Source organism: Vibrio sp. HI00D65 (genome assembly GCF_001635455.1).
Lineage (GTDB): Bacteria > Pseudomonadota > Gammaproteobacteria > Enterobacterales > Vibrionaceae > Vibrio.
The window spans coordinates 115,343-173,013 of record NZ_LWEH01000001.1; the positions used below are offsets into that span (position 1 = coordinate 115,343).

The 57,671-nt window shown below is 42.9% G+C and carries 54 protein-coding genes and 2 pseudogenes (2 of these 56 running past the window's edge); 32 read left to right on the plus strand and 24 right to left on the minus strand.

The window, feature by feature from the left end; genetic code table 11:
• From A3712_RS00465 to A3712_RS00490, 6 genes are all read left to right on the plus strand, one after another.
• Positions 1-1,763 carry the 3' portion of a carotenoid oxygenase family protein gene (locus A3712_RS00465; RefSeq protein WP_063521799.1) on the plus strand. It extends 79 nt beyond the left edge of the window, so only the last 1,763 of its 1,842 coding nucleotides appear in the window; the start codon falls outside the window, past its left edge; the stop codon is at positions 1,761-1,763.
• A 62-nt stretch (positions 1,764-1,825) separates the two neighbouring features.
• On the plus strand, positions 1,826-3,439 hold the full coding sequence (locus tag A3712_RS00470; RefSeq protein WP_063521800.1) for an FAD-binding protein: 1,614 nt from the start codon (positions 1,826-1,828) through the stop codon (positions 3,437-3,439).
• A gap of 80 nt (positions 3,440-3,519) precedes the next feature.
• A complete protein-coding gene (locus A3712_RS00475; protein WP_063521801.1) occupies positions 3,520-4,590 on the plus strand; it encodes a hypothetical protein in 1,071 nt (356 codons plus the stop codon).
• Positions 4,591-4,832: 242 nt separating this feature from the next.
• Positions 4,833-5,498, plus strand: coding sequence for a flavin reductase family protein (locus A3712_RS00480; RefSeq protein WP_063521802.1), 666 nt, complete (start codon positions 4,833-4,835; stop codon positions 5,496-5,498).
• 135 nt (positions 5,499-5,633) lie between these two features.
• Positions 5,634-6,425: a CLCA_X family protein gene (locus A3712_RS00485; RefSeq protein ID WP_063521803.1), complete on the plus strand. Its 792-nt coding sequence runs from the start codon at positions 5,634-5,636 to the stop codon at positions 6,423-6,425.
• A 103-nt stretch (positions 6,426-6,528) separates the two neighbouring features.
• Complete coding sequence (locus A3712_RS00490) at positions 6,529-6,852, plus strand: DUF4144 domain-containing protein (RefSeq protein WP_063521804.1); 324 nt, start codon at positions 6,529-6,531, stop codon at positions 6,850-6,852.
• Between the two features lie 106 nt (positions 6,853-6,958).
• On the opposite strand, the gene A3712_RS00495 is transcribed toward A3712_RS00490, so the two are convergent.
• Complete coding sequence (locus tag A3712_RS00495) at positions 6,959-8,287, minus strand: anaerobic C4-dicarboxylate transporter (RefSeq protein WP_063521805.1); 1,329 nt, start codon at positions 8,285-8,287, stop codon at positions 6,959-6,961.
• Between the two features lie 422 nt (positions 8,288-8,709).
• On the opposite strand from A3712_RS00495, the gene A3712_RS00500 reads away from it, so the two are divergent.
• The 16 genes and pseudogenes from A3712_RS00500 (at position 8,710) to A3712_RS28110 (ending at position 24,413) form a co-directional block, all read left to right on the plus strand.
• Positions 8,710-9,369, plus strand: coding sequence for an HAD family hydrolase (locus A3712_RS00500; protein WP_063521806.1), 660 nt, complete (start codon positions 8,710-8,712; stop codon positions 9,367-9,369).
• A 183-nt stretch (positions 9,370-9,552) separates the two neighbouring features.
• Complete coding sequence (locus A3712_RS00505; RefSeq protein ID WP_063521807.1) at positions 9,553-10,179, plus strand: HD domain-containing protein; 627 nt, start codon at positions 9,553-9,555, stop codon at positions 10,177-10,179.
• A 39-nt stretch (positions 10,180-10,218) separates the two neighbouring features.
• On the plus strand, positions 10,219-10,734 hold the full coding sequence (locus A3712_RS00510; RefSeq protein WP_063521808.1) for a GNAT family N-acetyltransferase: 516 nt from the start codon (positions 10,219-10,221) through the stop codon (positions 10,732-10,734).
• A 116-nt stretch (positions 10,735-10,850) separates the two neighbouring features.
• On the plus strand, positions 10,851-11,537 hold the full coding sequence (locus A3712_RS00515) for a DNA-3-methyladenine glycosylase I (protein ID WP_063521809.1): 687 nt from the start codon (positions 10,851-10,853) through the stop codon (positions 11,535-11,537).
• 194 nt (positions 11,538-11,731) lie between these two features.
• Positions 11,732-12,466 carry a GntR family transcriptional regulator gene (locus tag A3712_RS00520; RefSeq protein ID WP_063521810.1) on the plus strand — a complete coding sequence of 245 codons (735 nt, stop codon included), beginning with the start codon at positions 11,732-11,734 and terminating at the stop codon, positions 12,464-12,466.
• Between the two features lie 736 nt (positions 12,467-13,202).
• On the plus strand, positions 13,203-14,648 hold the full coding sequence (xdhA, locus tag A3712_RS00525) for a xanthine dehydrogenase small subunit (RefSeq protein WP_063521811.1): 1,446 nt from the start codon (positions 13,203-13,205) through the stop codon (positions 14,646-14,648).
• Positions 14,641-17,046: a xanthine dehydrogenase molybdopterin binding subunit gene (gene xdhB, locus A3712_RS00530; protein WP_063521812.1), complete on the plus strand. Its 2,406-nt coding sequence runs from the start codon at positions 14,641-14,643 to the stop codon at positions 17,044-17,046. The genes xdhA and xdhB overlap by 8 nt, the downstream gene beginning before the upstream one ends.
• A 49-nt stretch (positions 17,047-17,095) precedes the next feature.
• Positions 17,096-17,977 (plus strand): xanthine dehydrogenase accessory protein XdhC, encoded by an 882-nt coding sequence (gene xdhC / locus A3712_RS00535; protein ID WP_063521813.1) that lies wholly within the window; start codon positions 17,096-17,098, stop codon positions 17,975-17,977.
• Between the two features lie 59 nt (positions 17,978-18,036).
• Positions 18,037-19,371 (plus strand): guanine deaminase, encoded by a 1,335-nt coding sequence (gene guaD / locus A3712_RS00540; RefSeq protein ID WP_063521814.1) that lies wholly within the window; start codon positions 18,037-18,039, stop codon positions 19,369-19,371.
• A 367-nt stretch (positions 19,372-19,738) separates the two neighbouring features.
• Entirely contained in the window at positions 19,739-20,095 is a 357-nt protein-coding gene (locus tag A3712_RS00545) for a hypothetical protein (RefSeq protein WP_063521815.1), read from the plus strand.
• 269 nt (positions 20,096-20,364) lie between these two features.
• Complete coding sequence (locus A3712_RS00550; RefSeq protein WP_063521816.1) at positions 20,365-21,486, plus strand: histidine decarboxylase; 1,122 nt, start codon at positions 20,365-20,367, stop codon at positions 21,484-21,486.
• Positions 21,487-21,496: 10 nt separating this feature from the next.
• Positions 21,497-21,889, plus strand: a complete 393-nt coding sequence (locus A3712_RS00555) for a hypothetical protein (RefSeq protein WP_004737501.1) — start codon at positions 21,497-21,499, stop codon at positions 21,887-21,889.
• Between the two features lie 23 nt (positions 21,890-21,912).
• Positions 21,913-22,128 (plus strand): annotated as a pseudogene (locus A3712_RS00560) (amidohydrolase family protein); the annotation flags it as partial.
• A gap of 292 nt (positions 22,129-22,420) precedes the next feature.
• Positions 22,421-23,299, plus strand: coding sequence for an AEC family transporter (locus A3712_RS00565; protein WP_063521818.1), 879 nt, complete (start codon positions 22,421-22,423; stop codon positions 23,297-23,299).
• 296 nt (positions 23,300-23,595) lie between these two features.
• Positions 23,596-24,123, plus strand: coding sequence for a hypothetical protein (locus tag A3712_RS00570; RefSeq protein ID WP_063521819.1), 528 nt, complete (start codon positions 23,596-23,598; stop codon positions 24,121-24,123).
• A 182-nt stretch (positions 24,124-24,305) separates the two neighbouring features.
• The gene (locus A3712_RS28110) at positions 24,306-24,413 is read left to right on the plus strand and encodes a DUF3299 domain-containing protein (protein ID WP_231891746.1); all 108 of its coding nucleotides are present in this window, start codon (positions 24,306-24,308) and stop codon (positions 24,411-24,413) included.
• A gap of 267 nt (positions 24,414-24,680) precedes the next feature.
• Here A3712_RS28110 and A3712_RS00575 read toward each other — a convergent pair whose 3' ends face one another.
• From A3712_RS00575 to A3712_RS00590, 4 genes are all read right to left on the minus strand, one after another.
• Positions 24,681-25,115, minus strand: coding sequence for an META domain-containing protein (locus A3712_RS00575; RefSeq protein ID WP_063521820.1), 435 nt, complete (start codon positions 25,113-25,115; stop codon positions 24,681-24,683).
• A gap of 21 nt (positions 25,116-25,136) precedes the next feature.
• Complete coding sequence (locus A3712_RS00580) at positions 25,137-25,889, minus strand: hypothetical protein (protein ID WP_063521821.1); 753 nt, start codon at positions 25,887-25,889, stop codon at positions 25,137-25,139.
• Between the two features lie 392 nt (positions 25,890-26,281).
• Positions 26,282-26,935 carry an isochorismatase family protein gene (locus tag A3712_RS00585; RefSeq protein WP_063521822.1) on the minus strand — a complete coding sequence of 218 codons (654 nt, stop codon included), beginning with the start codon at positions 26,933-26,935 and terminating at the stop codon, positions 26,282-26,284.
• A 99-nt stretch (positions 26,936-27,034) separates the two neighbouring features.
• Positions 27,035-27,760 carry an NUDIX domain-containing protein gene (locus A3712_RS00590; RefSeq protein WP_063521823.1) on the minus strand — a complete coding sequence of 242 codons (726 nt, stop codon included), beginning with the start codon at positions 27,758-27,760 and terminating at the stop codon, positions 27,035-27,037.
• A gap of 375 nt (positions 27,761-28,135) precedes the next feature.
• Here A3712_RS00590 and pncB point away from each other — a divergent pair, with 375 nt between their 5' ends.
• Positions 28,136-29,446 (plus strand): nicotinate phosphoribosyltransferase, encoded by a 1,311-nt coding sequence (gene pncB / locus A3712_RS00595; protein WP_063521824.1) that lies wholly within the window; start codon positions 28,136-28,138, stop codon positions 29,444-29,446.
• A 348-nt stretch (positions 29,447-29,794) separates the two neighbouring features.
• Here the strand turns inward: pncB and A3712_RS00600 are convergent, their stop codons facing one another.
• Positions 29,795-30,220, minus strand: coding sequence for an ester cyclase (locus A3712_RS00600; RefSeq protein ID WP_063521825.1), 426 nt, complete (start codon positions 30,218-30,220; stop codon positions 29,795-29,797).
• Positions 30,221-30,336: 116 nt separating this feature from the next.
• Between A3712_RS00600 and A3712_RS00605 the strand changes: the two genes are divergently transcribed.
• Together A3712_RS00605 and A3712_RS00610 are read left to right on the plus strand one after the other, a co-directional pair.
• A complete protein-coding gene (locus A3712_RS00605) occupies positions 30,337-31,239 on the plus strand; it encodes a LysR family transcriptional regulator (RefSeq protein ID WP_063521826.1) in 903 nt (300 codons plus the stop codon).
• 313 nt (positions 31,240-31,552) lie between these two features.
• Positions 31,553-33,148 carry a hypothetical protein gene (locus A3712_RS00610; RefSeq protein ID WP_063521827.1) on the plus strand — a complete coding sequence of 532 codons (1,596 nt, stop codon included), beginning with the start codon at positions 31,553-31,555 and terminating at the stop codon, positions 33,146-33,148.
• Positions 33,149-33,280: 132 nt separating this feature from the next.
• Here A3712_RS00610 and A3712_RS00615 read toward each other — a convergent pair whose 3' ends face one another.
• From A3712_RS00615 to puuE, 11 genes are all read right to left on the minus strand, one after another.
• Entirely contained in the window at positions 33,281-33,934 is a 654-nt protein-coding gene (locus tag A3712_RS00615; RefSeq protein WP_082856145.1) for a hypothetical protein, read from the minus strand.
• 155 nt (positions 33,935-34,089) lie between these two features.
• The gene (locus A3712_RS00620; RefSeq protein ID WP_063521829.1) at positions 34,090-34,563 is read right to left on the minus strand and encodes a GNAT family N-acetyltransferase; all 474 of its coding nucleotides are present in this window, start codon (positions 34,561-34,563) and stop codon (positions 34,090-34,092) included.
• A gap of 49 nt (positions 34,564-34,612) precedes the next feature.
• Complete coding sequence (locus tag A3712_RS00625; protein ID WP_157618695.1) at positions 34,613-35,848, minus strand: MFS transporter; 1,236 nt, start codon at positions 35,846-35,848, stop codon at positions 34,613-34,615.
• A 40-nt stretch (positions 35,849-35,888) separates the two neighbouring features.
• On the minus strand, positions 35,889-36,392 hold the full coding sequence (locus A3712_RS00630; RefSeq protein WP_063521830.1) for an RDD family protein: 504 nt from the start codon (positions 36,390-36,392) through the stop codon (positions 35,889-35,891).
• 418 nt (positions 36,393-36,810) lie between these two features.
• Positions 36,811-37,224, minus strand: a complete 414-nt coding sequence (locus A3712_RS00635) for a GrpB family protein (RefSeq protein ID WP_063521831.1) — start codon at positions 37,222-37,224, stop codon at positions 36,811-36,813.
• 32 nt (positions 37,225-37,256) lie between these two features.
• On the minus strand, positions 37,257-37,496 hold the full coding sequence (locus A3712_RS28685; protein WP_063521832.1) for a hypothetical protein: 240 nt from the start codon (positions 37,494-37,496) through the stop codon (positions 37,257-37,259).
• 287 nt (positions 37,497-37,783) lie between these two features.
• Complete coding sequence (locus tag A3712_RS00645; RefSeq protein WP_063521833.1) at positions 37,784-39,103, minus strand: urate hydroxylase PuuD; 1,320 nt, start codon at positions 39,101-39,103, stop codon at positions 37,784-37,786.
• Between the two features lie 14 nt (positions 39,104-39,117).
• Complete coding sequence (locus A3712_RS00650) at positions 39,118-39,678, minus strand: ureidoglycolate lyase (RefSeq protein WP_063521834.1); 561 nt, start codon at positions 39,676-39,678, stop codon at positions 39,118-39,120.
• 14 nt (positions 39,679-39,692) lie between these two features.
• Positions 39,693-40,679, minus strand: coding sequence for an allantoicase (gene alc / locus A3712_RS00655; RefSeq protein WP_063521835.1), 987 nt, complete (start codon positions 40,677-40,679; stop codon positions 39,693-39,695).
• Positions 40,680-40,802: 123 nt separating this feature from the next.
• The gene (gene uraD / locus A3712_RS00660) at positions 40,803-41,318 is read right to left on the minus strand and encodes a 2-oxo-4-hydroxy-4-carboxy-5-ureidoimidazoline decarboxylase (protein ID WP_061033009.1); all 516 of its coding nucleotides are present in this window, start codon (positions 41,316-41,318) and stop codon (positions 40,803-40,805) included.
• Positions 41,319-41,341: 23 nt separating this feature from the next.
• A complete protein-coding gene (puuE, locus tag A3712_RS00665) occupies positions 41,342-42,262 on the minus strand; it encodes an allantoinase PuuE (protein WP_063521836.1) in 921 nt (306 codons plus the stop codon).
• A gap of 411 nt (positions 42,263-42,673) precedes the next feature.
• Here puuE and uraH point away from each other — a divergent pair, with 411 nt between their 5' ends.
• From uraH to A3712_RS00685, 5 genes and pseudogenes are all read left to right on the plus strand, one after another.
• A complete protein-coding gene (gene uraH, locus A3712_RS00670) occupies positions 42,674-43,027 on the plus strand; it encodes a hydroxyisourate hydrolase (RefSeq protein WP_008220987.1) in 354 nt (117 codons plus the stop codon).
• Positions 43,028-43,256: 229 nt separating this feature from the next.
• Positions 43,257-44,600 (plus strand): NCS2 family permease, encoded by a 1,344-nt coding sequence (locus A3712_RS00675; protein WP_063521837.1) that lies wholly within the window; start codon positions 43,257-43,259, stop codon positions 44,598-44,600.
• Positions 44,601-44,722: 122 nt separating this feature from the next.
• Positions 44,723-44,962: pseudogene (locus A3712_RS26390) on the plus strand (8-oxoguanine deaminase); the annotation flags it as partial.
• Between the two features lie 618 nt (positions 44,963-45,580).
• Positions 45,581-46,819 carry an alpha-xenorhabdolysin family binary toxin subunit A gene (locus A3712_RS00680; RefSeq protein WP_063521838.1) on the plus strand — a complete coding sequence of 413 codons (1,239 nt, stop codon included), beginning with the start codon at positions 45,581-45,583 and terminating at the stop codon, positions 46,817-46,819.
• A gap of 163 nt (positions 46,820-46,982) precedes the next feature.
• On the plus strand, positions 46,983-49,379 hold the full coding sequence (locus tag A3712_RS00685) for a hypothetical protein (protein ID WP_063521839.1): 2,397 nt from the start codon (positions 46,983-46,985) through the stop codon (positions 49,377-49,379).
• Positions 49,380-49,549: 170 nt separating this feature from the next.
• On the opposite strand, the gene A3712_RS00690 is transcribed toward A3712_RS00685, so the two are convergent.
• Both A3712_RS00690 and A3712_RS00695 read right to left on the minus strand, forming a co-directional pair.
• On the minus strand, positions 49,550-50,581 hold the full coding sequence (locus A3712_RS00690; protein ID WP_063521840.1) for a zonular occludens toxin domain-containing protein: 1,032 nt from the start codon (positions 50,579-50,581) through the stop codon (positions 49,550-49,552).
• Between the two features lie 2 nt (positions 50,582-50,583).
• Positions 50,584-50,871, minus strand: coding sequence for a hypothetical protein (locus tag A3712_RS00695; RefSeq protein WP_063521869.1), 288 nt, complete (start codon positions 50,869-50,871; stop codon positions 50,584-50,586).
• 373 nt (positions 50,872-51,244) lie between these two features.
• Here A3712_RS00695 and A3712_RS00700 point away from each other — a divergent pair, with 373 nt between their 5' ends.
• Positions 51,245-52,594 carry a mechanosensitive ion channel domain-containing protein gene (locus tag A3712_RS00700; RefSeq protein ID WP_063521841.1) on the plus strand — a complete coding sequence of 450 codons (1,350 nt, stop codon included), beginning with the start codon at positions 51,245-51,247 and terminating at the stop codon, positions 52,592-52,594.
• Positions 52,584-52,796 (plus strand): hypothetical protein, encoded by a 213-nt coding sequence (locus A3712_RS00705; protein WP_004737467.1) that lies wholly within the window; start codon positions 52,584-52,586, stop codon positions 52,794-52,796. The genes A3712_RS00700 and A3712_RS00705 overlap by 11 nt, the downstream gene beginning before the upstream one ends.
• Before the next feature lie 153 nt (positions 52,797-52,949).
• Here the strand turns inward: A3712_RS00705 and A3712_RS00710 are convergent, their stop codons facing one another.
• The 5 genes from A3712_RS00710 to gcl all read right to left on the minus strand — a co-directional run.
• The gene (locus A3712_RS00710; RefSeq protein WP_063521842.1) at positions 52,950-53,558 is read right to left on the minus strand and encodes a TetR/AcrR family transcriptional regulator; all 609 of its coding nucleotides are present in this window, start codon (positions 53,556-53,558) and stop codon (positions 52,950-52,952) included.
• A gap of 147 nt (positions 53,559-53,705) precedes the next feature.
• Positions 53,706-55,016 (minus strand): glycerate kinase type-2 family protein, encoded by a 1,311-nt coding sequence (locus A3712_RS00715; RefSeq protein ID WP_063521843.1) that lies wholly within the window; start codon positions 55,014-55,016, stop codon positions 53,706-53,708.
• A 259-nt stretch (positions 55,017-55,275) separates the two neighbouring features.
• Positions 55,276-56,172, minus strand: a complete 897-nt coding sequence (locus tag A3712_RS00720) for a 2-hydroxy-3-oxopropionate reductase (protein WP_063521844.1) — start codon at positions 56,170-56,172, stop codon at positions 55,276-55,278.
• A gap of 37 nt (positions 56,173-56,209) precedes the next feature.
• On the minus strand, positions 56,210-56,986 hold the full coding sequence (gene hyi, locus A3712_RS00725; RefSeq protein WP_063521845.1) for a hydroxypyruvate isomerase: 777 nt from the start codon (positions 56,984-56,986) through the stop codon (positions 56,210-56,212).
• Positions 56,987-57,100: 114 nt separating this feature from the next.
• Positions 57,101-57,671: the end of a glyoxylate carboligase gene (gcl, locus tag A3712_RS00730; protein WP_063521846.1), read on the minus strand. It continues 1,202 nt past the right edge of the window; the window shows 571 of its 1,773 coding nt (coding positions 1,203-1,773); the start codon falls outside the window, past its right edge; the stop codon is at positions 57,101-57,103.

Below are 57,671 nucleotides of genomic sequence, written 5' to 3' on the forward strand. Positions count from 1 at the left end.
CCCCTTCCTCATTTCCGGTCTCAATTATGCAGGCTGGACGCAGCGTAACCTCAGGAGATTTGCACCTTATTGGTGGAGAGTTGCCAGCTGACATCCATGGCCATGTGTTTTTTTCTGAAGGAATACCATTGGAGCCAGACCACCTGAGTCCGAACGGCCGCGGCGCTTTAACCCGTCTCGACTTTTCGCCAAGCAAAGTTTCTTTCTTACGTAAGATGATTGATACCCCGTCAGCCATCATGCAACAGCATATCTCCTATGGCTATGACAGCTTTAAACTACTTGGTGGTATGGCTTATTACAGCCCGACGATGGGATTCGTCAACTATTGTAATACCGCGCCCAACTACCTGGGTGACAACCGATTCGCGCTCAGCTACGAAGGTGGGGTTCCCTACGAATTTGATGCGCTCAGCTTAGACCTGATCACGCCGATTGGTCACTATGATGAGTGGCAGAGCAGTCTTCCACCTTGGATGAGCCCTTTTATTCCTGACAAATGGCTGTTTCCACAAGTACGTACCACAGGCCATCCATATTTTGATCTCGAGTCGGATGAATGTTTCACCATTAACTACGGTGGAAACATTTCCAACACGGGTACTAAAAATGGATTTATTCGGATTCTTAAATGGGATAAGCAAAGCCCTTTACAAGGCTGGAACATTATTGGTCGCAACGGTAAGCCCGCCTTTATCGCCGCAACCGCTCACTCGCTGGGTGTAACGCGCCACCACATCCTCGTATTTGAAACTGCAGCGCAAGTCGAGCCATTACGTATGCTTGGTATATCGTCGGTTTATGCTCAGCAACACAGCACTCCAACTTGGATAATTCGCAAGAAAGATCTCAATCCCGAGCGCGATTATGTGGTTGCCGACTACCTAGAACTGGATTTCGATACCTCAGACATCATGTCTAATTACGATGACCATGAAAACGAAATCACTCTATATGGCCAATACTTAGGAGCGATGGACAAATCGGAGCCCCAATATACACGCGATAAGCGATTATTTGGTGGAAGAACTCCGAGTCAATTGGCAGGTTACCCGGCAGCACCCATTGATGTCGGCGGCTTAGTACGCGCAAGGATCCAAGTTCAGTCACAATCCGTTCGACAAATACATGAAGACTTCAGGCTGATACGAGACGATCAACTTTTTTGGGATATGAATGATCCCGCGTACCGTGGACACTTCCAGTTCCCAGAGCAATTTGAACATATTTATTGGGCTGCCGTTGGCTATCGCAAAGACCATGTCATTAAGCGCGTCGCAGACGCGTATGAGCACTACCCCAATAGAAGGTTCACCAACGATTCATTACCTCAAACCGACCAACCCTCGGCTTTAGTGCACATGGACTGCCTTTCGATGAATCTCGCCGATGCGTATCAATTTCCCTCAGATTGTGTGATGCGAACGCCTCAGTTTATGGCTCGCCCTAACAGCACCTCTCAAGACGACGGCTACATATTCACAGCCGTGGTTCGCAGTCACCCTACTAACGGCATTGGAAATGGGAAAGAGGTCTGGATCTTTAATGCGCAAAACTTAGCACAAGGCCCATTAGCTATCTTAGGACATCCACAGCTCAACTTTGCGACTACAAATCATGCGCTCTGGGTGGCAGAGATAGGCCCGAGACCCGGCGATGCCTATAAAGCTGACGTTGGAGACTTCTTCAGTTCACGTTTATCAAGTCATCGCAGCGCTATTCAAGATGTCATTCAACAACACATTCTGCCTAGATTTGGCTAATCCATTCGATGAAGAAAAACACCTTTAAAAATTAACGTCGACTAAACCACAAGGAAGTCTTAATGAAAATAAAAACCATGGTACTTGGTAACGCTTTACTTGCTGCCGTAATGGCGACAGCTTTCTCTCTTCATTCCAATGAACCAGAAAGAGAGATTTCGAACTATCAAGGAACATACACTTGCCACCCTGAAGCAGTCTACGACCCACGATCTATTGATGAAGTACAAAACATCGTCCAAGACGCTCTGATACGCGGTAAAAAAGTAATGACGGGAAATCGCAAGTTCGCCAGCCAAATCGATGCAGCTTGTGCTGGGGACGACCAAGTTCAAATCACTCTGAAAAATATGAATAAGATCGTTCACTTCGATGCAACAAATAAAACCGTCACCGTTGAAGCTGGTATGCGGTTCAACGACCTCAATGACTTCTTACGCGGGCAAGGTTACGCGATCAACATGGTGACTGAGTTAGCTATCTTTACCGTTGGTGGCATGCTAGGCAGTGGCACACACGGCTCTACATTAGATAGACCAAGCAACATGCTCGCTGACTACGTTACCCAGCTTAAAATTGTTGATGGGCAAGGCGAAGTCAGAGTACTTGAGGGCGAGTTACTGGACGCTGCAAGAGTCAACCTCGGTGTGCTTGGCGTAGTGGTTGAAGCGACATTAAAGCTTGAAGATGCCTTTAAAGTGAAAGCAGAAGTCACCGGTTATCGAGATGATTCCGACCTTGAAGACGTAGTGCTGGATATTGCACACAACAACTACTCAGCGAACATTGCATGGTTCCCCGGCTTAGGGCGTTACACCACAACGCTTTACAACCCCGTTCCAATCGAGACAGAGGGCCAAGCCTACAATGCACAAGCCGATGTCACAGATGCGGAAGAGTTTTTCTTCGGGCTACTATTTAATGCTGCACACGAATTCCCTGGCACTGGTTTGCAGTGTCTTGCTGCCATCGCTCGTTACAATGGCCGAGCAAAATCCTACTTCAGAGACAGCATCACCGGCAAGAGAGTTGATAAGCCTATCGGCTATTCAGACCAAATGCAGTACTTCGAGTGCAAAGACCCGAGCAAATGTATTTGGGATCGCCTGCCTATCGCGCTTCAAGAAGTCGCTATCGATATTGAGCGTCTGCCAAACTGGATCAATGATGTCCGCCAGATCGTCGACGCACACCCGCGAACTTGCTTCCCACTCAATGGTATTTACTTCCGATTTGGTAAAGCTTCCGACAGTTATTTAGGAATGAGCGCTGGACGAGATACCGCTTTCGTCGGCATTGAATACACACTGCGAAAAGAGGGGAAGAAAGAGCCTAAAAACTACTTCGTGAACCTAGAAATCGAGCAAATGTCACTACGAAAATATGATGCGCGACCACACTGGGGGAAAAACTCAGTCGCTATTTTTGAGGACATGCCCTCTCGCTTCCTGATGTGGCCTGAGTTCTTGCAAGCCAAAGCGGAGCTGGACCCTTTCGATACCTTCACCAACCCATTTTGGGAGCGTGTAAGTGGTGAAAGACCATTAGAAGATTATCTAAAACCAGGGTGTAACGTGCGCGGCGAATGTTACTGTAAAGAAGATGCCCACTGCCAATCAGGAACGACTTGTCAGTCAGGGCTCTACTTCACTGACGCTCGCATCTGCCGAAAATAATTGGCTCGTCAGGCATATAGCACTGTGCTCTATGCCTGATACTCGCTTTTCCAAGAGATCCAAAAAAGGACATCACTCCAATGAACCTCTGCCAACTACTGCGTTTAGGGCTAGCATGTTGCTGCCTGTTTGCAACACAAGGGTTTACTACCACACTCGAGGATATACGCCCTCATGCTCCATCATCTCAACAAACTTGGGCTGAACAATGGTTTTACAATATCGCCGTCCCAGAGGTCGGCTACTTTAAAGTCAGCCTGCAAACCTACATCGCACCTGACTTTGCTGACCCAACACCTAAGGCATACGTGCATCTCGCGTTTACACCGGTAAACGGCAAGACAGTAAAATACGACATCTTTCGTGATGAGTTAATCCTCCGTGGTTTTGACGACTCGGAAGAGTTCCATTACGAAATACCGGGGATTATCGTCGCCAATAAAGACACGCTGAATGTAACTTTCGAAGACTTTCAATTCTCGATGCGTTGGGATGGCGAACATGCTCATTATTGGCGTGGCAGAAATCCGGGACAAACGCCTTTCGGTATTATTCCTGAATTGCCGGGAGTCGGGGGTAAATGGTTTCTTTACACCGTCGGTACACCGATTCAGTACAGTTTCTACGATGGTGAGCAGTCTCTATTTGGAAGCGGATACGCTCAACTTGATAAAGGATGGTACGACAAAGAGTCTAGCGCAGGAATGATCTACACCATGGGACTTTCTGATGAACTCTATTACATGTTTACAGGCGCAAAAGTTGGGAATTCTAATATTGAACTGTGGGCTGGCCGCTATATCTCTCCTAATTATGACCTGATCTTCTACCCGGCGATTGGCAATATTTCACTGAAAAGAGAGGTAGACTCCTGCGCAGGATACTTAAAATTCGAGATGAACAAAATTAAGTACAAGATGGTCATGGAAGTAAAATCAGAACTGGAAAGCTTTTATCCGTTAGCCTTCCCTTCCGTAATTATCTTTGGCGGAGAGCAGAAGTACATGAAATCGATGAAGGCTGCGGTCAATGTCTCTTTATATGAGCACAACGTTTTGGCCGAAACCGTAGCAATGCCGCAAGCCCTATTAGAATTCAGTGGACCTTTCTATTGCGATGCTTTAGATGATATTCAAAATGCAGCACTTTAGATCGGTTTAAAGACACAATAGATGCGTCTAACAAAACAACAACGGAGTAGTACTTTCATGCTGCTACTCCACAACTTAACGCCTTCCAATCAGTTAACAATAAGCCCAAAAGACTCGCCTTTCATGCAGACGTAATGGTAGCTCACGAAACGGATAATTTTCCTGATCGATAAGAAGCCCCTATCCGTACATATAGGTTCATAAAAACGCAGGTTCATTTAATCAAGTAGGAAGAGAAAGGTATGAAGGACATCACCCTGTCAAAGAACGAGCTTCAAGCCATGGAGCAACGAGAACGCACTCGTCTAGTCAACTCATTGTCAGGATTCAAAAGTGCAAATTTGATTGGTAGCTGTGACAGCCAAGGAGCTGCAAATTTGGCCGTGATAAGCTCGGTGGTACATTTAGGCTCGCACCCTCCGTTATTCGGGTTTATTGTTCGCCCGTGTAAAAGACGCCGCCACACCTTGGACAACATCCTCGAAACCAAACACTTCACGATCAACAGCATTGGCGCTGACTTTTTCAAGAAGGCTCACCAAACCTCTGCACGATATCCTAAAGAAGTATCTGAGTTCGAGTCGGTCGGCCTGACACCTTATTATGACGATGACTTCTCAGCGCCGTATGTATTAGAAAGTGCTTTGAAAATTGGGTTGGAGTTGAAAGAACATATACAGATAGCGAGCAATCACACCCAAATGTTGATTGGCGAAGTCGTCACGCTTCACGCCCCAAAAAATGCCTTTATGCCCGATGGATACTTGGATTTGGAGGCTTTAGACACAGTCACGATATCAGGGCTAGACAGCTATCACGTGACACAAAGGCTACGCCGTCTAAGCTACGCCAAGCCCGATGAACCATTATTTCCGCTCACACGCGAAGGCGATCCCACCTCATGGTAGGTCCTTCAACCTAGCTCACAATCATTTTATTCAGAAATTGACTACGAAAAGTGGTAACTTCCTCGGCTTAGGTTTGTAAGGCTCTAAGCCGTTCCCAATAGCATTTACGTTATACACTCATTTCTGAGGACTCCTTTGAAGTTAACCCACTTTAAATACAAAACCCGCAAAGGCCCAGAATACCGACACGGCGATCAGGTGTCTTTCATGGACATTAAACAGACCTTCGGTATAGGCAGCATCCGTGTGGGCGCTTGGGTAACCAAAGAGGAGAAGGACTTAGCTGCGAACTTGATATTCGATTCATTAGCAGACCTAGCTTATATCTTGGCTCTGCCACCTGAAGCGATAGGCCTTCGTGGCACACTTGGGCTGGCATTTGGCAGTGGCGGCAGAAAAGGCGTGCAAGCACACTATGCACCCAACCAACGTGAATTAGCACTCGCGAAAAACGCAGGTGCCGGTGCGCTTGCTCACGAGTTTTGGCATGCATTTGACCACTACATCGCTGAAAAGGCGTTCGAGATTGGCGATACCTCAGGGCCTCGCAAACACATCTTGTTTGCCAGCGATTGTTGGCTACGCGATAGAAAGGTACGACCTCATCCATTAAACGAGAGTCTGATGTCGCTGTTCGACGCCACGCTACTCAGCGAAAATCACTTGGATAAACACGATTACGTTGCACGAAGTGTCATAGCCGACAAAGCGACGTCTGCTCGTTACTTCTCATTACCAACAGAGATGATGGCGCGTGCTTTTGAGTCCGCCATTGAATCCTGCTCAGATATCGAAAACTCGTACCTAGTCGATGGCACAACAAAGCCTGATATGTTCCCTCTCTATCCAGACCTCATGCACAGAAAGGAAATCTACAACGCGATACAAGGCTATTTTGCACCCCTAGGCCGCTCTTTGAGCAAGTAGCTCTTTGAGTAAGTAACGTTTGAACAGCTAGATCAATAGATGATCCAATCTTCAAAACTGTTTATAGTCGATACACTTCAACATATATGATTCAGAGGCTGTAATGATCCGTTGGCCATCTTTAGTCAAACTCGACGGCGATGATGAACTGATTTACGTCGCATCCGAGAGTGACTTTCAGGCAGAATGCTCAGACATGATCTTGGGCGAAGATGACTACCTTATTGATTCTGAAGGTAAAAGCTATTCACTTAAATCCAGCCTAAATGAACTATCTCTCACCAAACGACCTGAGCAATATTCGGTTGAAAACGTGACTAAACTGATTCGCAATCATGAATTCCAAAAAGCCGAAGTGTGCCTAATGAAAATTCATTTCCCAACTATTGAAGACGCGATTGAGTCGCTCGCTTTTGAAGCCCGTTGATATCGACTCAGAAAGTCAGTACTTCAAATATCCAAAGCAAAAACAGCGCCAATTCAGGCGCTGTTTTTCTTTGTCGTCTTGGCTATTTCAAAAAGAGCTAAATACATTAGGCTATAAAAATCTTTGCTAGTGCGTAGCCTAAACAACATGCGCCTACGACACCGATCAAACCCACCGACATGAATGAGTGGTTGAAGTACCACTTGCCAATCTTGGTAGTACCAGAGACATCGAAGTTCACTGTTGCGATATCTGATGGGTAGTTCGGAATGAAGAAATAACCGTAAACCGCTGGCATCAAGCCGATTAGCAAGGCAGGGTCTAAGCCTAACCCAAGGCCAACAGGCAACATCATACGTGCTGTTGCAGCTTGTGAGTTCACCACAACCGATACGATGAATAGCGCTAGTGCGAACGTCCAAGGGTAGTTAGTTACCATTTCCACGATGCCAGATTTGAACTGAGGCATTGCATATTGGAAATAGGTATCTGACATCCAAGCGATACCGAATATAGCAATGGCCGCCACCATACCCGACTTAAATACCACACCATTTGGCACGTCACGTGGGTCAGTTTTGGTTGCCAATAAAATGATACCGCCGAAGCAGAGCATCATCATTTGGATGATGACCGACATCTTGATTGGCTTGTCGCCGTCCACAATGGTTCTGATTTCCGGCACCATCGCCACAATAACGATCACGATAATAGAAAGTAAGAAAATTAACACCGCATTACGAGATGAAGCAGGTAGCACTTCATCTAATGATGTTGATGTGGTGCTCTCAATGCGCTTTTTCCACTCAGGATCTTTCAAACGCTCTTGGTACTCAGGATCGTCATTCAGTTCTTTTCCGCGCTTTAGGCTGTACAGAGAAAGTAGAAAAGTACCGAATAGCGTTGCAGGTACCGTCACCAATAGAATAGAAAGCAAAGTGATAGAGTGTTGAACATCCGACAACTGAGCTAAGTAATAAACGACGGCTGCAGAGATTGGCGATGCTGTAATAGCTAGTTGAGATGCAACAGAAGCTGCTGCCATCGGGCGCTCAGGACGAATCCCATTCTTCAATGCCACATCACCAATGATAGGCATGATTGAATAAACCGCGTGGCCAGTACCCAACAGGAACGTCATCGAATAGGTAACGAATGGAGCTATCATGGTGACGCGTTTTGGGTTCTTTCTCAGTACCCTTTCCGCGACTTGTAACATGTACTTCAGGCCACCAGCCGCTTCGAGGATCGACGCACAAGTCACGACCGCCAGAATAATCAGCATTACAGTGACCGGTGGCGACGTTGGTGGCATCTTGAAAATAAAGACCTCAATCACCAAACCAATGCCCGAAACACCCCCTAAACNAATACCGCCATAACGAGAACCGGTATAGAGGACAATAAGCAAAAATAGAAACTCAAAATACAACATAATCAACCCTACTAAAAATGTGGACTAGGGTTATTTTGTCTTTATGCTCAATGCGTTACTTATTAGTAGATCACACAATCATTGAGCGTTTTAATGGATTGTTTTTTATAAGATTATGGTCACGATAACAGACCAATAAGTATCAAGAATGTAATTTTTCATTCGAGCACAGCCGCCAGATTGTTATGCATTCTGATGTTCATTGTTTCTGTTAGAACATCAAAATCTATAAAATTATCCCATAAGATCTTTCGGCTATTAAAACAACATGATGCATATCACCTTCATCGCATAAAAACCAAGTGCCGTGTACTGCCTACAATAAACCTTCTCGTTTTTTCACAAAGCTTTGACTCGCCTATAATTAGTGGCTATGTCAAAATACTTGCCCTCTCGACCACAACACATAAAGAACCACGGATATGAAATTCCAAGCAGCTATTTTTGATATGGATGGCCTACTCCTTGATACTGAACGCCTGTGTATGCAGATTTTTGAAGAAGCATGTCACGCGCAGGGTGTCCCATTTTTAAAGGACGTTTACTTAAGCATCATCGGCTGTAACGCAAAAACTATCGAACAGATCTTTAAAAATGGTTATGGCGAAGATCTTGATTATCCGGCTCTAAATAATGAATGGCGCACTCGCTATAGCGCGATTGTTAAGAACCAAGCGATTCCGGTTAAAGATGGCGTGATTGAGCTGCTTGAATGGCTAAAGTCGAATGACATTCCAATCGCGGTGGCAACCTCAACTCAACTAGATATCGCAAAGAAGAAGCTTAAGTTAGCAGGCCTAGATTCTTACTTCACTTCACTAAGCACAGGCTGCGAAGTCACTAATGGTAAGCCTCATCCAGAGATCTACTTGCTGGCCGCTGAGCGCTTGGGCGCTGCACCTGAAACTTGTCTTGCTTTTGAAGATTCAAACAACGGTATTCGAGCATCGATGGCTGCCAACATGATCAGCTTCCAAATCCCTGATTTAGTCGAACCATGCGAGGAAGTAAAAGCGCTTGGGCACACCATTAGCCCTTCTCTACATCATGTATTGGCACAGCTTCAACAAGCTGCAGTTTAAGCTCTCACTGCCGTTGATAATGCTTTTATCAACGTAGACAAGTCTCTATCAAGCCGAGTCACAGAGTCGGTTTTTTGTTGGTATAGTTTTTATAAAAGATAAAAACTCGCGCTTGAAACTGTTACAGTCGATTTGAAATAAATATTAGGTATTAAGCAACATAAGTAACGGAGACAGAGCCGCGTGAAGGAAAAGTTTGAAGACCAACTGCTTGATTTTGCACAGCAAGAAATGACACAAGATGCAGCACACGACATCAGCCATATAAAGCGTGTCGTCAAAACCGCAAAAGCTTTGTGCGCTCAAGAACAAGCTAAGCTTGAAGTCGTGTTACCTGCTGCTTATCTTCATGATTGCTTTACCTTTCCTAAGAACCATCCAGACAGAGCCCAAAGCTCAAAAATGGCAGCAGACAAGGCAATCGCTTTCCTTAAATCTATCGACTATCCCGCGTCTTATCTTGATGAGATCCATCACGCCATTGTCACCCACAGCTATAGCGCCAACATCACACCGGAGACCTTAGAAGCGCAAGTCGTCCAAGATGCAGATCGCCTTGATTCTCTCGGTGCAATTGGTATTGCTCGCTGCCTGTACGTAGGTCAAAGCTTTAACGCTGAACTTTACAACCACGAAGACCCTTTCGCGATGCAACGTGACTTAGATGACAAGCATTACAGCGTCGATCACTTCTACGTGAAGCTATTTAAGCTCGCTGAAACGATGAATACCGAATCCGCCAAGTTAGAAGCTAACAAGCGCACCGACTACATGCGTGGCTTTCTTGATCAGTTGGGCGCAGAAGTTTAGTGGCTTAGAAAAAGAGGCTCATGATAAGGAGAGAAGAACATGGAAATAAACCGCTTTAAGACATCCGACGCCGACGAGATCGTCACTTGGTTCACATCGCTCGAAGACTACGTGCTTTGGGGAGGGCGAACCTTTGGTTGGCCATTAGAGGCCGAATCGATTATCAAACGCTCTCAAGAGCCTCAAGTTGAGCTTTATACCTTCTCTGAATCCAGTGCTCTCTCTGAACCGAGTTCAAAAAGCAATCACACTGAACTGATCGGGTTTATGGAGTTTCAACGTATCTCAGGCAGTGAACTTCGCTTCTGCCGAGTCGCCATTCATCCAAATCAGCGTGGTAAAGGATTTGGACAGTCCATGATAGAAAGTGCATTAGACTCTGCGAAACAAATCCCAGATGTCACCACTATCAGCTTAGCGGTCTTTCAGCAAAATATCGGAGCAAAACGTTGCTACGACAAAGCGGGCTTTCAAGTGGTCGACAAAGAACCAAAATGCAAAGAATTCAATGGCAACACCTGGCCTCTGTATCAAATGGAATTAAAGCTCAGCTAGCGTGTTTTACTCGGCTTGTTCGTTTTAATTAACAGACTTACTTTAGTTAACAGAATCGTTTTAATTGCCAGATTCGACCCTATATTTTAGAAAATCGTATTAATTTGGAACCTTCCATGACCCAAGAAAAATTCGACACCATTTATCAACGGGCAGCCCATCGTAAAGGTGGAGCAGCCGAACTCGAAAAGATTGTTCGAGCACCTCTATCGCAAGCTCAGCTATCACAAATCACCGATGACCGCTGGTTAGCAGCCTTTACTGAAAAGGTGTTCCAATGCGGTATTTCTTGGAATGTGGTGAGAAAGAAATGGCCGCAATTTGAAGAAGTATTCTTTGAGTTTGACATCGAAAAAATGCTAATGCTACCAAATGAAATGTGGGAGCAGAAAGCGCAAGACCCGCGTATTATTCGTCACCTCACCAAAGTAATGACAATTCCTGCTAATGCCATGATGATCCACAATGCCAAGCGTGAAGCGGATTCTTTCTCTCAAATGGTAGCCGACTGGCCTTCAGAACGGATTACAGAGCTGTGGGATTACCTGAAGAAACATGGCAAGCGATTGGGTGGAAATACAGGTGCCTACACCCTGCGCCAAATGGGTAAAGACACCTTCATCCTGTCTTCTGACGTTGAAGCACACCTGCGAAGTACAGATGTGATCGACAGCGGACGTAACACCAAGCGAGCTCAGGTTGCTACAAGCAAAGCATTCAATGAATGGCAGCAACAGTCTGGTCGTAGCCTGAGCGAAATTAGCCAGATCGTTGCGTACAGTTGTGGTGATAATCGCGTCTAGTTTTAAGAAGAATGGCTTAAACCCTCAAATTGCACACAGTTCTCAGCAAACTAAATGTTATAAGCCATTAACAAATAAGCGCGCATCGCACTTTCATCCGGTGGCATTGTATAGATAAATGTATACAATATAGAGTAATACTGATGAAATACTCTCGACCAACTCGACTCGACTAAACAAGGGCCCTTATCTCTATGACAGCTCTCAAAAACTCTGTCTCCAAAGGTGTAAAAACAAAAGTAACAGGCCAGACTCAAGACGATGTTGTTTACTGCCATATCTTCGATGCAATATTAGAACAAAGGCTGCCACCAGCCACAAAATTAAGCGAAGAAGCTCTAGCAGAAATCTTCGGAGTTAGCCGCACAATCATCCGTCGCGCCTTGCTTCGCCTCTCTTTAGAGCAAGTTGTAGTGATCCGTCCTAACCGAGGTGCCATGATTGCTGCACCAACAGTAGATGAAGCTAAACAGATCTTTAAAGCGCGCGAAGTCATGGAGCTTGCTATCATAGAGCTTGCCGTTAAACACGCGACTAAAGCTCAGATCGATGAGTGCAGAAAGCTGGTTGCGAAAGAGAACTGCGCCTTTGAACAAGGCGATTACGGTTCCGGATTGCGACTGTCAGGTGAATTCCATATCAAACTTGCTGAAATGGCAGAAAACGCACCACTGCTCGCTTTCCAACGCAGCTTAGTCTCACAAACGTCCCTGTTGATCGCTCAATACGAAACCGGTAACCATTCAAACTGCTCTCAAGACGAGCACGAACAGTTACTTGATGCTATTGAGTCCGGCGATGAAGAACAGGCGGTTGACTTAATGAAAGAACACCTAAGCCACATCCGATCTAAGCTCAACCTAGACAGCAGCACCGGATCAAGCGACTTGCACGTTGTGTTCTCTGATCTACTCAAAAGCAAATCGTAACAAGCGACCTTTCTAGGGCGTGTTGATCTTTCGAGCTGATTTTTGCAGCGAGTCGCTGGGTATTTATACAAGGCAGAGGCTTTGACGTGTAGCTAGCCTACATGAGAAGCCGCTAACGTAGTAGAAATGACCAGCAAACGCTGCCCGGAGGGTTCGGCTAAAAGCGTTTTACTCTTTGTTGAGGGAGATTTGCTTAGAATGACTAGGCTACTTCCCCCTCGCCGCGATTAAAACGCTTTTATCTCGAACAAAATTCAACCACGAAAGGTCAACACGCCCTAACGAACCGCTAGCAATTGTTTGTTACCAACCTTCTTTTAGCAGCTTTTGTTAACAAGACGGGAGAAGTAAGCCTCTGTGTTTACTTCTCTTTTTTATACCTTACCCACTAGACTAAATAAAAAGATCGATTCATTTTCACCTCTAAATACCACCCACTCAGACCTAAATGACGAATTTTCTCTCGTTTACACAATTCCACAATCGCCACAAACCTTGCCTTTATTTTGTATACATAGCCAACAATTCATTCACAGCATAAAACTAAACGCCTTTAGTAAAACCCCATATAAAACATAGCCCTAAAAACAAAACAAGATTGTACACAATTCCAACCAACACCTTATTGTTGCATTTTTGTAAATAAATAGTTGACCGCAGGGTCAGGATGGATAATTATTGACCTAGAAGTCAAAAAGAATACACATGGAACAATGTCGATTTACAAGGAGGTCTCTTGATTACTTTTTTACTTAATCAGGAAATAAGACGTGAAGACAATCTGTCGCCGAATATGACAGTGCTCAATTACCTTCGTACCAAGATAAATAAAACAGGTACCAAAGAGGGTTGTGGGTCAGGTGACTGTGGCGCATGTACCGTCGTTCTCGGTGAAATAGTTGATGGACAACTGCAATACCGTTCGGTGAACTCTTGCCTTACATTTGTGTCAGCGTTACACGGTAAGCAGCTTATCACAGTAGAAGATCTACAAAACCGAGATAAGTCATTACACCCGGTACAGAAAGCGGTTGTCGATTTTCACGGTTCCCAATGTGGTTACTGCACACCGGGCTTCATCATGTCGATGTTTGCGCTTGGTAAAAATAAGCCCGATGCGAGTAAAGAAGACGTCATGGAATCATTGGCAGGTAACCTATGTCGTTGTACTGGCTACCGCCCTATTGTTGATGCTGCAATGTCGCTTTCAACAGGCCAACCTTTGATTGATCAATTTGCTGAACTCGAGCGCAAAACCATCGAGAAGCTAGAAAGTATTCAAGACACCGAAGCCAACTTACGTCTTGGCCACCTCACTGCTTTTTCCCCAAGAAGTACTGATGAGTTGGCCAAGCTTTTTCAAGCCCACCCAAACGCTAAGCTGGTCGCTGGCGGTACGGATCTAGCACTGGAAGTAACGCAATTCCATCGTGAGATTGAAACACTGATCAGCGTAAACCTTGTTGAAGATATGAAGGTATGTGAAGAGACAGACACCGACTTAATCATTGGTGCCAACCTTCCAATCAGTGACTCTTACTCACTTCTGAAGAAACACTACCCAGATTTTGGTGAACTGTTACACCGCTTTGCTTCACTGCAAGTACGCAACCAAGGCACCATCGGCGGAAATGTTGCCAATGCTTCGCCTATCGGTGATACGCCTCCCCTGCTGATTGCGCTTAATGCAAAAATCAAACTGCGCTGTGGTGATGAGTCTCGCATCATGCCGATCGAAGATTACTTCATCAGCTACAAGGTGACAGCTCAAAAAGAGAGTGAATTCATTGAGCAAATCATCATCCCTAAACCAGCCAATGACAGTTTTCGAGCTTACAAGCTATCTAAACGATTGGACGATGACATCTCTGCTGTATGTGGTGCGTTTGATATTCAAGTCGAAGAAGGCAAGGTAACACACGCTCGTATCGCCTTTGGTGGTATGGCTGCAACGCCTAAGCGCGCAACCCGTTGTGAAAATACGTTATTAGGCAAACCATGGACAGACGCTAATATTAAGTTAGCGATGCAAGAACTGTATAACGACTTTGAGCCGCTATCTGATTTCCGTGCAAGCCAAGAATACCGTTCATTGTCGGCGGCTAACATGCTGCGTCGTTACTTCATTGAACAACAGAACAAAAACAACCAAATCGAAACAAGGGTAACGTCTTATGTCTAAATCAAATTCCTCTGTTCACGAGAGCAATGCGATGACCCACGAAGAGATGGTTGCCATTGCAAAACAAGACCTAAAAACTGGCGTGGGTAAAAGCGTTAAACACGACAGTGCAGCCAAGCAAGTAACGGGCGAAGCGGTATACATTGATGACCGCCTAGGGTTCCCAAATCAACTGCACGTGTACGCACGCCTCAGTACTCAAGCACACGCTAAGATCACTAAGATCGACGTATCACCGTGTTACGAATTTAAAGGTGTGGCCATTGCTATCCAAGCCAAAGACGTACCGGGTGAGCTGGATATCGGTGCAATCCTACCGGGTGACCCACTGCTTGCTGACGGCAAAGTAGAATATTACGGCCAACCCGTGATTGCGGTTGCAGCAAACGATCTAGAAACGGCACGTAAAGCGGCACATGCAGCCATCATTGAATACGAAGAGCTACCAGCCATCCTTGATGTTAAAGAAGCGCTAGCAAAAGAGCACTTCGTGACAGAGAGCCACACTCAACAGCGTGGTGACTCAAAAGCCGCATTGGCAAAAGCGAAACACGTGATCTCTGGTGACCTAGAGATCGGTGGCCAAGAGCACTTCTACCTAGAAACTCAAATCAGTAGCGTAATGCCAACCGAAGATGGCGGCATGATCGTCTACACGTCAACTCAAAACCCGACCGAAGTTCAAAAACTGGTTGCAGAAGTGATTGGCGTACCGATGCACAAAGTCGTGATTGATATGCGTCGTATGGGTGGTGGTTTCGGTGGTAAAGAGACTCAAGCAGCCTCTCCAGCGTGTATGGCAGCGGTGATTGCGCACCTGACAGGCAGACCGACCAAAATGCGCCTGCTACGTAACGAAGACATGCAACAAACCGGTAAACGACACCCATTTTACAACCAATACACCGTCGGCTTCGACGACAATGGTGTGATTCAAGGAGCAGACATTACCGTTGCAGGTAACTGTGGTTACTCGCCAGACTTATCAAGCTCTATCGTCGATCGTGCAATGTTCCACTCAGACAACGCATACTACCTAGGCGATGCAACTGTGGTAGGTCATCGATGCAAAACCAACACAGCATCGAACACTGCGTATCGTGGCTTTGGTGGTCCACAAGGCATGATGACTATCGAACACATCATGGACGAGATTGCGCGTTACCTGAAAAAAGATCCTTTGGAAGTACGTAAGGCGAACTACTACGGCGAAGAAGGCCGTAACGTAACCCATTACTACCAAACCGTTGAAGACAACTTTTTACCTGAGATAACCGAACAGCTTGAACGCAGCAGTGACTATCACGCACGTCGTAAAGAAATTGCTGAGTTCAACAAGCAGAGCCCTATCTTGAAGAAAGGTCTTGCTATCACACCGGTGAAATTCGGCATCTCGTTTACTGCGACTTTCTTGAACCAAGCAGGTGCGCTTATCCATATCTACACCGATGGCAGTATTCATTTGAATCATGGCGGTACGGAAATGGGGCAAGGCTTGAACATCAAAGTGGCACAAATCGTTGCACAGGAGTTCCAAGTCGATGTCGAACGTATACAAATCACCGCTACAAACACAGACAAAGTTCCGAACACATCACCAACCGCAGCCTCATCGGGCGCCGACCTCAACGGTAAGGCCGCGCAAAACGCAGCAATAACCATTAAGCAGCGCCTGATCGATTTCGCCTCTGCACACTTCAAAGTGTCTCCAGAAGAGGTAGTGTTCAAGAACGGCATGGTGCAGATCCGCGATGAGATCATGACTTTTAACTCATTTGTTGAACTGGCTTGGTTTAACCAAATTTCGCTATCGAGCACTGGCTTCTATCGCACTCCGAAGATCTATTACGATCACGAGAAGGCGCGCGGTCGTCCATTCTACTACTACGCCTATGGTGCTTCTTGTTCAGAGGTCGTCATCGATACTCTCACTGGGGAGAACAAGATTCTGCGTGTTGATATTCTGCATGACGTGGGCGCTTCACTGAACCCTGCGATTGACATCGGCCAAGTCGAAGGCGGCTTTGTGCAAGGTGTTGGCTGGTTGACGACAGAAGAGTTGGTATGGAACCAACAAGGTCGCTTAATGACCAATGGCCCAGCAAGCTACAAAATCCCTGCGATTGCTGATATGCCAATTGATTTCAGAACGCACCTTTTGGAAAACCGCAGCAACCCAGAAGACACAGTATTCAACTCGAAAGCCGTGGGTGAGCCACCTTTCATGTTGGGTATGTCGGTATGGAGTGCATTGAAAGATGCGATTAGCTACGTGGCCGTTGATGGAGCGATTCCTAAGCTCAACACACCAGCAACGCCAGAGCGTATTTTGATGGCGATTCAGGAAGTCTCTGTAACAGCCCCGACTTCGGTCGATGCTCAATCCGAAACGGCTTAAAAAGGCTGATATAGAGCTTAGGAAGCGAAGAAGGGATTTAGGAGGACATATGTTTAAGGATAATTGGATTCACGAACTGGCAAAACTGGAAGAGAGCTACGAACCATGTGTCATGGTGACAGTGCTTGAAGACAGAGGCTCAGTGCCACGTGATGCGGGTACCAAAATGCTTGTCACTCGTGACCGAATCATCGCTACGATTGGTGGTGGTCACCTTGAACATGTGGCCACTAAAATGGCGCGTGAGATGCTGATAGCCAGTGAGAAATCGCTCAAAGTGGAACGCTTTAACCTAGGGGCTCGTTTGGGCCAATGTTGTGGCGGAATGGCAACATTAAGCTTTGAACCGATTGGCACTCAACAGAACCACCTTGTGCTATTTGGTGCTGGTCATGTTGCCAAGGCTCTGCTGCACATTGTCGCGACTCTGCCCTTCCGTGTGACCTGGATTGATGAACGTGAAGAAGTGTTTCCTGACACGCTTCCTCATGGCGTCAAAAAGCTAGTCACCGACGATCCGGTTGGCGAAGTTAAACACATGCCACCGAACAGCTACTACCTAGTAATGACCCACAACCACCAGCTTGATTTCGATTTAACGAAAGCCATTATCGACCGTGAAGACAGCCGTTACTTCGGCATGATCGGCTCGCTGACCAAGCGTAAGAAGTTCGACTTCCGCTTAGAGCAACGTGGTTACAGCCAAGCGCAAATTGAAACTATTATTTGCCCGATTGGCATTAGCTCTGTGAATGGCAAACATCCCGCTGAAATCGCGGTATCGGTTGCGGGTGAACTAATCGCACACTATCAGGGCCAAGCGCTTGAACAAAAGCGCCCAACCAAACAATATCAAAATCAGGATTTGACCGATCAACACAGTCAACCAAGCGATGTAGGCGAACCTCCTTTGGAAGAGAAGATCGCCTAATACAAGTCGCAAAGCTTCGGTAGCCATAACGTTACTGAAGTCATTAAAAGGAAGTAAACATGACAACGCAACGCAAAGCTTATCGCGCCAGTATTTTACACAGCGTAGCCGACCCAAAAGACGTCGGTATCGATGAGTCTTACGACTATTTTGAAGACGGTGTTTTAGTGGTTGAGAATGGCCACATCGTCGACTTAGGCCATGCCGATGACGTATTGGCACGTCAGCCTAAAACACTCGAAGTAAAAGAATACAAAGACAAACTGATCACCTCTGGTTTTATTGATACGCACATCCACTACCCTCAAACAGGGATGATCGCGTCTTACGGTGAGCAGCTACTTGATTGGTTGGAGAACTACACCTTCCCAGAAGAAAAACGTTTCAAAAACCCAGTCTACGCGCACAAAGTGGCGAAGCTATTTCTAGACGAACTGGCGAGCAACGGCACCACGACAGCACTCGTGTTCGGCACCGTGCACAAAGAGTCGGTTAACGTTTTCTTTGAAGAAGCTGAGAAACGTAACCTACGTATGATCGCGGGTAAGGTTTTAATGGATCGCAATGCGCCCGATTACCTCACCGACACTCCTGAATCTGGCTATGAAGATTCAAAAGAACTCATCGAGAAATGGCATAACCGTGGCCGCTTGTTGTATGCAGTGACACCGCGCTTTGCGCCAACCAGTACCCCGGAGCAACTGGCAACTGTAGGGAAATTGTTAGAAGAGTATCCAGATGTGTACATGCACACTCACCTTTCTGAAAACAAGAAAGAGATCGACTGGGTTCTAGAATTGTTCCCAGAATGCGACAGCTATTTAGATGTGTATGACCACTATGGCTTACTACATAAGCGTTCAGTATTTGCACACGGTATTCACCTATCAGACTGCGAATGCAAACGCCTAGCGGATACCGATTCTGCAATCGCCTTCTGCCCAACTTCCAACCTGTTTTTGGGCTCTGGATTATTCAAGCTGCCAAAAATGGAAGAGCACGGTATTCGTGTTGGAATGGGGACAGACGTTGGCGCCGGTACCAGCTTCTCGATTCTGCAAACCATGAGCGAAGCGTACAAAATCATGCAGCTTCAACAAGAGAAACTTCACCCTGCTAAATCGCTGTTTTTGGCAACTTTAGGTGGCGCACGTTCTCTACATTTAGAAGATAAAATCGGTAACTTAGAAGTAGGCAAAGAAGCCGACTTCGTGGTACTGGATCTGCACGCGACACAACTGATGCGCTTCAGAATGGAACAAGCGACCAAGCTTGAAGAAAAACTATTTGTACTGATGAGCTTGGGTGACGATAGAACCGTCAGCGAGACTTACATCTACGGTGAGAAAACCTACGATGTGAATTTCAAAGATTACAAAAAGCTTGTGAGTTAAGTTGCGAGAAATAATCACACAGCGGCTTAACTTAACGATGGTACGCTCTCGTGCCATCGAAAAATAGCGAAAAAGTTCAAGATTAACAAATACCTTTAGATATTGGCCTATAAAAAATAGACGATATATCTAGTTGAAGCGAACTTCCTATAGTTGCACATCAAAACTTCATCAAGTCACGAACAAAGATATAGCATCGAAAAATCCCTACTCCCCCCCATCAAATAATGACAAATAAAATTATAAACAATTAAATCACCCAAAAATATAAAATATGCAAGTGAGATCTATTTTAAGATAATAAAAACAAAAAAAACTTTTTATTATCTTTTTTTATACTATATTAGGCCAAAAAAGGTAATTAGTTATGAAACTCAAAAAAATAAAAACTGGAATTTTTCTAATGTTGTTTGCTTCATCGGCCTGCGCAGGCCCGCTAGATGAAATCATCACCACGGATGAAAAAAAGATATCAACTATTACTGTTGGCGTTGACGGCAGCTGGTTTATTAAATCAGAAGATAGCTGGAACTTACAAGGATGTAATGAAATAGAAGTACTTAAAATTGAATCAAGCCACCCAAATAAAGTAGATTACATAAATTTACTGTCCACAATAAATGACTATTCAAAAGCAAAAATAAAAGCCCATGCTTATTGTGAGAAATATGACAATTCCGTCATTACTGCTGGTAAATTTATATCTATCACCTTCAGCCAGTAGTTATATTTAGATAAGTTAAAAGTGGGCTAATTAATAGAACAACACTGTAATCTTTGGTAAAAAACCAAACCATAGCTTAATCATCGACATTTAATTAGCAATTTAAATAATCTACTAATTATAAGTATGAAAAATATTATTATAAAAATTGCCTTTTCCAAATTTCTATAAAATTTTAATTAGAAAGGCTGATAACCATACCCCGAGAGAAAACCAGAAAAGTGTAATTTATATTTAATACTGGCTAGGACGATTTAAAAGGGTAGACTATGTCTTTAAATGCTCATCAACAAGAGAAATTAAAAATTTTCATAAAGGATATTCATAAAAAAGCAACAAGCTTTATGGGTTATCCAATTTCAACTGACTTTAACTATCAACAACTAAAAGAATTAATCAACTTTCCTTTAAATAACCTTGGGGATCCTTTTGCTAAATCTACTTGGCAAGTTGATAGTAGAGAGTTTGAATGTGAAGTAATAGAATTTTTTGCAAAACTATTGCGAGCACCTGAAAAAGATTGGTGGGGGTATGTCACAAATGGCAGTACTGAAGCTAATCTATATGCTTTATATTTAGCTCGTGAACTCTACCCTAATGGTATTTGTTATTTTTCCAAAGAAACTCATTATTCTGTCGCCAAAAATTTACACTTGCTCAATATGCGTCATATAATGATCCGATGTGACGATAAGGGTGTAATTGACTATGATGACTTGCGAGAAACGCTAAAAGTCAATAGGGATGTGCCTGCTATTATTTTTGCGAATAGTGGCACCACTATGACAGAAGCCAAAGATGACATAAAAAAAATTCGTACTATTTTAGACGAGTTTTCTATTTCAAAAAGTTATATCCACAGTGATGCCGCATTATGCGGAGCTATAAATCCTTTTTTAACACCCAGACCATCGTTTGATTTTGAAGACGGTGCCGACAGTGTTTCACTGAGTGGACACAAATTTATTGGTTCTCCAATTCCTTGTGGGGTTGTTGTAGCCCGTAAATCAAATGTTGATCGTATTGCACGCTCTATTGCTTACATTGGCTGTTTAGATACTACTATTACAGGCTCACGTAATGGCTTTACACCGATGGTACTGTGGTATGCCATTAACAGTTTAGGGTTAGAAGGCCTGGCTAAACGTGTACTACACAGCCTAGAAGTTGCAAAATACACGGAAATTCAATTACAAAATATAGGTATAAAAGCTTGGCGAAACCCAAATGCGATAACTGTTGTTTTACCAGCTGTGCCAGAGGAAATAAAGAAAAAATATCAATTAGCAACAGCAAATGGTATGACACATATTATTTGTATGCCAAATATGAAATTTTCAGATATTGATGCGTTTACTTCTGCATTAAAACTAGACATGAATGACCTATGAGGATATTTAAATGGAAAAGATAATATTAATATCTGAAGACTATATCGGATTGATCACAGACATAACGGAAATTTTATCGAAAAATAAAATAAAAATAAAAAATATAGATGCTGACAAAATAAATAACACCGCATTAATAAAGATAAGTTCAGACAATAACAAGTACACGTATGAAATATTGATTAAAGCGGGATTCAATATTATTTTCAACACTGAGATAATAATGGTAAAAATCGATGATGAGCTTGGAGCGTTGGCAAAGTTAGCAAGGAAATTATCAGAGAATAATATTGACATTAGAAGTCTGAATATTGTCGAACAAGATGAAAACCATTTGATTTTATCTATCACATGCTCAGATCCAGAGAAGACTAAAAAATTGATGAGTCACATGTTGATATAAACAAAACCTGACAATACCAAATTTTATTTTTGGCAACTTTAGGTGGCGCACGTTCTCTGCATTTAGAACATAAAATCAGTAACTTAGAAGTAGGCAAAGAAGCCGACTTCGTCGTGTTGGATCTGCAGGCGACACAACTGATGCGCTTTAGAATGGAACAAGCGACCAAGCTTGAAGAAAAACTATTTTTACTGATGAGCTTGGGTGACGACAGAACCGTCAGCGAGACTTACATCTAGGGTGAGAAAGCCTACGACGTCAATTTCAAAGATTACAAAAAGCTTGTGAGTTAGCGAATACCTCACTGTTGTTGGGTGACCTTTGTTGTTAAAGAACCCGTCCAGATTCGCCTAGCCTTAAAAGACCAGTTGCTAATGCCACTGGTCTTTTTTGTGCTTCATTCAAAGAAATACAAATTATTATTCGTGCTGTGCTCAACACCCATGACGCAGCCAAGTTATGTTGGTACGTTAGACGATGGTCGACCAAATATTGTCCGTTTAAAACAACACACGCTTAGAAAGGAATTCTATGTTCGAACAGGTCGTTAGCATTCTGTTTCCCGTTTTTGCACTCGCCAGTGCTGGCTTTGCAGTTGGTCGTTGGCTTAAGCCCGATTTCAAGCCAATCAATCGCATCAACATGGATGTTTGTATCCCTGCTTTGGTGTTTGCATCGCTGACCACCATGCCACTCGACACCGAACAACTGCCGCTGATTTCTGCCTATTTGGTTGCGGTATTAGTGCCTGCACTGCTGATGATTCCAATCTGTAAGATCTTTAAGCTCAACTTCAAAGCTTGGGCTCCGCCACACATGTTTCGTAATAGCGGCAACCTTGCGATCCCCCTATTCACGTATACCTTTGGCGAAAGTGCATTAGCCCCAGCGGTACTGCTGTTTGTGGTGTCGGCGTGTGTTCATATCAGTGTCGGCTTGGCGTTATTAAGCGAAGGTAACCCGATCAAACAGATCTTCAAGATGCCGATATTCTTGGCTGCTTTATTAGCAATGACACTGAATTTGTCCGGCATTGCAGTCTGGAATCCTATCTACGAAGCCACATCGCTGCTTGGACAAGCTGCTGTTCCTATCATGCTTTTGTCACTGGGATCACAAATGGTCAACTTGAGGCTGAGCGGTCTGAAAGTCGGCTTGTTATGTACCGCGCAATCTCTGTTCACTGGAGCGATCGCATTTACGATTATCTACTACTCCATTCCTCTACCTACTCTACACTTGCAGATGATGGTGTTGTTCACCATGCTGCCACCTGCTGTGATGAATTACCTGTTTGCAGAAAGGTTCAACGTAGAGCCATCTAAAGTCGCCTCTATGGTGTTGTTCGGTAACTTCTTAAGTGTGGTAACGCTGCCGATATTGCTGTCTTTTGCCCTGTCGATGTCCTAAAAATTACTGCGAGTCCGCTGTACGACAGGCACACAAGATAAAAACATAAAGTTCCCACCATAAGAATAAATATCATTGTTGATGTTTAATAAACGCACAAAATAGAAACTCAATACAAAATAAGTTTGATATCACTCTTTCCCTCCCCCCCTTCCTGAACAAAAACACAAAAATGAACAACAAAATATTTTATTTATTTTGACTTTGTTCTCCTCGAACTTCATCTTCCTCAAGTTACCTAGTTAATAAAATACCATCCGATTTTCGCCCCGCTGGCATTACCTTTTATAAGTCATATGAAAATTAAAAATTTAATACCTCTACTGCTATGTACCTTCTCTCACCAAGTATTGTCTGCTGCAAATTTCACTACAGATTTTGTAGAGCTTGGGATTCAAACAAAGCCAAATGGTATTAGTTTGGAAGGGGGGCGAGATATCAATGACAGCCTGGCGCTTCTAGGTGGAGTAAGCTCAAATGCCGATCTCGATGAAGACAACTATGACGTCTATATTGGCCCTCAAGTTTACGGTCCTATCAACCAAGCCATCGATCTCAATACTCAATTATTTCTCCACTACAACAAAGGCTCTTACGCTCAAGGGAAAAACAAAGCCTTTATTGAATTCAACGCAGGGCTTCGAGCCTGGATTACCCAACGAGTAGAGGCAAATGTCATGGTCGGTGCAAATGGAGAGCATTCGATCTTTACGTTTGGCGCGAGATTTCATGCAACGGATAAAGCCGCGTTCTCGATATCTTCTAAGAACAACGGGATTTACGGGCCTCAACTACAACTTGGGGTTAGATACAATTTTAATTAACTGACTGTAAGTAAAGATTCTTAAAAGCAAAGTAGCCATTTGATGAGACATCTTGTATTCAACATACTTAGCGCAGCAAAAATTAAAATCAGAAGGGCTACACGCCGATTAACGACTAAAGCTGCATTCAGAATATACAGAGAATCCACAGCGAGCATCAGAAACACTAACTCACGACTTTAATGGTAAGAAGGTTCCTCGCTACCGAACTCTTGTCAGTTCCTACTGCTGGAGCGTGTATACATCTGCCACCACCAGCGAACCAAATTGTCAACATCTCTTACCCTTAAAGCGACAAAGTAGAAACGGTTCAACACCCAGCCTGGGTAGAAGGCGTAATTTCCTCAAAACTGACCACCAACAATGTGTATCTTGTCAATGGCGATACCGATCTGACCATGGAGTAAGATATGAATGCTTCATTGGTAGTGAATTACCACTAACTCAGCAACGTAAATCACGAAGTGCTAATGCTAGCTTTGGTTTAACCGACAACTCATAACCTATAACGAAAAGAGCCTCATCGAGGCTCTTTTTAACATCCAATCAATTCCAAGCTAGCTTGATGGTTCGAAGACCAACGTATTGTCATGTCCGATAATCGTCAACTGTTTACCTGCATCGTCGTAGGCCACAGTAACGCTCTCTTCGAGTGTATCAAAAATCAAATTCTCTTGAATCGCTTGAGTTCCACTACAGCCCATTCTCGTGCTGGCAATTGGGGTGAATGCCAAATAGCCCTGCTCAAATGTCGTTACTTGGGTGACAAAATGGTTACACCCCGTACGGCCGTAAATGTTATCTCGTGCTATTTGTATTGATGCTTGGTGTGTCGGCTGCTCACCATTGATACGAAAAAGATTCCAAGGCCCCATAACAGCCTTGTGCATTGGTGACAACTCATGAGATGTTTCTATTTCTTGCGCTTGAACGGCTGTCCCTAACACGCCAGAAAATAACAACACACTAAGTGATAAAATTACTTTTTTCATTATTCTTTCCGTTACTTATAATTACCAACGCGTGAATTTAATTGAGACGGCTTCACCCATTCCCAGACCTAACCCACCAGCTTTAAGGTCAAAAATCTCCCCAGCTTCTCTGTCCCAAATTTTCACCTCATGGTAAAACAAGCCGCTGAAGTAATGCCCCTTATTATCGAGTAATTCGATCTGTTTCCCCTTCTCAAGCTTATCGAAGAATCGCTCATCAATATAAGATGAACCAGAGAAAACAGGGATTGTTGTAATACCAGCGAAGCGCATCACTAGCTCACCATAATCACCAACAGCACAGGCAATCACAATACCTGCACCGCCACAGGTCGTGACACGATATTGCCAGCCAGAATCGGTAGTAAAAGCACGCTTGATCGTTCCTCGTCCTAATACACCATCTATTTGAATATGCACTTCTTCCGGCAATGTCGTACCTTTAATTTCAAACATATGAGGTTGAGAGTTACGGAAGTAAGGTATAGACATACCTTGACTAACGAATCGCTTAGTTGGTGTGATAACTTTGATTCTTAACCTATCACCATCAGTGTAACTAATGAGATTAGACAAGGAACTCGAGTCATCCATATCAAGCTGTTCAATATCAATCCAAGCACCTTTATTAATGGAATAGAAAGCTTTCATTTCTTCGCTGGTACTTTCTCCAGTAAAATCCAAACTGTTCTTTATAAATAAAGTTGAACTTAGCACTGAGTTAGAAAACAGCAAAGGTAATAATAGTAATATAAACTTAATTTTCTCCAGCATACACTGACCTTAAGTATGATTAGTTAATGGCTAGAGATTATTATTTTAATAACTATAAAAACAATGAATAAAAAAAACAATTTTTAAATTTCAACTCGGGGCGCATAATTTTCAACACTTATAATAACATTTTTATCATAGCTAGAATAAATGTAATAAGGATATACTTAAGAAGCTTTATTATTTTCTCTATAGGTGCATTGACTATCTGAATCTACCCAAAAAGTAACAGATTTCGATCAAAAACTGCATAGAATGTTTGGATTAACCGCAACGATATGCTCGACTACTGAAGGCGAATCGCCAACCATAAGAACAATACAGCCAGTCAAGCATTGTTAAGTCAGTATTTATATTGAGTACTAAATACTGAATCAATAAACTAACTAAAACTAAAGTATCAGATCACTAACAATTTCGTCAGCTGTTGCGACAAAAATAGCACCTTGTTTTTCTAAATCAGCGATCACTTCGGTGCTTTTCTCAGGTAAAACCGCTCGGGTTGATGCGAGATTAACAATAACATTAAAGCCTAAGGTAAGAGCCTGAGAGACCGATTTTCTTACACAAAAATCGAGCGCCAGTCCACCAATAATGAGAGTGTCGATTCGGTTGAATTTAAGAAATTCATTAGCTCCTGTTGTGATGGTATCTGCAATATCATGAAAAAACACACCATAAGGGTGAGCATTAGGGTCCATGCCTTTATTAACTTGAAAATCATACTCTAAAACTTGAGGTAACCCATCGAGTAACTCGGCTCCCGGAGTGCCGACCACACAATGCCGGTTCCATTTAACATCAACATTTGGCAAACCAACAGGATCTAGCATATTCGCTGGTGTTTCAGCATCCCAAGACGCTTTAGGTGGATGCAGGTCACGACTGACAAGCTTGAAACGACCTTTGGTATGGTTCTGTATCAATTCGGGAACAATTGCCAATGCGTCTTTTACTGGAAGTTCATTTGGGCACAGTTCGGTGAACCCTTGTTGAGGGTCAACATCAATAACTGCTGTGTTTTGATAATTAACTTGAATGGTCATAAAATTCCTACCTTTAACTGCTTGATTATTAAAGCAGTAGAGTTTTTATAAAAATTTTCGATACCTTGGGTTCAGTCTCGTTTAGTAACGAAATACTACTCAACCACGTAAACAGTTTTGAAAGAAAGTTACGTCATCATCTGCGAGTTTATAAACCATAGCTGGTTTACCTCCTTTTCCCTTGTTCGTTGAGGCAATCTTATTGGTTGGTACTATTACACCTGAGTCAATCAAACGACGTTTAATGGTCATTCGGCTGATAGGAACACCAAACTCTCTATAAGCAGCGATAACATCAGCGACCAAAAATTCTTTATCTAAAGCAAATAATAAAACAGAGGTATATTCGATGGATGCTCTGAGCTTTTTCTTGGCAATTTCAATCATTCCCTTATGATCAAAAGCAAGAGCTTCATCTCCATTGAGAAGAGACTCTAACGAACACCATTTTAGTTGACATTCTTCTATACCACTCTCATTGATTTGCTCTACGTTATTTCTATCCAATAAAGCATAGTAAGTGATATTTAAATTCCACTCTTCTGGGGCTCGTTTTGCGTCACTGTCGAAGAAAGCCTCACTAAAGTGACGGGGGTAAGTATGAATTTTTTCTCGACAGATACGACGACGTGCGGCTTCAAAACTATCATCCGCTGGCTGGCCTCCTTGGTCTGTCATGTCTTTATCAAAAACGACGCCTCCGGGCAGTGCCCACATACCATAGCTAGGTCGACTAGGGTTAGAGCGCTTTAACAATAGCACCTCAAGTTTTTTTTGAATGCACCCGGACAATCGAAACGGAATAATATCGACACAAACAATCATAGTAAGTCCTTAAATATGATTTGTGGGCAATTTAGCTTATAAGCGCGACTCAATCAACAGGTAAATAACAATGTGATACAAACTTCAATGATTTGCTATGATTAGAGCGATCCAATCAAAGGTCAACCAAATATATCGTTGATATTCATAACGTCATCGGTTCTTTATAAGAAGCTCATGAAACATTAAACAAGTGAACCTTGAAAAGAGCTGTTAACAAAAGTTGACAAACAAACTTGAGGTATTTATTGTTTATACAACCAGTAAGTAACAAACAGTTATAAACTCAACTTTTTCGGTATCAATAACTTTTTAGTGTCGTAATATGCTAATTCTTCATAATCCTGGAACAAGCTTGAGTCAATAGGGTTCCAAATGCGCGATAATTTATTCTCTTCTCGTATCATCCAAAGTGCGCTAGATCTTGACGTGTATAAAGTAAATATGATGGCAGCCGTAGCATCATATTACCCAGATATTGAAGTGACTTATAAGTTCATTGTTCGAAGCGACGAAGATCTTTCCGCTTTGCTGCCTGAAGTAGAAAAACAAGTGAATCAACTTCAGAAGATTAAATTCACCTCTGAGCAGCTTCAATACGTTAAAAATGTTGCACCATATTTACCAACAGAGTTTACTGAGTCTCTCAAAGCATTTTGCTTTACACCTAAACGAAATGTGTCTTTTAACATTAAATGCAACTCGAATGGTAAAAATCAGCTACACATTACTATCGGGGGTTTATGGCAGGAAGTTATTCTCTATGAGACTCTCATAATGAGTATAGTTTCTGAGGTTCGAAGCCGAACACTCTGGGCAGAAATTCCATCTGATCACTTTCTTGCAGTGCTTCATGAAAAAATACATTTCCTCAAAGCAGAATTGAAGCGACGTAATATTACTAACTTTAAATTTTCTGATATGTCTACTCGTCGACGTTTTTCATATAAAACGCAAAAGTTGATGTTGGATTATATTAACTCGACATTACCTGAGTGCTTAACGGGAACCAGTAATTATCATCTTGCTCATAAACTAGGCCTAACTCCCATCGGAACCGTTGCACATGAATGGTTCATGGGACATCAAGCACTTACGAATATCCAAGACTCACAAAAAGTCGCTCTACAACGTTGGCATAGTATGTTTGATGGAGCTTTAGGCATTGCTTTGACGGACACCATTGGTATTGATGCTTTCTTAGCAGACTTTGACGAAAGTTTAAGCCATGCCTATTCTGGTGTAAGACATGATAGTGGCTGCCCTTTTGAATGGGGCGAGAAAGTAATTAAACATTATCAATCACATGGCATCGATCCAATGAGTAAAACATTAGTTTTCACTGATGGACTAAACTTTGAGCAAGCATTAGATATTTGCGAACACTTTCAACAACGAGTTCAAGTTAACTTTGGTATCGGGACCTTTTTAGCAAACGATATGGGTAATTACTCTAATGATAATGGTAAAGCCTATTCACCACTTTCGATCGTAATCAAAATGGTAACATGTAATGGCTCTCCAGTAGCGAAGATCAGCGATGAACCAGAAAAAGCGATGTGTGAGGACATCTTCTTTTTAATGAACCTCAAGCGACGCTTCAAGCAAGACCTTGATTTAGACCACTGTCATAAATTGATTGATCGTTTACAAAATGAAGGACAAAACTACCTGATCGAGATCTAAATTCAGACCTCAATTTTTAATAATAAGGTTGAAATTGCCTCGATAGCGAAAAATCGCTATCGAGGAAAAATAGTCACTGTAACCACCTCCAACTGGTGATTGTTCTACTTATCGTTAAGCAGCTCCTTCCAGTGTGTAACTGGACAATACGTAAGAAAATTGCCACTGGGTATTTAGTTAAGATGGTTTAAGCTTCGTTGTCTCACTAATAATCCCATTTTCAACGTTACTCCTACTGTGCACCAATGATTGGTTCGGTATTAAGAGTCAATTAAACAAGAGCTAAGCCTTCTGTTCATTGTCTTTGAGGCAATAGTTAGGGTTATACTATGGTTCTTCGATCAACCTTCACTGAGTTACCTGCAGCCCCAACTGAGTTGCCATGCTTAACTCGTTTCTCTCTACAATTTCTTCGATAACCTTGCCTTCATTATTGAAACGAAAATAGGTAAGACTTGTCCACGTTAAATCTTTGCCCGTTACGTCAAAACCCATCCAAGTATTGGCATTCTTTGCTTTGTGGGTAAGTGCGACAACAACTTGATCGCCTCCTTCAACAATACGTTGAAAGCTTGTTTCTACACTCTCATAACGTTCAGTAACACAAGACTTCAATTTAGCTTCAAATTGCACCAAACCTTTTAAGGTTTTGCCACAATCAGGCCTATGGATAAGTGCATCTTCAGCAAAGAATTCTCCAACTCGATTTGTTTCCTTACCGTCAACACAAAACTTAAAATAATCTCTTACAGTTTGAACTTGTTTACTTGCCATTTTCGTACCTCACATTTTGCTTTTGAATTTACTGAATTATTAATGAATAAATGAAGCTTGAATAGGTCAAAAAAGAGCGATAGTCTGTCAACAAATAGTAAACAGTAGCCACAATTATGAATTTAATTACGTTAATGAAATCATTTATCAGTACAGTAGAAGAAGGCAGCTTTACCAGTGCGTCCAAGAAACTAGGAGTGTCTAAATCTCTTGTCAGTCGGAATGTGCGCGACCTCGAAACCTATCTCAAAACTCGATTGATGAATCGATCAACAAAAACACTCTCTCTCACCGATGCCGGGAGACAATATTATCAAGAGGCGCATACACTGATTTTTCAACTAGAGTCGTTAAATGATGCTGTAAGACTTGCAAGTCATGAAATGTCAGGAACTTTAAATGTGCTTGCCCCGAACGGCTTAACTGAAATTACGATGATGCCCTTCGTATGCAACTTTACTACTCAATACCCAGAGTTGAGTGTAAATTTACTTCTGAGTGATAATCTAAGTGACATTTCAGCGCAAGGTTATGATGTGGCAATTCGCTCAGGTCAATTAGTTAAACAAGATTTGGATCTCGTGGCCCAAAAAATCACCGAACATCACAATGTAATTTGTGCATCTCCAGACTATTTGCGAACCAACGCTCCAATTCGACAACCAATGGATTTGCACTCTCATCGGATTATAGAAGACCCAAATTTGATGAATCACAAGGTATGGCAATTTACGAAAGAAGGGCAAGAGCAGACCTTACAGATTGTGCCATCGCTTTCAGTGAACAGCGTGCAAGCCGTAAAAAGCGCACTGAAGCAACATTTCGGCGTAGCTATGCTACCCAGAGAATTAGCAGAAAAAGAACTGAAAAGAGGTCAATTGATTGAAGTACTGAACGACTACCAACTATCCAAACGGAATGTCTATGCGCTATATCGTGAACGTACCAACACGCCGAAAAAAGTTAAAGCCTTTATCGAAGAGCTGAAGACATATTACACTCAGTTTCCCCATCAATGAACAATTTAAAAGTCTAAATAGCTTGATAGCTTGATAGCTTGATAGCTTGATAGCTTGATAGCTTGATAGCTTACTTTGACTCTCTGATAGGAATTCAAAACATACTTCAATCTTAATGAATATATTAACTTTAAAGTTAGTAAAACACATCGGAAGAATAATTTAAATTAACATCAAAATACTCAGTTTTAGTTGTATCAGAATGAAGCAGAAACTTTGAAATGAAGTTAACAGAAATAAACATATTTAATCAGTATGGTAATAATGATTTTTAAATACTTTGTTTAACCATAACCGAAAGAGATAATTGTTTATGAGAAAAATAGCACTATTATCAACAGCTCTAATTTTTTATGTTCCTTCAGCTTTCACGAGTGAATTCCAATCATCCAAGTTTTATAGTAACAAAGAATTCATAAATACCAATTCAATCACATCTTACACAGCTTTAACCGAGTCAATAAAAACAAGAAATAACGTAGATAGCTTCAAATTTAATGACATAACGATAAAAAAGAAAGGCGAGTTGACATGGGAGATCACGAATAATACACCAATCCCAACCTCCTTTTTTCCCGTAAAAGTTGACACTTTAGATGGTCTAAAGCTGATTTCATCGAATGAGGAAGTATCTGCTTTTAGTTCTGCAATTGTATCGATAAATGGGCTCGAAGCCGATAAGCTCGATTTTGTATATCAAAGTAACATCTTTCTTCCGAAGGTCACCCTCGGACCCTATGACTCAGAAGCCTGTCAAAGTCCTCAAGACAAGCAAAATACATGCTATAGCTTCCCAGACTCAGAGCAAAAAATTACCATTCAAAATATGATTGCCCTGACCCATAGCTTGAGCAATAGAAAGCAATATTCTGAATTACTGACAGAGTACATGGAAAATCGTTGCGCTAGTAAGCCTTCAAAGTGCGGGAATTATGCAGATGCCCAGTTACCCTATGGTATTAGAAACTTACTGGCATTGGGGGGACAAGATCACAATCTGGCTCTAAAAGTTATGCGTAATAAATATCGATCCGAAGGGGTTGGTGGAGGAAGAGGCGTGAAGCTAAATCAGTTCTTAACAAACACTGGTGGGTGGGCTTCCACTTGGCATTCGATACTGACTCCCTCTCAGGCTTACTCAACTCGCTTTTATAGAACTTGGCTACATGAAATTGGCCACGCTCATGGCTTTAACCACTCGAGTGGCATGACATATGGATTTGCAGACTATTTTGCAGAACAAATCATTCCACAACTCACCACTGAAGAGGAACGTCAAACAATCCTTCCTTATCGTTCTCCAACAATTTTATTGGATTTTCAAAAAGAGGGCACTTCAGATATTGAAGGAAATAGTAAAATTAACTTAAACTTCCTGAGTGATAAAATAGAAATTAGTGAAGTCGATTTCCAAGTCATTACGTCCTGTGATTGGGAAAAAACCATTGTTAATTCTGAAGGTAACATTTCTTTATTGTACAAAAAAATCCCTAACTGTCCGGTTTTCGTTCGAGTATCTGATGTAAATTCAGATATATTTTCAACAATTAAGTTGTCTCGCCATGATTTTTCTCAATCCAAAAGTTATGATATTAACAATAAAAAATTTACAGTGTTAGATAGTGAACTATTAAATCAAAATGATAATGGTTGGGACATCCGAAATAAGTGTAGATTACCGAATAAACATTTAGCAACAAAAGAAGAGTATCAAGAGTTATGGAACTATCTGAGCAAAAATGAGCTCTTGGATACACTAGATTACCAACAGTTTTTATCATCAGATGGCCCACGTTCATACTATATTTGGCAGCTTACCTTCGATGAGAATAAAATGAAAAGCAATAGGTATAGAATGAAAAATAAAATTGGAACAAGCAATGGACTTGTATGTATCAGTGATCATTAGGAATTTGGGTTTTAAGCATATACTCCAAATTCTGATTAAAATGACACCTTAAACAACGGTATTACTTCCGTAGGAAACATATTAACGAGGGTGATCAGACCCTCGTTTTTTGGGCGCTGTACCTTGCATAAACTAGCTAGATCTATCTAATTTAAGTTCTGCCGTCACCTTAGTAAGGCGCAGAGCTATCGCAAAGCAAACTAAATAAGGGCTCACGTACCAAAAAAGACTTTCTAATGGCTGCTTCACCTGTGCCTCTCTGGTCTTAATATACTGGTTTTTCTGTTTTTCATACTGGATCAGCATCCCACTCACCCAGACTGCATCGCTTTCCACTAACGGTACGCTAGGTGCAGGGACCGTAAAATCAGCCGCATTTGGCAACAGAGTGAAATCCACATCTTTAAACGTCATCGCAGTATTCAAATACCACAAACACGCTTCATGGTGCTGCCCATGGTTGTCTAATGATGCTTGTCCATTGCAAACATCACTTCTTAACTTATCCAAAGAAAACTGCTGTACAGACTCTAAAATCGCCACCGCTCTGGTTTGTTCTGTCTCGACCCAGTCGCCTGCGACTTTAGCACGAATTTCAGACACGGCACCGAGCATCCCAATACCTGCCAGTAGCGGCCACAGATAGTCCATCCGTTTCCATTTTCGTCGGCTCAAGTTGAACCCACACCAAATAGGAAGGTGTAAAAGGAGCGTTAGCCCCAGTGATAGCAAAACGAAATTTAAAGAGCTAGAGAGCATGAGCTCGCTATCGAAGAAGTTCTTCATAATGAGTTACTTGCTGTTAAACAAGGAGTGATTTGATACTAAAAGCGATATGAGAAAAGAATGTAAGGGAAAAGTAAAAACAGCACCTAGAATTGGAGTTAGTGCTGTTTATTTGAACATATCAGGCATGAGCAGATTCTTTGAGGAATCAAGCTTTAGCTTTTAATTAAATGCTTCTCCATCGGGATACAGTCGAGACTAATACCTCTAGGAGAATGATAAGTGGAAAGCTCTTCACCAATAAAACCACACGAACGATAAAACGCTGATGCATTCAGGGTTGATTCTAGTTTTATTAGAGGCAAGTTATGTTGATTCGCTAACCCCTCTAAGAATTGCAGCATCATTTTAGCTGCACCTTTACCGAAAAAGCCTGGGTCTACGAAAATGGCATCGACCACACCCGTTTGAGTGTTGATCTTACCGCTACCAATCACTCGATCATCCACTTCAGAAACGTAAAATGTTGCTTCCACGTCAGCAATAAATGTCTCAGACATCTCGCCCTGCGTCCATAATGAAAGCTGTTCTTCTGAGTAATAAGCGGGACACTGATCAAGAATTGCGCGGCTTCGAATATCAAAAATATCCTTAGCATCAGAACGAGCCGCTTTCCTTATGTTAACCATAATCAACCTCCGTAAAGTATTAGATAATGTTTGCTAACTGATAAAAAGACTAGTCAATAGCTAATGCAGGAGATCGTTGCGCTTTAGCTGACATAAAGTAGAAACCAGCCGCACTAGCAAGCGAAATTAAAACCACACTCAGCCAAGTAAAGGTGTAACCATAATCATCAATAAAATAGCCAATGACAACAAAGCTCGGCATAACAAAAAGCATTCTTAATGTAATCAACACTCCTTGAATACGTCCACGATGGCTCGCCGGTGAGTTGTTTGCTAGGTATACCCCTTCTTTTGTTAAAAGGAGGACCTCGCCTGCAGAAAGAAATAGCCAAGCAAAGAAGTGAACAGGAATGGTTGGATACAACATCACCAGTATGTAACCGAATGCAAACATCAAACCAGCATAAGCAAGGCTAACCGTCTCAATTTTTTTTGAGGTTAGCCTCATTAAAATGGGTGTGATCAGCACCACTAAAACACAAGCGTAAGTCATTAGTTGCCCAAAAATAACAGGGCCTTGCTCTCCGAACACATGGCTCAAGTACAGTGGGCTAGCCATTGTCATTTGATTCAATGAGTACCATAGTAATCCGCATAGAAAAGTGAATACTAAAAGCCTTGGCCTTGATCGTAGAACGAACCAAACAGAGCCTGAGACCGGCTGTTCAAGCTCGCTATCGTTGGCCGATTCTATTCCCGGTTGCACGCTCACAAAAGCAGCAACAATAACAACACAGCAAAGAGCAGCCAACCCGTTACCAAAGAATATCCACTCGGTATGATTCCAAAACAGGTAACCAGCCATGATAGGACCAAGGGCTGAACCAAAGTTGTATGCTAAATAACTGAGCGAAATAACTGCATCACGATTTTTAGGTGTGGAAAGATCAGCTACTAAAGCATTGCTCGCGGGAAGAGCTAAACCACCAAAGAAATAGGCTGACAGCAACAGCGTAGGCACGATGACTGGATCATCAGCGAAAAAACCACAAACAATCAACAAGACTGCAGACGTAAACTCGCCAAAAACCATGATTCTTTTATGTCCTAATTTATCCGATAGCCTACCACCTAAAAAGCTCCCAAAGAGGTATCCTCCCGTTCCCGTCATTGCTAAGGTGCCAGCTACCGTTGCGGAGTACCCCAACTTGTCAGTAAAAAGTAAGACAAGAAATGGGAGAATGAAGTTACCCATCCCTAAAATCATTCTAGCCAAAGCTAAATAATAAATATTGTTTGGTAAGTTCCTGTACATTGCAGTGGCAGAGAATAGCTGATTGATCATAATATCCTTAAAGTAACATTAAATTTTTGGTGGCTGTGTTTCATTCGATGGTGCTGAAGTCGAGGTTTCTCGGCGCAGCAACACTCACCACCTGAGTACCTGCAATTAAGTCATGCAAACAGCGTCTGTCTTTACGTAAAGCAAACAGGTAATTAAGAGTCGATAGATACTGAGCAACAACAGGAATATAAACAAAGATACTCATCGGTAAGATTCGTTTGATCACTATGTTGAATAAACCTAGTTGTTTGCCATCCATATCAACAATTGCAATTTCCATTACATTTTTACCGATCGTTTGTCCCTTATTTTGCAGTAAGTAGCTGTGACACAAGAGAAACATCACCCAGCCATAAACAAACACCATGATTTGTTCGTGTAGATTTATAGTTCCGTTAGAAGCAGCTCGATCGAACAAGTCGGTATACAAAACAACTGGAATCATAGCAGCCGCGTAAATGAGGCCATCAATAAAAAGCGCCCAAAAGCAAGACCATCGAGATTCGAAAACTACTGTGTGTGTATTTGATATGACTTCAGACATGCCCTTTCATAAGGTAGTGTTAATTATTAATGTAGGGAGTGCGATTTCTGCTAACTAAAGCTTAATTATTGATAAAAAACGTAGAAATAGGTATGAAAAAATACTTTGATTTCAATAAATAAAGCTTATTTATAAATTCAAAAGAAACATATCATGAACAAATATCACAATAGGTATCCAATGCAGTTTATGTGAGTTGCATTGCATAAAATAAAGATAAAGATAAAGATAAAGATGTAATGATAAATTGGAAGGACGCTTACGAAGCTAAAACTTGGAAGTAAGAGGTGGAGACTTAACACGCTGTATAAATGCATTTTTCACTAAATAGTGATACCAAAAATGAAGAATATCGCGTCTACTCTAGCCCCAACACATACTCGATAAAAGCTGACTTCTTTTCACGATATTTGTCTTGTTACCAACCTTCACAAGACATTTTGAGTGTATTGTATTTTTCGACTAAATCGGCGCTTGCCCTCAGCCTGTCTCGAAACCTTAGAAAGCACTCAAACTCAGAACCATTGGCGACTACTTGCAATGCTACGTCATCAGAAGATATGGATTCCAACATGCACAATTCGGGCGTTCTTAGCGTATCAAACTTCTCTTTAAAGCCGAGTGTTGTAAGTCGTTCTAGAGCATCCTCAAGCTCGTTAAATTGAATACCAACGAAGATATCTAAATCGCCCTTAGATACAGTTAACGGAATGGATGATGCGCCGACGTGCTCAACCCTCGCGTTTGGGAGTAGCTTCTTGATATCACGCTCATATCGTTCAAACATCTTACGGCAAGCAGCTTGGTATTGTTCTGCTGGGTAAAATCGCATGCGTCCTCACTATTCAAATTAGCACTAGTACGTTAAAGGCTGTTAAATACACCAATTGCCAAAAGAAACAACAATAGAGTAATAGCCCCGATATTGGACACTCGATCCCGCTCTTTTTCGTCAGGCGTAAACGAAGGAAAACGCCCTAAAGTGAACACCTTAGATACAACCCATCCCACGCCGAAGCATATAATGTCCATAATGAAGAACTGGAAAAGCATTCGAAAGAACGCACCAACGAACCTAAAGAGTGTGAGTACTATATCTTCCATTTTCTGCCCTAATTAAAGTCAACTAGGGACAGAAAGTGCCATGGGTAGAGATTCATATCAAGTATCTTATACCGAACAACCATCATATATCTCTATGATCTATTTGATATTTCAACTGTATTGATTCGATTGCTTTTCTCCAAAAACAAAAAGCCCCGGTTATAGGAACCGGGGAAACAGGGTGGGATGAGTTTGGCGCGTGCCCGTAAGACCAAACTCTCCCCAAGCCTCACCTAAGACTCATGCTCTTAGGTAAAGGATGCTGAGCACTGTTATTGAAAGTACGGTTATTGAATCGTAGCGCCTTGTTCTACCCAAGTTCCGATGAGTGCTCTCTCTTCGTCGGTCATTTGAGTCATGTTACCAAGAGGCATCACCTGAGTTGTTACGGTTTGAGCAACGATCCTTGGTGCATTAGCTTTGATCTCTTCTGGCGTATCAAGCATGACACCTGCTGGCGCAGCAGCAAAAGCGGCGTGGCTAGGCGTTGCAGAGTGACACACTGAACAGCGCTCTTGAATGACCTTGTTGATGGTTTCAAAGCTGACACCTGCACTCGCCGTTGACATAGCAAGGTCAGCAGGCACTGCTTGAGAGTCAGCCGCTGTTGAAGCCGCATTGCTTGAAGCGATCTCTTCAGTCGTCGATTCCGTCGTGCTCACAGGAGCTTCTTGTACCACTGGTGCTTGCACTACCGGAGTCATCTGTTTTTTCGCGTAAGGTGAGGTAACAAACGCGAGAGTAATCATACCTAATGCCGCTACTGGCACTGTCCATGCGAACTTCTGACTGCCATGACGTGTGTTAAAGTAGTGACGAACTAAGATACTGAAGATTGCTAGGCCAGCAAGGATCAACCAGTTGTATTCCGAACCATAAGTGCTTGGGAAGTGGTTACTGATCATGATGAACAGCACTGGCAGTGTCATGTAGTTATTGTGACGAGAGCGCAGTAAACCTTTCGCAGGCAGTGCTGGATCCGGTTCGCGCTTCTCTTCAATCGCTTTCACCAAGTTGCGCTGCGCAGGCATGATGACGCGGAATACGTTACCCACCATGATGGTACCGATAATGGCCCCCACGTGAATGTAAGCACCACGGCCACTAAACACTTGCGTAAGACCGTAAGTTGCACCAACTAGGCCAACAAAAAGTACTAGGCCAAGTAAAACTGGCGTTTTGCCTAGCGGCGAATCACACAGTAGGTCATAGATAAACCAACCTGCGATAAGAGAACCAATACCAATCGCGATTGCCGTTGTTGAATCAAGGCCAGAGCCCGGTGCAATCAGGTAGATTTCTGCGTTGAGGTAGTAAACCACACCCAGTAGACACACACCTGTGATCCATGTGAAGTAAGCTTCCCACTTGAACCAGTGTAAGTGCTCTGGCATTTCTGGTGGCGCGAGTTTGTACTTCTCTAGGTGGTAAATACCGCCACCGTGAATCGCCCATAAGTCGCCTGAAAGGCCTGTTTTAGGGTTAACTCGGTTAAGGTTGTTCTCTAACCAAACAAAGTAAAATGATGCGCCTATCCACGCGACACCAACAATCATGTGAATCCAACGAATCGCTAAATTCAACCACTCTGTAACATGCGGATCCATAATAAACTCCTGTATCACAACGCTTTAGCTAAGCGTTGCTCTTCCTTGTTGTCTTCCGTTGGCATATCTTCCAAATGCAATGCCACTAGGTTGTTCTCAAAATAAACTTCATCACAGTTATGCCCTTCTCCACCTCTATCGACAATCAAGAACTGGTCTTGATCCGTAAGTGCAAGAACCGGGTGATGCCACACCCCTTTGTGATAGTTCACTCCTTGACGGCCGTTGCTTAAGAAAGCTCGGCAATTGGCTAACGATGGGTTACCGCCTTTTGGGGCAACAACAATTAAATAGGGTTGACCGAGTAATGGAATGAATGCCTGAGAGCCAAGTGGATGACGCTCTAGCATTTTGATAGTCAGTGGGTAGCTCAACTGCGTAGCTTGGAAGATGCTGATGATCGCTTCCCCGCCTTGGTCTTGCACATCCGTTGTCGCTAGCTTGTGGTAGCGACGCGTTGATCCACTGTTGATCATGAAGAAATCACTATTATCAGACTCGATAACATCACCAAACTCAGCAAAAGCTTGCTTAGTTAACGGTTCGATAGTTAAACGACGTATTCCATTGCTCATACTGATTTCCTTACCTATTTCGCTTTCGTCCCAAATAGACGCAGACGGCTGATACCACCATCTGGGAATATATTTGCACGTACGTGGGTAATCGCACCAAGGTCATTTACCTCAGAAATAAATTCGTGAATCTCGTGTGCTTGCAGCTTTTGAGCAGGCAGCAGTTCACGCCAGAATAGGCTTTGTGTTTCCACTTGATCGTCGGCACCACCTTTCACGTAAGCCGCTTGAATTGAGCAGCTGTCTGGGTAGTTACCTTTAAAGTGCGCCGTATCGACGATGATACGTTCGATATTACCTGGATGGCCTAATGCCACGATAACCCAGTCATTACCCGGCGTACGACGACGTGCTGTTTCCCAGCCATCACCCATGTTTTCACCGCGGCCTGGGCCTAAAATATTGGCCTTGTTACCGTAGTGTTCATCACTACATGCCAGTGCTCGACCGCCATGCTCAACGGCTGCTAGGTCCACCTGTTGATGAGAGTCTATTGCGTCCCAATCAACACTTGGTCGGCCGTAAACACGAAGGCGTGCAACACCACCATCTGGATAGATGTTCAAACGCAGGTGCGTAAATACTTGGTCACTTTCAATGTCTTCAAAATGGTGGTGATCACCTTGTAGTGCCATTGAAGGCAGAATTTCTTGCCACTCTGTTAAATCGGTTGGCTCTCCCTGTGGTGAATAGCATGCGTCGATTGATGCCGAAGGTGGGTAATTACCTGTGAAGAATGAGGTATCAATATCAACGCCAGCGATAGTGCCAGCTAAGCCAAGGCGCACCACACAGTAGTCGTAACCTTCGCCACGTTTACGTCGGCTTTCCCAGCCGTCCATCCACTTGCCGTTATCGTCGTATAAGTCGTCTTTCCACTCTGGTGCTGCATGGCTGAGTAGACGGCTTTTATCTGCGAAAAAATCGTCTGTTGCAAAGATAGCTTCTGCGCCGAGTTTTTCGTCTGCAAGGTTGATGTACTGTTCAAATATATGGGTCATTTCCGTGTAATCCTATGAAATTAATCAAGTAATAATAAAATGAGAACTTAGTGGGTTACCTTTATTAATATCAAGTATTTAGCACACTAAGACTGGGCAGAGATAGCTGTTAACTCCGTTAACTTACATATCCCAGAGACGAAACATCGCGATCTTATTGATCTCTTGAATCGCCGTAGCAAACTCAGTTTCACTATCATTTCCTAATCGCATCTCGAACGACTCAAGAATTTGGTAACGATTGGCTCCCTTCACCGCCATGATAAAAGGGAAATTGAAGCGACTTTTGTAGCTGTTGTTATAAGAAGTGAATTTTTCAAATTCTTCGGCGCTGCATTGGTCAATGCCCGCACCCGCTTGTTCTTTTGTCGACGACTCAGTAAGTTCGCCGTTTACTGCTGCTCTGCCAGCTAAGTCTGGGTGAGCATTGATCAAAGCCAACTGTTTACCTTGGTCGGCATTCAACAAGGTGGACGCCATTTTTAGATGAAGATTCTCAATGTGGTCGTCTTCAGCATTCAAACCTTGGTCATATACCGCCTCAGCAACCCATGGGCTGTGTTCGTAAACATCAGCAAAGTGCGCGACAAAAGTGTCACGGTCCATGGTTGTTGGTTGGCAAGATCGAAATTCAGTCACGTTAAGCCTCCTTGCTGTTCGTTCTAATTTTGTTGTCCGTTGTATGGGTGATGTTCGTGCCAGTGGTTGGCAATATCGATTCGACGACATAGCCACACGCTGTCATGCTGTTTTACGTAATCTAAGAAGCGTCTCAATGCAGCAATACGACCGGGACGACCAATAAGACGACAATGCAGTCCTACCGACATCATTTTCGGTGCGGTTTTGCCTTCCGTATAAAGGGTGTCAAAAGTATCTTTTAAATACTGGAAGAACTGCTCACCAGAGTTGAAGCCTTGCGCCGTTGAAAAGCGCATATCGTTAACATCAAGTGTGTATGGAATCACTAGTTGTGGATGGCCGATTTCAGTGTGCCAATAAGGCAGGTCATCGTCATAGGCATCTGAGTCGTAAAGGAAGCCACCTTCTTCTGCGACTAAACGACGAGTATTCGGCCCTGTACGACCGGTATACCAACCTTGCGGGCGTTGACCCGTTACCTCTTGGATAATCTCAATCGCTTTGGTCATATGGTCACGCTCTTCTGACTCATCAATATATTGATAATCTATCCAGCGATAACCGTGGCTACAGATTTCGTGACCTGCCTCTACCATGGCTTTGGCTACATCTGGGTGACGCTCAATGGCCATAGCAACCGCAAATACAGTGAGTGGAATTTCATATTCATCGAACAAGCGAAGAACACGCCACACACCCGCTCGGCTACCATACTCATAGATGGATTCCATGCTGATGTGACGCTCGCCTTTGATCGGCTGTGCTGAGGGGATCTCTGAGAGAAAGGCTTCAGATTCGTCGTCTCCATGTAACAAACAACGCTCACCGCCCTCTTCATAGTTCAATACAAAAGAAACCGCGACGCGCGCATTACCAGGCCATTGAGGGTTAGGAGGATTAGCTCCGTAACCGATCAAATTTCTTGAATAATCCTTATTCATCCAAGTACTCCTAACATAAGTGGCTGGCTTAGCCGCTCTTCAGCTGACCCATCGAAATAATTCAGCTAGTGATTTATCAAAAACCGAGCAACCTCACCCCTATACATTTATTGTATACAATTATTTATCTTGATGTAAAGATTTTGTTGCTTAAGTTAAAAATCCAAACTAAAGATTAATAAAAACAATACTTTAATGAAAACAAACGCTACTAATAATGAATATTCAACATCTAAAAACCCAGATAAAAAGACACATTGGTTAACATTTTTACAACAATTAACTTTACTAATTGTGTACAGTTCGTACATAGTTAGTGCTAACAAAGTGACCAATTGCTCTCTTTTGCAAGATCGAAATGGATACATAAACCACGGAACAGAGGAGCGCCAAAAGCGCTATTAAAGGACTATGGGAAGATTAACAACACACGTTTTAGACACCACTCACGGCTTGCCTGGTGCAGAGATCAAGGTAGAGCTTTACAAGGTCAACGAGGATTCCACTGAAAAGCTGGCGACCGTGCTGACTAACTCAGATGGTCGTACCGATGCACCAATTCTGGCTGGGAATGAATTTCGACCGGGGAAATACCAATTGGTGTTCTACGTAGCCGATTACTACAAAAGCAAAGGTGTGGAACTCGATGGTGTACCTTTCTTAGACGACGTAGTGATTCGCTTCGGTTTGGATGATCCTGATGCGCACTACCATGTTCCGCTTTTAGTCTCACCATACAGTTTCTCTACTTATCGGGGCAGTTAATCTTTGAGCCTAGATTTTCAATCTAGGCTCAAACAACAAACAGATTCATGCGTGATGTGTGCATCCAAAAAGGTGTGCACTCACTAAACACGCTCATATAAAAATACTAACAACGTTAACAGTTAGAAAACTCGTCAAAAGAGGCTTAGCGCTAGGAAAATCTTAAAACTTCATATTGAAATTTCGCTGTATTCAATAAATGGATCACAACATAAAAGGACTTGCAGACATGAGTGAGAGTAAAACAGAAATACTCAACCAAGATGCGAATAACGGAATTTTAGAGAAATTCTTTAAAATTAAGGCCCACGGAAGCAGTGTGAAAAATGAGTTAGTCGGCGGTGTCACTACCTTCGCGACGATGGCTTACATTATTTTCGTTAACCCCCAAATCATGGCCGCTTCCGGTATGGATGCAGGAGCAGTATTCGTTGCAACCTGTATCGGTGCCGCTATCGGTTGTTTATTAATGGGCTTATTTGCGAACTGGCCTGTTGGCCTAGCACCGGGCATGGGTCTGAATGCGTTCTTCTCCTTTACGGTTGTGAGTGAGATGGGCTATAGCTGGGAAGTCGCACTGGGTGCGGTGTTTGTCTCTGGTATCTTGTTTGTCGGGATGAGTTTCTACAAAGTCCGTCAATGGATCATCGAGAGTATTCCTGAAAGTTTACGCTACTCGATGACTGCCGGTGTGGGTCTGTTCTTGGGCTTAATTGGCTTGAAAACAGCTGGTATCGTCGTTGAAAACCCTGCAACTTTGGTTTCACTGGGTGATTTCACCAAACCAGAAGCCTTACTTGCGGCTATCGCATTCTTGATTATTGCGGTTCTGAGTGAACGCAAAGTATTTGGTGCTGTACTTATCGGTATTTTAAGCGTCACGCTTATCGGTATGATGCTGGGCTTAGTGCAATACAATGGTTTCTTCGCTGCGCCGCCGAGCCTAGCACCTACCTTTATGGCAATGGATATTGTAGGTGCCCTGAACGTATCCATGATCAGCGTTATCTTGGCCTTCCTTTTTGTAAACATGTTCGATACTGCCGGTACGCTAATGGGCGTGGCAGAGCGTGCAAACCTCACAAACCTAGAAACCGGCAAGATTGAAGGCCTGAGCAAAGCACTCAAAGCCGATAGTATCTCAAGCGTTGCAGGTGCGTGCGTGGGTTGCCCGCCAGTAACCAGTTACGTAGAGAGTGCTGCTGGTGTGGCTGCTGGTGCTCGTACTGGCCTTTCAGCAATCGTGGTTGGTGCTTTGTTCTTAGCGGCAATTTTCCTATCACCGCTCGCAGGCATGATCCCCGCTTACGCAACGTCTGGAGCTCTGATCTACGTAGCATTCGTAATGATGAGCAGCATGCAACACGTCGATTGGAAAGACTTTACCAACGGTGCTCCAGCTGCGATTACCGCACTGATGATGCCACTAACCTTCTCTATCGCTAATGGTATCGCACTCGGTTTCATCACCTACACCGTACTTAAGCTTGCGACAGGTAAAACGAAAGATGTCTCTATCTCGATGTACTTCCTAGCGGCTATCTTCATCGCCAAGCTGGTGTTCATCGGTTAATCCTATAGTTCCGAGCAGTCGTTTCTTGATTGTTCACAACGTTGCTTGGCTGGTTCGCAAGCCAAGCAACAATATGATTTAATTTATTGATGAGTCTTGGGGAAGATGAAGAGTGATGACGACCAAGACACAACATTCAAACAGAACCAACCATCATTGATGGCAGCCAACGCTTGATTCGTGATTGCCACCAGCGCAATCAAGGGGCAATGATTCAAATCCCACTCGCGCCTTATTCGCCATTCTCAGTCACTACCTACCCGATGAGGGAAACCGCCAAGATCAGTGAATGTGAAAACGTCATGATTCACAGCTACTTGTGCGAAACCTTAGACGAAGAAGACTTCCGTATGGAGAAGTTTAATTCTGATTATTAAATACGCCATCCTATTGGTTGTTCTTCCATTAAATATCTAACTAGACCTCACCCTACAATTGATACCAATAATTTAATTATCACTAATTTAAAACTAGCTAATTAAGCTAAGGCTAAATAATTAAGCAATCTTATTTATTTGGCACAGATCAAATTTAAAACGCTTGTTCTAATTACATAAACATCAATTCAACCAATAGATTTAGTAATAATCACAACAATCATGATAATTACATTATTATCATTTAACCCATTAGTGAATAGAATAAAAAGTCGCCGACGCCTTTCTAGATCTAGCCTGAAGAAAGAATGGAAACTAATGATTTAAATATCACCAAACCCAATAGATCAACAATTACACAATATGAATCTCAATATGTGATCTAGATAGGACTTTTAATTATAATTTTGCTATAAATTGACCAAATCTTATAAAAACAAAAATAACATTAATGGAGGGTATATTTAAAACCCACAACATAATTACAAAAATAACAATACAAACAATTCAATAAACCAGAATAAATATATAAATATCATTTTTATGGTAGGGGAATTTATTGTCTCTAAAAAAGCTAATAACAAATCTAACAGGGATTCAAACATGAAAAAAATCACACGAACACTCGTATTATCTTCGTTCTCGATTGGACTGCTTTCCTCTTTTGCTTTCACTTCTCAAGCAGCACCAATTCAAGTTAATCAAGCGTCAGCCGAACAGAACATACATCAAATCACCTACGATACGATCATCGGTGAAAATGGCGTCTTTATCGATCTAGAAACCGACAATTTCATCCTCAAGCAACAAGAGTGGTACCAAATCCAAGCTTATGTAGAGGGAGCACTGGCACTGCCCGTAACAGAAACCAGTATGAAATCGGCTTTTAGTATTCCTAACGACATCCCTTTCTCTAACTTCCAAGCCTTAATTCAGCAATATTCAAATATCCATGACACCGCTTTCTACTGGAAAAAGGATCTATACCCAAGCATCGTTAACCTGTCACTAAGCCTGGCTAACTATGCGCAAATCAAAGATTTCATGCTTAATCCTTTGAGCGACGCCCTTAATGAGATGTTGGCAAAGGCATTCTCACCGTTACCAGAAGACATTGAAGCCGTTGAACGCAACCGAAAAATGGCGATTGCTTACCTGAAAAGCCTGCAAAACTTTTCATTGAGATACCAGCAAGAGGTATCCGATGTTGGTGATAACTTGTTGGACTTCTCTGCGCAGCTAGACACGCAAAAGCTACAGCTTGAAGTGTTAGAAGGCACACATAACGGCTATTTAACGGATGATGGCAGTGCACTTCAACAACAAGTAAACGACATCAATGCCCGAATCGCGCAACTCAACAAAGACTACACTCACTACGTCACGGTTGCCTCTACCGCCGTTACCTACGCATGGTTCCCTTTGGTCGCCGTGCCAATCATGGGTGTCTACGGAGATAAAGCAGAGAAAGCACGTAAGCTTCGCAATGAACTGCAGAACGAAGTTAAAGATTTAGAAGAACAACTGTCTTACACACAAAAGGTATATAACTCTTACCATCGTTCTTCAGAAAGCATTGATCTTATATCTCAGCAAATTGAAAACGCTATCCCACATATTAATAAGCTGAAGTTGAATTGGCAGAAAATGAATACCGACTTCACATCACTGCTTGCTGCATTGGATGAAGCTCAAAACAATGCTGACATCATGAAAGACGACGCAATGCTTGGCGCCATCGGTGCATTAGCCAATACATCGGTTGCAGAAATGAACTGGAATAACATCAGCGAGAAAGCCAAGGCATTTGCAAATAATGCTTATATTCAAGAAATGGAGTAGTCCATACCCATCGACAAATAGCTCTGCAAAGCGACGCCTCGCTATAAGTTCAACCAGCAAGACCAATTAAAAATAACAACAGAACACCACGCCTTATGAAAAATAAGGTGTTGGTTTCTGCTACCCAAAATTTGGCTAATACTCATTTCGACAGGACATTAATATGAGAATTCTACCGATTATTATTTCTCTTTCACTATCTCCACAAGCTTTTGCTAGTAACTGGCTAGAACTTAATAACTTGCCTAACTCCACCGAATACCCAACTTGGGTTCAATCTGCTTATTCCGATGTCGATGTTCTCTCTCGCTCTACATCTGATCTCCACATCAACCTCAGTGACTGGATTGCGGAGCAGAACCTCTACGTGACTAAACCCTCAAAGATCGTCGTTTTTGCCGATACTATTGAGGTACCAGAAAACTTTAACTTGGTAATGAATAACCAAAACATTCTCATTTTTGCCCGTAAAATTGTTGGTCAAGGAGCCCCAACTTTCGTTCTCGGGCAACAAGGCGCGGCGGCATCAGTGACTGTAATAGCAGGAGAGATCGAAACTCCGATTAATGTCCTAGCCTTCCAAAGCGATGGCAGCATCACACGAGATGCCCTTTCTGCAGAAGACGGTGATGGAACCTCTGTGGTACTAGCAGGAGAACACTACCGAAGAACCACCATCGACTCGAACATTACAGGGCAAATGAAACTAGCGACCGCACCTTTTACCGACATTGTTAACCGCTCTTTTGATATGGCTGCCAGCTTATTCGACACGAATCCAGAGCTTAGTCTCGAACTGATTAACTGGATTGAGAAGAGTTTACGCCACGCAGGCTCTTTGGTGGAAGATGACCCTATCCTTTCAGACCTGTACCTACAAACCGTCGCCTTTAAACAGTTCATTAGTTTCAGCACTAAAGAGAGCAACTATGTGCCTTATCTCGACAAGGTACTATACCAAGACAAATACGAAGCGTACCTGAATGCAATGATCTCGTATCAAGCACAGTGGGATATCATTCAAGATAGAAGTACGGTGATCGAAGACAAGATTGAAGCTTCGAAGTTAGCGCTCGCTAACGTTGAAGACATTATCAAAGCAAAAGACTCGATCATCACTCAAACCCAATCCAACATCGACAAAATAGGCGACAGCCTGACCGAAATCGACAGCCAATACAAAGCTCAGGAACTTGTGACACTGAGTGCCAGAACCACTTACTTGGTCGGTGTGGAAAACTGGAAAACTCAGCAAGAGCTCAATGCAGCATTGGCTATCTTCAAAGCAATAGCAGAGATTGGCAGTGCCGTCAGCGGTGTGTTCACAGGAAATCTATCTGGTGTGAACGACCTCACCGAGCAGTTGGCTAAAACGCCAGAAGCACTGGATAAAGCGAAAAACTTAGTTACCAATATCAAGACCGTCACGGGGATCATTGATAGCGTTACCAAGACTATTTCGGGCATCGCGCAACTCACTGCCGATGTGAAATCGACCATCAAGCTCCATAAGATCTCCGAAGCGATGGATGGCTTTGACTTTAATATTCCGACGTTGAATGAGAGCAATCTGGCCTGGGATCTGATGATCACCGAGATCCGCAGTAACTTAAGACTTGCTGATACCTTAGGGATTAAAGGCGCGAGACAATACTTAGTAGAACTTGAAAAACAAGTGCTATTAGGTAAAGCAATTAACACCACTCAGCTTAATTTTGTACAAGAGCAAGCCAAACTCGTCGACCTATTATTGACCAAGAACGTCACCGCTAATCAACAGCAAAGATTGAGTGACGCCATTGAGAGTTATCAGGTAGACAGCGAAGGTTTCGACTCCATAGAGCGTGAGCTGTCGCGAGTGCTAATGCACTTCAAACGACCAATGTATGTGGCTTTATCTAACTATGTTCAGGCATACGAATACTGGGCGTTGAAACCAAGTGAGATCACACCTTCGCTGAATAAAAGTTACTTGGACTACCAGTTTGACCTCGCGTCCATAGAAAATGAGTACGTGAATGCACTCTCTTCATTCCAACCAGCACCACAAGACTTCACTATCGACAACTACACCATATCTAGCCCAGAGCAACTCGATAACTTCGCAACCACTGGCGAGTTGAACTTCACAATTCCATTAGGGCAGGCACAACTATGTTCATTCGACCGAGTTAGACTCTCTACCGTGCGTGTGTTCTTAGAAGGGGAAAACTTACCTTATGGCAAGCAGTTCAACCTTAGAATATCGAGTTCAGGTAACTATGCCGACCGCTATCAAGATCAGGATTACCAGTTCAGTTCTAATCCGGTCGCACGAGCGTTTTACTACCGCTTAGATGATCCAGCCACCAATGACGTTAGCATCATCACCGATGGCGCAGTGGCGAATAAGTTCGAGTATGCGTACTTCCAACCAACTCCATTCTCGACATGGAATGTCACCCTCAACAACTTCGATGAGGCAGACCAAGCCAACAACCAATACCTAAAAGATGTCGAACAAATTAGGGTTGAGCTCTTAGGCAGTGGTATCCCGAATAGCAATAGTTGTTCTAATTAGTCGAAATAGCGAAAAAGGATACCATGCCCCCCCCTCAAGCTATCTGAGGGCCAGCATTATTACGCATAAACCGTTGGAAATCCCTATTCTAGGTATAGAAAGGGATTTCTTCAACTATGATTCAAGCTAGATAGTAAGCACCCTAAACACAGTGTGTTAATTTTTATCAACTACTCATTTGGAGGACAAGTTATGACTTTGACCTGATTCTTATACTGAAATACCAATAAACAATCTTCGTAGTTAATAATTTCTATTTTTTTAAAAATCATATTATTAGAAGTTAACTTAAAGGAAGTTTTGTTTTGTTCAACTTCAAAGTAAGTGACTTTTTCTCCTCTATCAACATACCAACTATCAATAATAATCTTTGAGTTAAACAATAGGTTGATTAGCGACATGTCACTATAGCTCTCTTCTACACCGACTTCCTGTTCATTTTCGTTACTTATATTTTGAGGAGTTTCAGTTTTTAATTCTCTTTCAGAAGTTACCGGTATGTCTTTTTTTTCTTCTAAATTTACATGGGCTTTAGAGTGACTAATATAAGACTTTAAGCTAAAGTCTCGTTCTGTAGAAAAATTATAAATTAAAAATACGAGCGTAATGGCAGCTAATACTGGCCAAAACATAATGTTGCTTTTGTTATCAAAGTGAAAAAGGTTTCCAGTTTTTACATAATCTCGTTGATAAAAAGAATTATAATTCGAAAACGTCTTTCTACTATAGAATCTAAGTTTGGATGACAGCACAACGACGCGTTCTAGCGAAGGCACACCGTCATAAACTTTCTTTATATAACTCCACTTCTTAAGAAAGAAGGGGTTATGCGTTATTTTATGTGAAAATGATATTAAATCTTGCATCTTTTCAGACAGCGAGAGCGGGGATTGAGTGATAATAAAAAAATCCGTTCTGAACTTACGATGTTGTGCCAAAAGTTGGAACCAAGCATCTTCATCTTCTTTTAGCAAAAATTGAAATTCATCCAACACGAAAGTTAACTCCACATCTGAGGAATCAATTAATCTAACAATATCAAAAATTTCAGGAGTTTCATTTACTGTAAGATATTCACTCGATACATTGATAGGAATATTAGTAAATACTTTATTACCAAGTTTAAGGTTCGGTAAAATATGATACTTCACGGCTTCATAGGTTTTTCCAGTCCCAGGTCTTCCGTAAATCAGTGTAATCATAACTACCCCTTAAGAACTCGAATAAACGTAACAATAGGTAGCGCAAGCAAGCCGCAGAAGATTACGAGGAAAAAGCCTAAGAAAAAGGCTTCATTTACCAATTGAACCGCTTCTATATCTTGCCCGTTTTTCTCTAAAACTATTGCTAACCTGTCTAAAGAGTTTGCAAGTAAGACATTACTATCACCTCCGATACTATCTTCAAATCCACCTAGATAACTCTGACAGAAATCATCAAACTGGATGTTTTCATCATGTTGTTCTTTTACATCTAATTTGATTTTGGACATAACACTTCCGCCAAGGCTAAACATACGAACGAAGCAAAAATCGATCCGAGATCTCTTCCTAAAACTAGTATTTTTCTCTATCACGATTAAGTAACTAGCATCAAGTTAAATAGAAAAATTTCTCCCCTAAAAGGTAAACCTAATATGGTATCAACAACGCAAAAGATGCAACCAATGGCAATGCAACTTTAACTTAGTTTTCTGAACTTATTTTGGCTCAAATATTGCAAAAAATTCTATCGGAGGTGAGTTTATGGAAGTAATAAGTTTCTTAGTCGGATCTTTATGTGGGTTTGTTTTTATGCTGCCTTGTCTTATAGCGTTGGTTCAATAAATTCAAATTTGAGAGTCAAAATGAAAATGAGATAGGAATATGATAATAAAAAGCGCATTAAAATTTATGACCCATGAAGCGATCGTATTATCTGTTATCTTCATTAATGCTGTTGTGATGGTCGCACTCGAAACAACACCAACATTACCAAAGACTATCGGCTATTGGATTCTTTGGGTAGACTTCGTTTGTGTGCTCTATTTTGCAGTGGAACTTGGTGTCAAATGGACAGATTTGGGTACCAAGGGTTACTTTTCTGATAATTGGAATAAACTGGACTTTTTAATAGTAATACTGAGTATCCCGGTTCTCATTGAACCTTTCTTAAGTGGTGGTATTGGATGGTTGGGAGACATGGCCATTCTTCGCCTCGCTCGTTTCTTGAGACTATGGCGAATTCTTCGTTATGTCTACACTTCGGAAACATACAAGTGTCTGCGTATCCCAGTACTACTTCTGATTGTGTTAACAGCCGTTACTATGCTGATTGATAGCAGTAAAGACTTAGTATCAGACATTTACCCTCAGATTAAGCTCACTTTGAATGTTTTGCTTGTACTCAGCCTCACTTTTTTACTCACGAGGATGTTACGAGTTTTATTTTCTACATTTTTTCACAGAAAACTCACTCAAAATCCTTACAACTTTGACAGCTCCCTTGTTGATTTTATATGTCTGATCGCGGTTGTTTTGACATCATTAAACGGAATAATGATAGCAATAAGCACTGCAGGTCATGATCCCTTCGCCCTCCTCGCTGGTTTGGGGATCGGAGGTATGGCGATAGCATTTGCTGCACAGGACGCAGTGGCAAACATTATTGCTGGAATAATGTTACTGGTTCAAAAACCATTCAGAACAGGAGATTGGATTTGTATTAATGGAAATACAGGAGCCGTACATCATATCGGGCTTAGATGTACAGTTTTAGAAGAGTTTGGTGGGGAACACTTAACATTCCCTAATAAGATATTTATGGATAGTCCTGTCAGAAATATAGACAAAAGAGGCTTTTATTTACTATCGGGGAGTATTCGACTGCATCATAAAACCAAGCATAATGAAATTACTGAAGTCATAGATATGATGAAAAAAATATGTGCCGAACACCCTGAGCTATATAACGACTGTGGCGTGCGCTTCGAAGGATTTGGAGAAGCATGCTTCCCTGTTTCATTTTGGATGTGTGTTAAAGAATGGAGCCAGAGTGAACAAATAATATATCGAGACCGTTGGGAAAAAATAAGAGTGGTTGAGCAGGATTTTTATATAAAACTAGTGAAGGGGGTAAATGAAAAAGGGATTACGTGTGCAATGCCAATTCGCGAAATGATGGAAGAAAACAAAACATTACCACTAACAGAAAAGGACGGATACCATGAAAATTAAACATCTATTAATACTACTAACGTTGCCATTTGTGCCTTATGAAGTACTAGCAGCTGCTACAGAAAATATTGAACAAATTGCAGGGTCAATTGACTTAACTTCGGTAGAGTCAACCGCATCTGATGTAGGGGTTACTGCTGTTGCAGTCAGCGCCACTGTAAAGGCGGTCGGTATAATTAAAAATGTTATTAACCAAGCTTAAATCAATGCGTTGTGATTGATGCGAGTATGGTTGCCCCCTTACTGTACTCGCCACATCAACACAACATCGTAACACTCAAATTTAGTGGCTAGCCATTGTGCCAGTCAATGTCAGATTTACCTACTTACCAGCTCCTGGAAGACATAAATTGTATCAGCCTTTCATACCGCAACCTTTAATCACTAACTGAGTGAGAAATTCAGCGGCTTCTTCATAGTCTTTATCATCGAGCTCATCTTTCTGCATAACACTGCAAATCTGCCAGCCAAAATCGGCATAGGTTTGAGTTGCCGCCCAAATGGTAAACATCAGGTGATGCGCAGGTACGTCGTCCATCAGCCCTTTTGCTGACCAAGTCGAGAACTTATCAAGGATCATCTGTGACTGCTTATACAACTCATCACCGATCTCTTTCGGAAGTACATTAGCGCCTGACATCACTTCATTAGCAAACACTTTAGAAGCGTGTGGGTGGTCGCGTGAGATGATTAACTTAGTTTGAATGTATTGAGATAGGGCTTCTACGGGATCGCTCAGCTCTTCAATAGGACGAGAGGCTTCAAGTAACGGCTGCGTGACGGTTTCTAGAACGGCATTGTAGAGCTTATCTTTCGAGCTGAAGTAATAGAATACGTTAGGTTTGGGAATATCGGCCGCCTTCGCGATATCCGCCATTTTGGTTGCGGCATAACCATGAGTAGCGAATTGTTCACACGCCACTTCGATGATTAAATCTTGATTCTTTTGTCTGATCCTAGACATATGACTTCCTTTACAGCTCATTACTTAAACCATAGTAATCAACGTGCTTCATTAGTCCAGAAGATAATTCAAGAACTCAAGGTCACCGCATTGATAACAAAAAATGGCCGCCCACATGCACAGTGGAGCGACCCTTTTATCCGTTTGCTAAAGAATCAATATTGCACGGAAGTCATTGACGTTAGTCAGCGTGGGTCCTGTCGTCAGCAGAACGCCTGTTTGCTTGAAAAATTCATAACTATTATTCGCCTCTAGATAATCATCGGCTTTGAGTGATAAGCGAGTACCTTCCTGCCAAGTTTCTGGTGTTATCCATGCTCCGGCATTATCTTCCACACCGTCAATACCATCCGTATCAGCGGCCAACGCGAATATGTTGTCCTGCCCTTTCAGTTCGTTGTACAAGCTTAGAAGGAACTCACAGTTGCGCCCACCACGACCGTTTCCCTTAACCGTTACTGTTGTTTCACCACCTGAAAGCAATACACAAGGAGTCTCTAATGTATGCTTATTATTGGCGACTTGTTTAGCTAATGCTGCGTGCACCTTCGCCACTTCTCTCGCTTCCCCCTCGATGCAATCACTCAACACATACGCAGGGATACCCAAACCTTCAGCCTCTGCCGCCGCTGATTCAAGAGCAGACATTGGAGTCGCGATAATATGGTGCTCGGCGTTTTTCCAACAAATGTCATCTGGCTTGATGGTTTCAGATTCTGGGTTATTCAGCCATTCAAATGCCGAGCCTGGTATTTCTATTTGGTAGCGTTCCAATATGGCGAGCGCATCAAAACGCGTGGTGGTGTCCGGTACGGTTGGTCCAGATGCAATCACACTGATGTCATCACCCGGCACATCCGAAATCGCCAATGACACCACTCTTGCTGGATACGCTGCTTTGGCAAGTCGGCCGCCCTTTATCGAAGATAAATGCTTACGAACACAGTTCATCTCATCAATGGCTGCACCAGATTTAAGCAACGCTTTGTTGATTTGTTGCTTCTCTGCCAAGCTAATATCACCACCAGGCAAACTCAGTAATGCGGAACCACCTCCCGACAAGAGACATATCACGGTGTCGTCTTCACTTAGGTTGCTCACCAACTCCAACATCCGGTGACCGACTTCAAGCCCCATCGCATCCGGAACTGGGTGCGCCGCTTCGATCACCTCGATGTACTCACATGGCGCGAGGTGTTCATAACGAGTCACAACCAAGCCTTCTAAATCACGTAGCGCAAGGTCTTGCTGTTTCTTAGCTTGCCATACGGCTTCCAATTCAGCGGCCATCGATGCTGCCGCTTTCCCTGCCCCGATAACGAGAGTTCGCCCGGCTTGATTTGCCGAGCGATAAAATATGTCTTGAGGAAGAAAAGGTTCAATGTGATTTTTGGGTAGTGCTTGATTTACAGCACTTGAGAAAAGGGTTTTCAGAAACTGCTTAGCATCAATGTCCATCAGCCACTCCTTAGTTGACGGAGGAAAAAAGAACCCCAATACAAGGCGAAAGGGTGCCTGCTAAGATCAAGTTGGAAGGAACAACTTCAACCTTTGCCTCGTATAGGGATACGCGTATAAAAGGAGACGAAACTACGCTATTTATAAACAAACTGTTTGAAATTGGGGGGCTAACTTATCGAAGCTAGCCCTGATTCATTGGTTTTAGTTTCAGCAGAAACTACAAAACCAATTATTGAGACGGATTACTCGTTAAGGATTAGCGAATTGAGTGATCAGAACGCTTTTCTATCGCTTGAATCAGCGCAGAGTGATCCCAACCTTCACCGCCCATTTCAGCACATTCACCAAACAGCTCTTGCGCGTTAGTTGTGTTTGGCAGCGCAACGCCTAGCTCTTGTGCGCCCGTTAGCGCAAGGTTTAGATCTTTCTGGTGAAGCGAGATTCTAAAGCCAGGATCAAATGTGCCTTCCACCATGCGTTCACCGTGCACCTCAAGGATCTTAGAATTAGCGAAGCCGCCCAGTAACGCCTGGCGAACTCGTGCTGGGTCAGCGCCGGCTTTTGATGCAAACACTAGCGCTTCAGAGACCGCTTCAATGTTCAGCGCAACGATGATCTGGTTGGCAACCTTACACGTTTGACCAGCACCGTTATCACCCACCAGCGTGATATTTTTGCCCATCACTTCAAATAGAGGTCGAGCTTTATCAAAAGCGTCTTGCTCACCACCCACCATAATAGTCAGAGCAGCATTGATCGCGCCCACTTCACCACCAGAAACCGGAGCATCAAGGTATGACGCACCACCTTCGTTGATACGCGCCGCAATAGCTTTAGTGGCGATAGGTGAGATAGAACTCATATCGATGACTAACTTGCCCATCGCACCACCAGCAGTAAGACCTTGCTCGACACCGTTATCACCAAACAGCACCTCTTCTACTTGAGGAGTGTTCGGCACCATAAGAATAATGACATCCGCCTGTTCCGCGGCTTCAGCAGGGGAATGACAAACCGTCGCGCCTGCTGCAACCAACTCGGCAGGAGCAGCGTTGAAATGATCCGACAGAATCAAATCGTGACCCGCTTTTTGAAGGTTACTCGCCATAGGTTTACCCATGATGCCAGTTCCGATAAATGCAATTTTAGACATGTTGTTCTCCTTAACGTTTGAGGGTTACCAGGCGCAATTAACGGTACTGGTTCAGCCAACCAAGGCCTTCTGTCGTTGTCGTTTTCGGTTTGTATTCGCAGCCAACCCAGCCTTGATAGCCAAGCTCATCAAAGTAGTTAAGTACGAATGGATAATTGATTTCTCCGGTACCCGGCTCGTGTCGACCAGGGTTATCAGCCAGCTGCACATGAGCGATTTGACCGATGTTCTGCTGCATGGTCGGCGTAAGATCGCCCTCCATAATCTGCATGTGATAGATATCGTATTGGATAGAAAGATTATCGCTCGCCACCTCTTTAATGATGGCTTTCGCTTGCTCTGTGGTATTCAGGAAAAAGCCCGGAATATCGCGCGTGTTAATCGCTTCAATCACTAGGCCAATGCCTTCCGCAGCCAGAGCATTTGCGGCGTAGTGAAGGTTAATCACAAAGGTTGCCTGAGCGTCTTGCACAGTCACTCCCTGTGGGACAATGCCAGCCAAACAGTTCACCTGTTTACAGCCCAGTTTCTTGGCGTAAGCGATCGCTTTAGGAACGCCCGCTTGAAACTCTTCTATGCGTGCTGGGTCAACCGCAATACCACGTTCACCAGCATCCCAATCCCCAGCAGGCAAGTTAAATAGCACTTGCTCTAGATTATTAGCATCAAGCTTTTGTTTAATCTCATCCGCATCAAAGGCATATGGGAAAAGGTATTCGACGCCCTGAAAACCGGCCTCTGCGGCGGCTTCAAAACGGTCCATAAAATCAACTTCCGTGAATAACATTGACAAGTTTGCTGCAAATTTTGCCATGACTCCGTCCTTACTCTTTGTTTGGTGAAGCTAATGTGGTTTGGTGAAGCCTCGCTCTATTGGAGGCTTTCCGTAGAGATCAATCTCGCTCTACGGATACACATTATTTCGTGATTACTTGTACGCTAGCGCGGTTGGCGCATCGCTGCTGCTTTCCGCAAGCGGTTCAAATTCGTTGATAGCGTTGATCTCTACGCCCATAGAGATATTGGTTACGCGCTCCAAAATCAGCTCAACAACCACAGGTACTTTGTGCTTGTTCATGAGCTCTTTGGCTTGCTCAAACGCTGCTGCAATTTGGTCTGGCTCACGAACTCGAATGGCCTTACAACCAAGGCCTTCAACAACTGCCACATGGTCAACACCGTAGCCTTCAAGCTCTGGCGCATTCTGATTATCAAATGCCAGTTGCACACAGTAATCGATATCAAACTGACGCTGCGCTTGGCGAATCAAGCCTAGGTAGGAGTTGTTCACCAGTACATGAATATATGGCAGCTTGAATTGAGCACCTACTGCCAGCTCCTCAATCATAAATTGGAAGTCGTAGTCACCGGATATAGCGACGATATCGCAATCCGGATCCGCAGCTCGAACACCCAATGCAGCAGGTGTTGTCCAACCAAGCGGACCAGCCTGACCACAGTTGATCCAATGTCGAGGCTTGTACACATGAAGGAACTGC

Excerpts from the sequence above, each read along its gene's own strand:
- A3712_RS00720 (WP_063521844.1), bottom strand. The coding sequence starts at position 56,172 with ATGTCTAAAATTGCATTTATCGGAACTGGCATCATGGGTAAACCTATG.
- A3712_RS00565 (WP_063521818.1), top strand. The coding sequence starts at position 22,421 with ATGTTCGAACAGGTCGTTAGCATTCTGTTTCCCGTTTTTGCACTCGCC.
- A3712_RS00690 (WP_063521840.1), bottom strand. The coding sequence starts at position 50,581 with ATGATTACACTGATTTACGGAAGACCTGGGACTGGAAAAACCTATGAA.
- A3712_RS00580 (WP_063521821.1), bottom strand. The coding sequence starts at position 25,889 with ATGCTGGAGAAAATTAAGTTTATATTACTATTATTACCTTTGCTGTTT.
- alc (WP_063521835.1), bottom strand. The coding sequence starts at position 40,679 with ATGACCCATATATTTGAACAGTACATCAACCTTGCAGACGAAAAACTC.
- A3712_RS00500 (WP_063521806.1), top strand. The coding sequence starts at position 8,710 with ATGAAATTCCAAGCAGCTATTTTTGATATGGATGGCCTACTCCTTGAT.
- pncB (WP_063521824.1), top strand. The coding sequence starts at position 28,136 with ATGCGCGATAATTTATTCTCTTCTCGTATCATCCAAAGTGCGCTAGAT.
- A3712_RS00605 (WP_063521826.1), top strand. The coding sequence starts at position 30,337 with ATGAATTTAATTACGTTAATGAAATCATTTATCAGTACAGTAGAAGAA.
- A3712_RS00515 (WP_063521809.1), top strand. The coding sequence starts at position 10,851 with ATGACCCAAGAAAAATTCGACACCATTTATCAACGGGCAGCCCATCGT.
- A3712_RS00590 (WP_063521823.1), bottom strand. The coding sequence starts at position 27,760 with ATGATTGTTTGTGTCGATATTATTCCGTTTCGATTGTCCGGGTGCATT.
- A3712_RS00555 (WP_004737501.1), top strand. The coding sequence starts at position 21,497 with ATGGAAAAGATAATATTAATATCTGAAGACTATATCGGATTGATCACA.
- A3712_RS00700 (WP_063521841.1), top strand. The coding sequence starts at position 51,245 with ATGATAATAAAAAGCGCATTAAAATTTATGACCCATGAAGCGATCGTA.
- A3712_RS00490 (WP_063521804.1), top strand. The coding sequence starts at position 6,529 with ATGATCCGTTGGCCATCTTTAGTCAAACTCGACGGCGATGATGAACTG.
- A3712_RS00650 (WP_063521834.1), bottom strand. The coding sequence starts at position 39,678 with ATGAGCAATGGAATACGTCGTTTAACTATCGAACCGTTAACTAAGCAA.
- A3712_RS00475 (WP_063521801.1), top strand. The coding sequence starts at position 3,520 with ATGAACCTCTGCCAACTACTGCGTTTAGGGCTAGCATGTTGCTGCCTG.
- A3712_RS00715 (WP_063521843.1), bottom strand. The coding sequence starts at position 55,016 with ATGGACATTGATGCTAAGCAGTTTCTGAAAACCCTTTTCTCAAGTGCT.
- A3712_RS00710 (WP_063521842.1), bottom strand. The coding sequence starts at position 53,558 with ATGTCTAGGATCAGACAAAAGAATCAAGATTTAATCATCGAAGTGGCG.
- A3712_RS00680 (WP_063521838.1), top strand. The coding sequence starts at position 45,581 with ATGAAAAAAATCACACGAACACTCGTATTATCTTCGTTCTCGATTGGA.
- A3712_RS00625 (WP_157618695.1), bottom strand. The coding sequence starts at position 35,848 with ATGATCAATCAGCTATTCTCTGCCACTGCAATGTACAGGAACTTACCA.
- A3712_RS00550 (WP_063521816.1), top strand. The coding sequence starts at position 20,365 with ATGTCTTTAAATGCTCATCAACAAGAGAAATTAAAAATTTTCATAAAG.
- A3712_RS00570 (WP_063521819.1), top strand. The coding sequence starts at position 23,596 with ATGAAAATTAAAAATTTAATACCTCTACTGCTATGTACCTTCTCTCAC.
- A3712_RS00545 (WP_063521815.1), top strand. The coding sequence starts at position 19,739 with ATGAAACTCAAAAAAATAAAAACTGGAATTTTTCTAATGTTGTTTGCT.
- xdhC (WP_063521813.1), top strand. The coding sequence starts at position 17,096 with ATGTTTAAGGATAATTGGATTCACGAACTGGCAAAACTGGAAGAGAGC.
- A3712_RS00705 (WP_004737467.1), top strand. The coding sequence starts at position 52,584 with ATGAAAATTAAACATCTATTAATACTACTAACGTTGCCATTTGTGCCT.
- A3712_RS00685 (WP_063521839.1), top strand. The coding sequence starts at position 46,983 with ATGAGAATTCTACCGATTATTATTTCTCTTTCACTATCTCCACAAGCT.
- puuE (WP_063521836.1), bottom strand. The coding sequence starts at position 42,262 with ATGAATAAGGATTATTCAAGAAATTTGATCGGTTACGGAGCTAATCCT.
- A3712_RS00510 (WP_063521808.1), top strand. The coding sequence starts at position 10,219 with ATGGAAATAAACCGCTTTAAGACATCCGACGCCGACGAGATCGTCACT.
- A3712_RS00610 (WP_063521827.1), top strand. The coding sequence starts at position 31,553 with ATGAGAAAAATAGCACTATTATCAACAGCTCTAATTTTTTATGTTCCT.
- A3712_RS00575 (WP_063521820.1), bottom strand. The coding sequence starts at position 25,115 with ATGAAAAAAGTAATTTTATCACTTAGTGTGTTGTTATTTTCTGGCGTG.
- A3712_RS28685 (WP_063521832.1), bottom strand. The coding sequence starts at position 37,496 with ATGGAAGATATAGTACTCACACTCTTTAGGTTCGTTGGTGCGTTCTTT.
- xdhB (WP_063521812.1), top strand. The coding sequence starts at position 14,641 with ATGTCTAAATCAAATTCCTCTGTTCACGAGAGCAATGCGATGACCCAC.
- A3712_RS00620 (WP_063521829.1), bottom strand. The coding sequence starts at position 34,563 with ATGGTTAACATAAGGAAAGCGGCTCGTTCTGATGCTAAGGATATTTTT.
- A3712_RS00520 (WP_063521810.1), top strand. The coding sequence starts at position 11,732 with ATGACAGCTCTCAAAAACTCTGTCTCCAAAGGTGTAAAAACAAAAGTA.
- A3712_RS00695 (WP_063521869.1), bottom strand. The coding sequence starts at position 50,871 with ATGTCCAAAATCAAATTAGATGTAAAAGAACAACATGATGAAAACATC.
- A3712_RS00645 (WP_063521833.1), bottom strand. The coding sequence starts at position 39,103 with ATGGATCCGCATGTTACAGAGTGGTTGAATTTAGCGATTCGTTGGATT.
- A3712_RS00615 (WP_082856145.1), bottom strand. The coding sequence starts at position 33,934 with ATGAAGAACTTCTTCGATAGCGAGCTCATGCTCTCTAGCTCTTTAAAT.
- A3712_RS28110 (WP_231891746.1), top strand. The coding sequence starts at position 24,306 with ATGGTAAGAAGGTTCCTCGCTACCGAACTCTTGTCAGTTCCTACTGCT.
- uraH (WP_008220987.1), top strand. The coding sequence starts at position 42,674 with ATGGGAAGATTAACAACACACGTTTTAGACACCACTCACGGCTTGCCT.
- guaD (WP_063521814.1), top strand. The coding sequence starts at position 18,037 with ATGACAACGCAACGCAAAGCTTATCGCGCCAGTATTTTACACAGCGTA.
- hyi (WP_063521845.1), bottom strand. The coding sequence starts at position 56,986 with ATGGCAAAATTTGCAGCAAACTTGTCAATGTTATTCACGGAAGTTGAT.
- A3712_RS00600 (WP_063521825.1), bottom strand. The coding sequence starts at position 30,220 with ATGGCAAGTAAACAAGTTCAAACTGTAAGAGATTATTTTAAGTTTTGT.
- A3712_RS00585 (WP_063521822.1), bottom strand. The coding sequence starts at position 26,935 with ATGACCATTCAAGTTAATTATCAAAACACAGCAGTTATTGATGTTGAC.
- A3712_RS00470 (WP_063521800.1), top strand. The coding sequence starts at position 1,826 with ATGAAAATAAAAACCATGGTACTTGGTAACGCTTTACTTGCTGCCGTA.
- A3712_RS00480 (WP_063521802.1), top strand. The coding sequence starts at position 4,833 with ATGAAGGACATCACCCTGTCAAAGAACGAGCTTCAAGCCATGGAGCAA.
- A3712_RS00675 (WP_063521837.1), top strand. The coding sequence starts at position 43,257 with ATGAGTGAGAGTAAAACAGAAATACTCAACCAAGATGCGAATAACGGA.
- A3712_RS00630 (WP_063521830.1), bottom strand. The coding sequence starts at position 36,392 with ATGTCTGAAGTCATATCAAATACACACACAGTAGTTTTCGAATCTCGA.
- A3712_RS00635 (WP_063521831.1), bottom strand. The coding sequence starts at position 37,224 with ATGCGATTTTACCCAGCAGAACAATACCAAGCTGCTTGCCGTAAGATG.